This window comes from Colwellia sp. MB3u-8 (assembly GCF_014076985.1).
GTDB lineage: Bacteria > Pseudomonadota > Gammaproteobacteria > Enterobacterales > Alteromonadaceae > Cognaticolwellia.
The window spans coordinates 115,343-173,013 of the sequence record NZ_JACGVA010000070.1; the positions used below are offsets into that span (position 1 = coordinate 115,343).

The window sequence follows — 57,671 nt, forward strand, 5'->3', positions numbered from 1 at the left end:
CGCTATTACGCCACCGTGGGCATGCAACACAGTGGCGACAGATTAAGCGCCGAGCATAACGAACCTTGGCCAAGTGGCCGTTCAAATCATTATCTATTTGACATGAACAGAGATTGGTTAGCGATAACACAACCTGAAACCGCGGGCCGTATTCGTGTGATGAATCATTATCGGCCATTAGTGGTGATTGATTTACATGAGATGGGCGGTGACAGCAGTTATTACTTTTCACCCGCCGCACAACCTTTTAACCCGCACATGACGCAAACTCAAATTGATAACATGACCGCTATTGGTAAAAACCATGGCAAACATTTTGACCGTCTAGGTTTTGATTATTTTACCCGTGAAGTCTTTGACGCTTTTTATCCTGGTTATGGTGATAGTTGGCCAACATTTTATGGTGCGTCTGCGTCAACCTATGAGGTTTCTTCTGCAAGAGGTGAGATCTTTAAAAAGAAAACCGGTGAAACGTTAACCTATAAAGATACCGTTCAACGACATTTTGTTGCTTCAATTTCTACAGCGGAAGGCGTTGCTGACCGTCACGATAAATTACTTAATGACTATTACAATTATCAAACCAGTGCGATTGCAGCAGGTAAAGAAAATAAAAAAGAACGGGTCTATATTTTACCTAACCGCAGAAATGTCGCAGGAGGTCATCGCCTTGCAACACTGATGGCGCAGCACGGCGTTGAAGTAAAACAAGCCGACAAGGCCTTTAAACAATGTGGTAAAAGCTATCAAGCCGGTGCTTATTTTATTGATACGGCTCAGCCTAAAGGTCGTTTTGTTACCACCACCTTTACCAAGCAAGTTGATATGGCACCTGCCTTTGTTAAAGAGCAAGAGCGTCGACGCGCAAGAAAATTAGCCGATGAAATCTATGATGTTACGGGTTGGTCATTACCGCTCATGTTCGATGTTGATGTTGACGCCTGTTCAAAAGCCGTCAAAGTAGCAAGCCATAGGGTTAAAAGTGATGACCCACTTATCGGCAAAGTGATTAATCCTGACGCTAGCGTTGCCTATTTGGTGTCTTGGGGTGATATGGCCGCCGGTCGATTTTTAACCGCAGCACTGCAGCAAAACATTATTGTTAAAAGTGCGGATAAAGCTTTTACCTTAGCTGAAAAAACATACAATGCCGGTACCTTGATCATCGAAAAGCGAACTAATGACGACGACTTAGCGACGAAAGTGATGAAAATAGCCAAAGCTTCAGGCGCGCAAGTTCAAGGGGTTAATTCAAGTTGGGTTACTCAAGGCCCAAGTTTTGGTAGTAGCAATACCGTTACCATGACAGCACCCAATATTGCTATGGCATGGGACGAACCTGTGAGTTCGCTAAGTGCAGGTAATACTCGCTTCGTTATTGAACGTCAGTTTAATTACCCCGTGACGGCAATACGTACCAACACGCTTAAAAGTGCCAATCTATCCAATTACCAAGTGCTTATTTTACCCTCGGGTGACTATAAAGAGTTGCTGGGCATCAGTGGCGCTGAAAATATCAAGCAATGGGTAAAACGTGGTGGCGTATTGATCACACTGGGTAGTGCAACGCAATTTGCTGCAGAGCATGATATAGCCTTGTTAGATGTCAAAAGAGAACGCGCGTTTAAAGACAATAAAGATGATAAATCAAACGCAGCTAAAGAGGTTAAAGAAGTTGAAGGCGAGTCTATGGTTGACGGGCAGTTATTTACCACTAAAAATGCGCTAGTGTCAGCCAGTGAAAATCCAAAAGAAAAACCTGACTTTGTTGCCGGCGTTTTGGCTAATATTGAAGTTGATCAAGAACATTGGCTAACGGCTGGGGTACATAACAAGCTTACCGCTATTGCCTATGGCAGCGATATATATGCGCCGATAAAACTAGCGTCAGGTAAAAACCTTGCTTGGTTTACTGAGGCAGAAAATGTGTTAGCAAGTGGTTATTTATGGGCAGAAAATAAAAAGCAATTGGCTTATAAACCTTACCTTATTCATCAACCTATGGAACAAGGCATGGTGATCGCTTTTACTCAAGAACCCACCACTAGAGCCTATTTAGATGGGCTAAATATTATGTTAATGAATACTATTTTCAGAGCCGCCGCCCACGCTAGACCATTGAGATAACAGCTAAGCTAATCGGTTCTATAGCGAGTGCAGCTATAGAACCCATGTATTTACCCCTTAGCGAGGTTAAGTAGGGCTTACTAAAATATCAACAGCCTGTATTCAAGTAAATTTTATTAAAGCGACGAAAGTCGCTTTTTTTCACCCTGAGTTTTTCGTTATATTACTTGCGATATACTTGAGTTAGTTACTCAGTTTCAAGTTATAAAGACTTGTTTAAAACTTGAAACTACTGGCCTTTATTCTAAAGCTGTATTAATAATTAATTACTGATTACCTTTAAACCATTACTATACCCATCACATTTCAATATGCAGAATTTAGCAGCTGAAAATTATCATTCATTCTAAGTCCTAAATTATCATTAATGCTACGCCCTAAAATATCAGCTATTTTAGGACGTGTTTGACTAAAAAATTCATCAATTTTATCTCTGAATTCCTTCGCGGCTGCAAAATATTTATTATTTTTGATATGCTCATTCATTACTTTCCATAGCCGCTCTATTGGGTTTAAATTTGGGCTGTAAGGCGGAAGATAAGGAAGCTACGAGGGGGGGGCTGGCTGATACTTATAGCCAATGCATTAATGAAGTGATTATAAAGTTAATGCTTTTGGCATTATTATATCAGAAGTTTATGCTCGGTTAGGCTGATAGAACCGTGCTTAAACTTGTCAGCTTGGTTGTTGGTTTCCGAACTAAGCCCTTTGACGTGGTTATTGAATTTTTTGTTTAGCAAGTAAGCTCTTTAAGTCACTTATTGTATCTATGTCACTAGATAGAGTAAATTGCTGGGGGTGACTAGCAGAGTATAGCGCGGTATTATCTGGCGAATATTGCGTGAATAGCCATAACCCTTTTTGTCCTTTTTTAAACTTTATTGTTGAACTTATTCGAGGAGCCTCTACCTTGCGTATAGCAATGAGTAAAAAGTCATCTTGAAAATAGCCATCTAAAACAGTTTCAACCTTAATAATACCAACGATAAGTTGTTTACCTGTTTCTTGAGCTGCTACACGAGTAGTTCCAATAAATTCGCCGATAACAGCAAGCTTAGATTGGGCCACAAGCTCTTCAGGGCTTAGTTTTATCCAAGAAGCTAACGCGATAGAAGGACTGAGCAAAAAACACATCAGCACAATAATAAATTTATTGAAGTTCATCATAACCCCTTACAGATGGCATTATATTTTTTAGAAAGTAAAAATGAAAAACGTACTGAAAATTAATCATCATTACGTTCTCATTATTCATATATAGCACAGTGTAATCGATATAAAGGCTATTTTTGTATTTTTTTACGCCTTGAAACCATCATTCCGACAAGGCCTAATAAAAACAGCCCTAAAATAGAAGGCTCAGGCACCTGTAAGCTACTACAAAGGTAAAGTGAACATACGGCATTAACATCCTCTGTGCTAAGGGCTGAGAAAATACCTGACGAACTAATTGTCGGATCCATGATATAGCCACTACCTGAAGTGGTGTGGCCTAAACCAATGGAGTGACCAATTTCATGCACTGCAATTCGGGTGATATCATAAGCACTTGAACCTTGGGTGTTACCAATCTCCCAAGAAAAATTTTCATCATTCATATGCAAATCGCCAGCGATAATATCTGAGTTAATATCATCAGGGAAATATGCATGAGCTAGGGTTCCTGGATCAAAATCATTATTGTCCCCATGAGCTACATTTGCAAAAGAGATGTCAATAGAGTCAAATTGCCTTTCTAGTGAAGTTTCAGTGAAGGTTAGGTTACCGTTAGTCGCATCAGACCAAGCATCAAACGCAATCAAAAAGGCAGAATGAATGCTGCTTTCCAGAAGCCCATTATCTGTGGTCATAGTACCAAAAAAATATTTAACATCAAATGAGCCTTGACCTGAACCATCCCATCCTTCACCAACAGTGGATATCGTGCCTGCAGTTACCGAGTTGGCAAAAACTAGTGTTATGAATAAGTTAAACATTATCAGTGTCTTACTAAGTTTTAATCGACTTCTTGATATTAGTGATAAATTCATTTTATGTTATCTTCCTTTAAATCAGATGTTATTATTGTTGCATGTAGCGCAACAGATTGAATAATTAAGGCCACTAGGGTTAATGGGTTAATTATTTTTTAAACATAATAAATTTCCTTTTTTCTTTCACCATAAATTTTGAAAGAAAATAGCTGTATGTATCTTAAAATAGCTGCACGTATCTTAGAGTATAAGTCGTATATGCAAAAAAAGTACCGCACATTACTATTGTTTTTAATTACAGCGACTTATGTGATTTATAATTTTATAAGAAATGCCTGTTGTAAAAAAAGCTGACACTTTTTAGCATGAATGGGGTTTTGTGTTCTTCATATTTAATAATTTTTTAACCGATTTATATATTTTAAACATTTTATACTTAGGGATTAATTAAAAAATAACAGACTTATCATGATGAAGATAAGAATGTAGCTATGATGAGGGCACGCAGATATCTTATAAATCGCGGCAACCTGAATGCAGGCCTGAGTCTATTTAATTATGTAAAAAATCCTGACATAACGAGAAAAAGTTGATCAAAGTAGGAGGATAGCTAAGTAATCACGAGAGTATAAGAAGAATAAACGCCCTTTTCTTGACAACTTTACTCTAAGTAATCGAAGCAAAGAAATAGGGTGTCAGGTCTTGCCTTTTGCCTCTATGATGGAGTAAGTTAGGCCAAACTAATTTCAAAAGGAGTTTGAAATATCTAGACCATATAAGAATGGAATACGCAGGCGCGCTTTACCACGTCACTTCTCGTGGTGATCGTCAAGAAGATAGCTATGAAGAAGATGCAGATCGTAGGCTTTTTCTCTCAGTTTTAGGTGATGTGTGTTTAAGCTACAACTGGTTCAGCAATATGACCTTTAGCTGACTGTAAAAAATACTGACACTATGGCAAAAGACAAGACCTGACACCCTTTGTGTGCTGTAATACAATCTGGACAAAAAAATAAAACAATTTAAATTCAGATGGTTAAGTGGGTTTTTAGTGTTTATTATAATAAATGCTGTATTATTAGATGCCTTAGTAACACACTTCTAGATGCCTTAGTAACACACTTCGAAAAATCATACTGACTTCCATATAAAAGGGAATTACATCGTTTACGCTAGTAGTTAATTCATTGGAAAATATATGACAAGATTTTTAGTTGGAATGTGAGGAGGCACTAAGTTGTCAGTTGTAGTAAAAACTTCATTATTAAACTTGTAAGATAAAGTTCTGCCTAATTCAATCTAATCCTGTTCATTTTATACTAATTAACATTATCACTCTAAAATATAACCAAACTAATTAGCCACTATTTCTTCTTTGGATTAATAGTTTATTACTTCATCTATTCTTATATCATTAAAACGATTTTTTATATTTTGATAAATTGTTAGACAATTTGTTACGTTCAGTTAATGTTAACAGTAAGTTAATTATTAGGGGTATGTTATGGAAATAATATTATATTTAATAGAATTCATCGCTATAATTTTATTCGTCTTATTATTTGTTTTTATTTTTAAGTCTAATAATAACGTGGCTGATAAAATAAATAAAAAACCTTTATTATTTGACTTGTTTTTTTATGATGATAAATAAAAAACTATTAATTAAATTTTTTATTTTGATATTTTTCTCTAGCTTTTTGCATTCGTTTGATTAATGGATTTTGTAGAACTTCACCAGTATTGGTGTTAACAAGTATTGGTGACTGAGAGCATACAAAACCTACAGAATTATTGTCGTTATCATAAAATACTCTTACTTCACCTGAGGGAAAATACGACCATGCCTTTAAACGTGAATGTGCCATTCTGAATCATCAAAAGTTTTTTCGTTCGTATCATCTAACTTGTTAATAGATTTGCTTCTCATTTCCATGAGGTTGTTATCTCTATCCATTTGAGATTTTTTTCATTGAAGAGTTAATTATTTTAATTTAGATTATCAGATTTTAGCAAGTAGCGGAAATATTAATATTGGCACAGCTCACTTCCGCTTTGCGCACAAAATGATCGTTAATAATTCAAAAGTGTATGACATTGATGGTGGCTAAACGGACTATTTATTGTGATAAATATTAGTCAGCTGACCTAAGAAACCACCGATAGCTAACTTACGTTTAACGCATAGCATTGTGAGCTTCCAACATTAGTTGATTTTCCTATTTGGTTTTTCCATATTTATTTTAATAGTTTCAACTTTACTCAACTTTACTCAGCTTCTACACCTAGCTTTATAGCTTGCTTTGTGTATTTGTTTTCAACGGTGAAAAAGTACTGCGGTGTAACTGCCAACACAGCAGATAAATCAAACTATAAAGCACCATTGCTCCAGCAAGTACGCCATGCCAGGTGCCATACTGCCAGCAGGCAATTAAGTAAAACCCTCCTAGGCTACCGCCAACATAGTAGTGTACAAGGTATAACGCAGTGGCAGTGGCTTTCGCTACAGTCGCTTTTTGACTTACCCATGCATAAGCAAGTGAGTGGGTGAAAAAAGCGCCAGAACTAATAAGTAATAAACCCATAAGCATTGCGGGTAATGAGTCATAAGCTGCAACCCACATACCTATTGCACTAATTGTTGTGCCTAATACTATGCCACTAATCGGGCTGTAAATTTGGCTCCAACGGCCACTTAACTTTGCGGTAATTGTACCGGTGAGATAACAAAGGAAAATCATCGAGGTTAAGCTGATTGACAGCGAATAGGGTGGTGCGACAAGACGAAATCCCATTACCGTGTAAAGGTTAACAAACAATGAGAAATTTAGTCCACCAATCATCATAGCCAACCATAATTTACGCTCTTTCAAGTGATTAATAACATGACGACTATGAACGCGAAACTGCCCCTTTGTTGGGATGAAATTTTGCTGCTCGGGTAACAGTTGATTAACGAGCAACGCACCGAATAAACTGAAAATAGCCATACCTACTACTGCGAGTTCCCATCCCCAATATTCAGTGATAAAGCCACCATATAAACGCCCAAAAATTCCGCCTAATGAATTAGCACTAATATAGCCACCGATCGCAAGTATTAAGGCTGTTGGGGTAAATTCTTCAGCCATATATGCCACTGCAACGGCTATAAAACCTGCAAGAGAGATGCCCATCACCGCGCGTGTTAGCGTTAACGTGAGCAATGAATCGGCTAGCAACATGGCTATACCCGTAAATGGTAATAAGAAAAGACTGAGTATCATGACCTTACGATGGCCAATCATTTCTGAACCGATAGCCCATGGCACAAGCGTAAGCGCTAACGTTAACGTACACGCCGCCAGTAACCAGTTAATTTCAATGGCACTGGCGCTAAAGGTTTCTGCCATTAAGGGCAACATAGGTTGGAACATGTACAAGTTGCAAAATACGAGGAAAGACCCTAAGGCTAACGCAAAGCTTGCGCGGCGGTAAGCGGGTGTTTTTATTTCAATCAAGGTGATGAGACTCAGACAGTGACATTTAATAACGCTCACGGTTAAAAAAATAATTAAACAGTAGCAATACTATAAAGATAATAAATGTGTATTGATAACGATAACTCTTGTAATCAAGGTTATCGTTATTAAAATTAACGACAGCCATAGGGATTTGAGCGAATAATATACTTGTGGTGATGTTATCGTTGGTATTAATTTTTAGGATGTATTACTTAGCTTACCTTAACTTAACAATGCCATGTGCCCAATAAAAAAAATAACGGCTATTATGTTAAGTTTTCTCTAACTGCTTATCGGCTAATACTTGCTGCAACTGATTATTGGCTTCTTCCGTGAAAAGTAAGGAGGTTGACACTTCTTTAATATATTCATCATCAATGGCGCTATGCGCGAGTCTTAGCTCAAGTTGGCTGATAATTTTTGCTTCATAAACATAACAGGCTAGAGGCATTTTATGGTGCAATGTGGGTAATAATGCTGCACGTTTAACTTTTGCTTGTAAGGCTAATGCGTCTAATATTGAATCAGGAAAATTCCAATGTTTAGCAATAAAATAAGTCAGCTTCTTTGATTCTTTAGCCATCAATTTTTTAAATAAAGTAGAGTTTGGCTGACAATCTGGATGAACAATAGCAAACGCATCAGTGAGTAACTGATAAATGACAAGGTCGCCTAAATTACAAATTAAACCAATAAAGTAAGCCTGAGCTGCACTATCTTTTATGGACGACTTAGCAACCAGTGCTTTTGCTGTTATACCGGTAGATAAGCTATGTTGCCATATTTTCTGACCATATTGTCTAAAGTAGATAGTTGAATTGGGTACTAGCTTATTAACAAAGCCGTTAATAACACCTTCTGATAAACCGTTGGCACCTAACAGCAAAAAAGCAGATTTAAGATCCGTGATCTCTTTATTGTTACGATTATAATAAACAGAATTAGCTAACTCGATAACTTTTGCGGCAATGGCGGGCTCTTGCTGAATTAATTGGATTAAAGCTTCAGTATCAAAGTCTTGGTTATTTATTTGCTCAATAATTTTTGTTAAAGATAAGGGTAATATAGGTAATACATCTAAAATTAATTTTGGGTTTTTCAATAAACCTTGTATTTTTGATGATATAAGTTGCGATAGTTCATGATCATTTGGTGACTCTACCTGGTTAGATTCGCCTAATAGATAGTCATAAAAATTTTGTTGATATTCATCTTCAAATGAGTAAAACATCAGTCCATCGTGGTTTTTATTGTTGTTTATATTAGGGTTTGTATTAGCCTGCTGATTTTTAATTTCTTTTTCTGAATCAACACCTTGTCTGCTTTCTTCGAAAAAATATACATTTGGGGTGCTACTTTCAGGTTTTTGAAATAGTTGACTTAATAGTTTGTTGAACATAGCTATAAAAAACACTTAAAGAGTTAAAAGGATGTCAGTATTGAAAAAGGCCACTAAGTTAACATCCAAGTTTTGACCGAGCTTTTTTCTTATTATTGTAATTTTATTTTGCTTAATAATAACTTAATTGTGTAGACAAAATTAGTTTTATTTTTTAATAAACATATGTTTGAGCCAGATAAATATAAAATTTAGCCTGAGTTGATGCGGTAATTAATAGCTGACTTAATGAGTGAATTAACCAGTGAATTAAGCGCTTAAAAATCAGCCACTATAGCGATTAAAATATCAACTTGAAACTGGCGTTAATTACATCATCACCAATGACAAAAATGTGCCTGACCCAGCTATTTTTTGCGCTAGTGCTCAAGGCTAATGTTGATAAAGCCACTGAGCTGAAACTATTGTTTAGTGCCAGCATATGCGAGTTATTATTAGTGCCGATATTAGTGCAGATATTAGTGCTGTTAATATTAACGTCATCAGTGTTATTTTTAGCACGCTAGTGAACAGGTGAAAATATTAGCTTTAGCTCGAGGTTAGCACCAAATTATCATTTTAATTACTCTGAGCAAGCTATGACAACATTATTGCTACTATCTTAGACATTATCGGGGTATTTTTCTTGTCGCTTGTCTTTACCCGTGTAAAATACCAGCATTATTTCTTTGTTGTTTATTGTGTAAAACTTATCTATGTTCGAATTAAAATATCAAACCCCTAAAGCTTGGGCCGATGCAGTGCTGAATGACTTCGACACCTTCTTAACTGATCATGCCGCAGCAGAAAAAAAAGCCTCAGGTATGGCCATGTCGATGATCTCTCATTATCCAGATCGAAAATCAGTAGTGAAAGCCATGGCGGACTTAGCTATTGAAGAACTTATTCACTTTAAACAGGTACTAAAATTAATTTATGCCCGTGGTGGACAATTAGGCGCGGATGAAAAAGACCCTTACATTAACCAAATTAGAAAGGTTTTTCGTAACGGTAGTGATGTGTTTTTTATGGACCGATTAATCGTGGGCGGCGTCATTGAAGCCCGTGGTCATGAACGATTTTTTTTGATTTCACAAGCGCTACCAGAAGGCAAAGACAAAGAGTTTTATCAAACTATCGCTAAATCAGAAGAAAAGCATAAAAATTTATTTATTGAATTAGCTTATGAATATTTTCCTAAAGCAGACGTTGATCAGCGTTTGGCCGAAGTTTTAGACATTGAAGCAGACATTTGTGCGGCGCTACCTTTTCGTGCGGCCTTGCATTAATGTGCAATGCGGTATTTAGGTCATCGCCTTGAAACTGATTTTTTCTTCAAGTACTACAAAGGCACGTAAGCTTTTAAGGTAATAAGCACCATGAATAACAACAGCGCTGCGCAACAACAGCATAAAACATGCGCTAAATATTTAGCCCATTATGCTGAGCCAGAAGTACGATTGCTAGCGTCGTTTCCAGAACAGGGCAACTATCAGCACGTGCTTGTTATTCCAGCCTTTGAAGAGTCTGCGCAATTTATTGACCGATTTATTGCCTCGACACTGGTTGAGCAACAGTGTTTGTTAATCGTGGTAATTAATCAGCCCGACAACGATTTTGGCCGTCAGCATCAACAAGCGCAAAGTGACTTAGCGCAAAGTATTACTGAACGGGGTGAACTGATTTGGCAGCAAGGTAATTTAAGCTTAATTGACCTTTGCCATTCAAGTCGCCATAAAAAGGTTAATGCGTCAATCTTAATGGTTAATCGTTACAGCCAACCCATTCCTGGGGATCAAGGCGTAGGTTTAGCAAGAAAAATTGGCGCAGACTTAGCGATAAAATTATTTACTCAAGGTCATATTAATGCTTCGTGGGTACATTCAACAGACGCTGACGCCTATCTGCCTGATAATTACTTTACCGCTCATGCTGTTAATAATTTAGCGCTTAAGCATGCCGTTGCTACTTGTTGTAATTTTTATCATCACAGTGAACACCAAGCCATTCATCAAGCCAATTTACGCTACGAAAACGCTTTACGCTATTACGTTGCTGGTTTGCACTATGCGCAATCACCTTATGCTTATTTTACTATTGGCAGTATTTTATCTTTTGATATGCTGGCCTACTGTCAGGCACGGGGGTTTCCTAAACGCAATGCCGGTGAAGACTTTTACCTGTTAAACAAGCTGGCTAAATTGGGTGAGGTGGCTTACTTAGCTGAAGTAACGATAAAATTAGAAGCTAGGCCTTCACAGCGTGTGCCTTTTGGTACTGGGCCAGCAGTGCAAAATATCATGCAACTTGTCGAACAAGGGCAAGATTATCAATACTATAATCCAGCAGTTTTTGTGCAATTAAAAGCCTGTTTACAGGCATTTGAACGGCTATGGCAATATCGACAACAACCTGAGCTATGGCTAGCTTTTTTACCTGAAAAGAGCCAGCAGGCTTTAACTAACATAGGTTTACTGAATTTTGTGGCTAAGCAACAAGTGAGCAAACAAGCACAATTTAACAAACAACTGACGGTATGGTTTGATAGTTTTAAAACTTTGAAGTTTATTCACGCGCTACGCGACTTAGGTTTAGAGAATATAGCCCTAGAACAAGCGATAGCTGATGCGCCATTTGGTATTGGTTAGTTACCCCAGCTTTTTTACTATCAATGGCCTATCAATCGGCTCTATCATTCAGCTCTATCAATCGGGTCAGAGTTGTTAATATGTTCAATCTAAAGAAATAAACAAGTGTAAGCTAGGGTTTATTCTATTGAGTTAAATGAAATCAGTGTTGCGCGAAAAAATAAAGCGCTTCAAAAAAGATAAAGCCAGCGTAAACTGATTTTTTATTACGTTAATCAAACTGATAGTTATTTGAGAGTTATTGGGTAGTGATTATTGACTTACTTTTAGTAAAGCTAGCTATGAAAGATAATTATTGACGCTATTAATGACATAAAATAGGCAGTCAGAACGGGCAATATGGCTTTGATTTGACGCCATGAAAATTTTCAAGTTGGTTGTACAGAGCAATTTATTATCAACCATTTTAAAGTACTGTTCGATCACGTTTACGTCTTGGTCGTTTAACATTTCAAGGTTTTCTAAACCCTTATCATCAAGCCAGCCTAATAGCAGCCCCTCACAGCATCCACCGTAGTTAAATTGTTCAATATTTTGTCGCAAGGTTACGCCACTATAGCCTTCGTCACGTTTGCTAAAGGATAGTTTTCGCTCTGCCTTGACGACTAAGCGCAAAGGTTTGTAAAGAATTTTCACGGCCTTATTTTGTGGTAAAGTAGCATGACCATCGAACAGGGTGAATTTTTTGATACCATTATAAGCAACATCATGTGCTTGGTCATCACAACGACCACCACACTCAATCGTAACTACCGGGCAGGAGAAGTTCAGCTCCATCATAGCGCCAATGCTAATATCAGATAAAATCAAGGTATCGCAAAAATAAGACGTAATCGACAACACATTGGGATTAATCAGCGTACTGACGGCAAAGGCAGGGCCATTACCTGAAGTATTATGTAAATCAATAATGGCTGTAGGGTTAACCTCGCGTATGGCATTTTCTATTAATTTCGCTCGTTGAATATAGCCATCAATATTTTTATTTTTTCCATCAATACCGCCTCGAATGGTTTTTTCGTTAAAACAGCGATTTAAATCAATGCCTTCGGGCAGGTACCTGTGATGAAATAAATGCTGATAAGTCGCTGCTTCAACCGATGAAATAATGATGCGAATATTCGTTTTAGGTCGAGGTAATCTATTTCCTGTGGTGAGCCATCTATGTATGGCAATTAGCCCTGACGGTTCATTACCCTGTAATAATGTTGAAATAACTCGCCATTCATTATTGTTTTCGCCATGGATATCTATAACGGTAGGGCCAATTAACGATAACAAAAATTGCTGATGATCGGCATGTAATGTAAGACTACATGGGTTAACTAAATAGCTTATTTCGCTAAAATCGACATCCATAACTTATCTCCGAAATGCGACCTATAATCGCGCATGTTTGTTGAGTCAGTTGTTGTTAATGATAAAGGTAAACTCGACCATTACTCGGCCATTATTCGACCTATATTCGAGAGTGAAAGCACAACTGAGCTAAAAATAGCGCTATATCAAGAGCAAGTTTATGCTTATTTGCTGTCTCGATTTACACATTTGGCTAGCATGCCACAAGGCCATATTGTCGTTTGTTGACTAAGGTCAAATAAGCGGCTTTTTTTTGCTCTATTCTTTGGTCAATGACATTTTTTTTGATTTCAATACTATTTTTCAGGGTTTTACTACTGCACTTACTACGGCATCTACTGCTACATTTAGTGTGCACATAATCTAATGATGATTTATTTAACTGGGTATTCGTTGAATAATTAATTATGCCAATGTTTCAATAAGAAGGAACGACAAGTATGCAAACCCTGGTTGCCAATGTTTTGGCTCAAATTGAATCTGTCGTTATTGGCAAACCTCATCAAGTGAAATTATCCTTGGCGTGTTTGTTTGCTAAAGGCCATATTTTAATTGAAGACTTACCCGGTATGGGCAAAACTACCTTAGCTAACACCTTAGCCTTAACTTTAGGCTTGTCATATCAACGTATTCAATTTACGTCAGATTTGATGCCAGCCGATGTTATTGGTATTGCTATTTTTGATGAAGCGACAAAGTTATTTCAATTACATCCGGGCGCGATATTTAATCAAGTGGTGTTAGCTGACGAAGTGAACCGCGCCAGTCCTAAAACCCAAAGTGCTTTGCTAGAGGCTATGGAGGAAGGGCGAGTGAGTGTTGATGGTGTAACCCATCTATTACCTGAGCCATTTTTTGTTATAGCGACACAAAACCCCATGTCACATGCGGGCACTTACCCGTTGCCAGAGTCGCAATTAGACCGTTTTATGATGCGAATTTCTTTAGGATTTCCTAGCATAGATGCCGAACGTGAAATTTTACAATCCATAACATCACACCGCGATGTTATCGCTATTAAGCCTTTTCTTGGTGTTGAGCAATTACGAGAAATACAACAGCATATTGCTACTATTTGTGTTGCGCCTGCTATTGTAGATTATGTGATTGCACTATGTAGAGTGAGCCGACAAAGTGAGTTGCAAGCTAAGGCGTTATCGCCGCGTGCAGGAAAATCATTGCTGGCAGCCGCAAAGTCATGGGCTTTTATGCAAAATCGTGATTATGTTATACCCGAAGATATTCAAGCGGTATTCTCCCCAGTATGTGAACATAGACTAGCGCCACAACAACATCATATGTTTGAGCAAGCGGATGAAATTTCTCAGCAAATATTGTTGCAGGTTGATCCGACGAATCCGTTGCTTTAAGACTGCATTTTAAATAAATAAGTTAAATCATGGCGTTACGTGATTGTATTAAGTTATGAAGTTAAGTGATTGCCATCGAGTGAAAAGGAGCGTTAATTGTTAAGCAAAGGAAAAAACACCGTGCTCTCTTCGATAAGCTCAGGGTCGATAATCGCTAGCTTGAAAGGCGTATTGCATAAGCACTTTAATGCTTGGCTAACTCGTCGAATTCCGCAAGCTAGTCGACAACAAATCAATCATCGTAATATTTTTATTATTCCCACACGTTTTGGTGTGGGTTTGTTAATGTTTATGCTATTGCTGTTTTTACTGGGCACCAATTATCAGAATAATGTCATTATATTGATCAGCTATCTACTAGTCAGTTTTTTCATTGTGGTTTTGCACCATAGTTTTTTTAATCTTTCTGGCTTACAGTTTCAAGCGAAAAATTCATTGCAAGGCTTTGTTGATTCAACGCTGTATTTTCCACTAGTGATCACCAGTAAAAAAGTGCGCTTTACTATTAGCTTTTCTTTTGATCAAGCAAGGGTAAAGACCGAACAAGTACTTGATCACAGCGTGGAGGAAAATAAACCAAGCAAGGGTAAACCAAGCAAGAGTGCGCTTAGCAAAACAACACTGGCACAACTCGATATAGGTGAAAACAACATTCGGATACCTTATCGGGTTTGTCAACGAGGCCAATACCCACTGGATCGCGTGTTAATTATCAGCGAATTTGGCTTTGGGCTATTTAAAACTTGGACCCGATTAGACTTTGCTCAGCAAGTTACCGCTTATCCAAAGCCTATCGCCAATGCTTGGACCGATAAGCAACAAAACCTGGCGATTGAAGTGGCGGAAAATAACCTTGAAAGTTACCAAGACAGTTTTCAACCGGGCCAAGATGAATTTCACCAATTGCAACATTATCAGCTAGGTGAACCCCTGAGTCGTGTGGCATGGAAGCATGTGGCACAAGGACAAGGTTGGTTAACAAAACAATATCAACAAGCCTTATCAGGCAAGTTGCAGTTAGACTTTGAGCACCTGCCAAACGGCACACTTGAACAGCGGTTAAGTTGGTTAAGTTATGCGATTAAAGACTGTAGTACTAAGCAAATTGCCTTTTCATTGAAACTACCCAACCAAGTGGTTGAGTATGACCATAGTGCACAACATACCTTAAAATGCTTAACCGCATTGGCACGTTATTGAGTGCATGATGACAAAAATAATTAAACCCAGCGCAGAACAAGGGCCTAAGCACAGTCTTAAACAAAAGCTTACACCTAGCAAAAGTAAAAATCCTAGCGAAAATAGTGATCTACAGCTTACTAGTCAAATGTATTTTTGTTTATTAATTTTTCAGCTACTTAACCTTTCAACCTTATTTATACAGTTGCACCTGCTATATGTGTTGTTTGCCACTTTTGCCTTGGCGCTGCAGCTTATTGTGCATTTGAATATTGCGCGCAAAGGCGCTCTGGCATCAAGGTTGAGCCAATCGATAAAAAGCTATGTAACACCTAAAATACTACCGTCTTGGTTGATTCTATTATTAGCTATTTCAGGTAGTGTGGCTATCGCTGTTGCGGGGCAAACATTAGGGCTTTTGCTGAGCATGATGCATTTATTATGCTTCGCTTATAGTTTAAAGATGTTTGAAATACCGAGGCGAAAAGATTTATATCAACTGGTGGTATTAGGTGTTTTTGTTGCCACCTCTTCATTAATTTTTATTCAATCTATTTATTTTTCACTGGCCGTCATTGTTTTGGTTTTTGGCAATTTCATGATTCTACTTAACTTATTTGCACCAACAATGGCGGTATTAGCACAAGCTAAATTAGTCGCTAAACTCAGCTTATATTCAGTGCCTTTAGCGGTGGCGTTATTTGTCGGATTTCCCAAGCTCAGCCCTTTTTGGCAAGTGCCCAGTGTTGAATCAGCAAAAGTGGGTCTTTCTGATAGCGTAAAAATTGGCGATATTGCGCAATTAGCTTTGTCGGATGAATTGGCGTTTCGAGTCAGTTTTCAAAACAGTAACCCTAAACATGCACAGCTGTATTGGCGGGCGATGGTATTAGATGATTTTGATGGCATAACTTGGCGACAAAGCCGTCGAGACGTAACTCAAAATAGTCAAAGTGGTCAAAGTAGTTATGGTTCAGCTACCTTGGAGCATGCGAACAGTTCAGCCGATATTGAACTAGGTGGCACAGGATTAACCTATCAGGTGATTGCTGAGCCTAGTTTTCAATCTTGGTTATTTGCGCTCGATTTCGCCACCAGTGAGCAAGGCAATATTGGCCGGCGTAATGACTTTGCCTTGTTTTATCGCGGTATTATTAGTCAAACATTAAGCTATCAAGTCACCAGTTATCCAGCAGCCAAAATGTCAGCGACATTGTCTGATGCTAGCCGTGCTTTAAATTTGCTATTAAGCACTGACAACAACCCTAAATTGCTCGCTAAAGGCCAACAATTGCGTCAGCAGTATCCTGATGACCGGCAGTTAATTAATCAGGTGTTAACTGAACTTAATGAAGAAAACTATTATTACACCTTGCAGCCGCCTCGGCTGAATAATAATAGTTTAGACCAGTTTTATTTCGACACTCGGGCGGGATTTTGCGAGCATTATGCCAGTAGCTTTACTTATTTAATGCGTGCTGCCGGCATTCCTGCTCGCATGGTGGTTGGTTACTTAGGCGGCGAGTTCAATCTCAGTGGTAATTATTTAAGTGTTTATCAGCGCAATGCCCATGCTTGGTCTGAGGTCTGGTTACCTAACAGCGGTTGGCAGCGCATAGACCCAACGGCAGCGGTTGATCCAGAACGTGTTGAAAGGGGATTTTCGACTAGCTTAATGCAGGAGTATGATGATTTATCTTCCGGACTTTTTTCGCTGCAAGCGTTACGTTCAATGTGGTGGTATAAGCAACTTAAAATGCAAATTGACGCCATTGACTACCAATGGACACGTTGGGTTATTGGTTATACTGGCCAAAAGCAATCGCGTGTTATGGCGCAGCTGTTAGCGAGTTTAAAGCAGGGTAAAAATGTTTTATATTTTTTGCTGATATTAGCTGGCGCCGTCTTGCTGTTTTATGGCTATAAAGTTGTTAAGGGCAAGGCGAAAGGGAAACCTGAGGATAAAATTAAAGCCCTGTATTTAAAAACCTTAAAATTAATGGCGCAGCATCAATTGGTCAAAGCAAGGTCGATGACCGCGCAACAGTTTGCTGATGTTATTGCTACAGCTCGACCTGAGTTGTCAGCGAACTTTTGTGCTATATCAAACGGCTTTGCACAACTAAGCTATCAAAGGTTTGCTGATGATATTAGCCAACAAGAGCGTGATAAGCAGTTAATAAAACTACAACTTAGCTATCGGCAACTTCGTTGGCAATTATGGCTAGCCAAGCTTGGCATTGGCTAGTATTCATTGGCTAATGTTAAAAGGCTAATATAAAAAGGCAATAGCTAATATTAATGCTGTTTTGATTTTAACCAAACCACTATGCCAACAATAACAAAGAAAAATAGGCTGAAAAATAATATCACCATGACCTGACGTTTTTGTTTACTGGTTAAATCTAAGCGTTCAACCTTTATAACCTTCGCACTTAAAAAATTCTGATAGTCTGTCTCGGCTAACCAGTTAACAATATTTAGCCCCATTTTGGCATTACTGTATTGATTAATATACACATTAGTTAAAAAGTCTGCGTCGGTGAAAACAATCATTCGGGTATCAGAACGGGGCGCTTGCACTTTATTCGGGCTAGCAGTTATCTCTTTATGCTCTTCAAGTACCACATAAGAAATGGGCACTGGACCAGGGGTGTCTATACCTTGATCATATTGAATCGCTAAATTTCTGTTGGTTTCTGCCCAACTTTTTTCTGTTGATGCTGTCGCGGCAATAACCGCTAACTTAATGCTTGGGCGACGTTGGGCTAACATCTCAATGGAACGCGGCCTAACGTAAAAGGTATAATCTAAACCTTGGGTAATAGCTTTATGCTTTTGGTAGTTTTTGGTGGCAGGACTGCCAACATCGTTACCGACATGGTTGGTTAAATCCACCACAATGTCAGATTTAACCTTAAGTCCCCACTGATTAATAATGCTATTTAATGACGGATTTTGCTCTAGCTGTTCTGCGGTTAGTAGCTTATCAGGCGTAGTAACTCTGGTATGTTCAATGAGAAATAAGGCATCACCTCCGGCGGTTAAATAATCAATGATTAACTTATCCTCTTGTGTTGTAAGTTCAGTGCGAGCACCGGCAATAACCAGCACATCGCAATCAGCAGGGATCGACTGAGTTATACCTAACATCAGTGGTTTACTGTTCATATTGTTATCAGCCAATAACTGTTTAAAGGTCGATAAACCGACATTGTCGGTGTTTGCCAGTGAATATTCACCGTGGCCAGTGAGAAAGTAAAGCTGTCTTGGCGGGCTACTAGCGCGAGCAATAGCATTAGTGAGTTTTTCTTCTGTCAGTGCGTCATCGCTAAAATCAACATCTTTACGGCCATTAATTGACTGCACAATAACTTTACGTTCGGCACCACTGACCACATTGCCAAACTTAGCGGCGAATGAAATTTTCTCTATCGGGTCAATTATTTGCGTGCTGATCAGGCCAGCAGAAAGCCTTTCATATTCCTTAAATAAATCTTGTAAATATTTGGGTGGCAAACCGACATAAAACGCGGTTAATTCAACTTTTTCTTTCAGTGTGCTAATAAACTCGATAGTGTTTTTAGTTAAGGTGTGTTGTTGACTTGCCGTGACATCCCATCGCGTGGTTATGCTATTGGCAGCATAATGACTGATAGCCAGAAAACCTATACTCGCGATAATCATAGCAAAAATAATACAGACTTTTTTCCCTCGCGCGCCAATAAAGCTGGGCTTAGCCTTGCCTTGATCAGTGGCAGCTGAATTAGTGGCATTGAACGCTGCTTTTATCGCCTTAGCATCCGCATGATTAAGCTGACTGTATAGCTTGAGCAAAACAAAAAATGCCATGCCGCCGCCTAATGTAAGGCCACTAGCAAGACTTAATGACAGCAAAGAAAATTGTGCATCGATATAAAATAACGCTAAACCTAATATAAATAGCAAGAGCGCTGCGCCAATCAACGCAGGCAATAACTTTTTAAGCAGTAAATTTTTATTGTTTTTAATCATCATTTATTGCCACAACCTATGGTTGATACTCAAGCCAGTTAATACCAAGCAGAGCACAATACCGGCTAAGTAATAGATAACATCGCTGGCCGTGATAATACCCATAGCGAAATTTTCAAGATGGCTACGCGTGCTGAGTTGGATCAGAAAGTTTTCTGCAAAGCCGGTGAAATACTTGGTAAAGCTGATTGAAAAATACAGTGAGAATAGGATCAGGTACGAGGTCATCGCGGCAATAATTTGATTTCGTGTCCACGACGAAGTCAGTAAACCTATGGCGATGAAAAGTGCGCCTTCTAACCAAATACCCACATAACCCGATAAAATACTGTAAGGGTCGGGATTGCCATAATACTCAACAATAAAATAATAAATGCCAGTGATGCTAATTAACAGTGAGTAAAAAATTAGCATACTAAAGTATTTACCTAACACTATCATACTCGGTGTTAAGGGGGCAGTGAGCAAGAACTCCATGGTGCCGTTAGCTTTTTCTTCAGCAAATAACTTCATGGTTAACAAGGGGATGATAAAAATAAACATAAACTCCATCACTTGAAAGATATCTCGTAATGACACTTCTCTATTTTGCTCTATCAGCATAAAAAAAAGCACATTAAATAACAACAAACAAGCAATGAGAATAATGTAGGCCACAGGGCTACTAAAGTAGCTATGTAGCTCTTTTTTGGTCAGTGCGATAATTTTATTCATCAGTAATTACTTACATTTTGGCTTGGCGTTTGTATGGATGTTCTTGATGATACAGACGCTGACTCTTGGTGATGGTTAAAAAATATTTGCTCTAAGGTTAATGCTTGAGCTTGGCTACTTTCATCTTTGGCACTGTTTTTATGAGCGGTATTTATATTGCCTTTAACTAGATTATCGCTGTCGATGTTAGCTTGCTGATTTGTGCCTTTTAGCAAGGTTTGTAATGACTGATCAATAATAAGTTGCCCAGATTTAATCATTAAAATACGTTGGGCTATTTTTTCAATTTCAGGCAAAGTATGTGTGCTCAGTAACACGGTTCTTTGTTCTTTTTGGTTGTTAATAAGTGCTAACACTTGTTGAACTTGCATGGGGTCAAGGCCACTGGTGGGTTCATCTAAAATAAGTAATTTAGGCTCGTGAATAATCGCTTGAGCAATACCCACTCTTTGTTTATAGCCTTTAGATAAGGTTGAAATAGTTTTGTGTTTAACCTGCTCTAATTGGCAGTCTTCTAATACTTTAGCGAGCTGAACGGCTTGTTTTTTCGCGGAAACGCCTTTTATTTCAGCCGCAAACTTTACATACTGCAACACGGTCATATTGGTATACAAAGGCGGATTTTCGGGTAGGTAACCAATTTTTTGCCGAATAGTTAACGAGTGTTTAGTAATGTCGTCGCCATCAATGAAAATTCTGCCAGAAGAAGGGGCAAGAAAAGCGGTTATCATGCGCATTAAGGTTGTTTTACCCGCGCCATTTTTACCTAAAAAGCCAACAATATCGCCTTGGTTAATTTCAAAGCTAACATTATCTACCGCCTGCAGTGCGCCAAAGTTTTTACTGATATGCTCAACTGTTAAAATACTCACTCAATAGCCTTTTATAATTACGCTTAATAAATCTGACTTCAATATTATTTGATCATAAATATTTGATCATAAATATTATTGTTAACACAGATTATCTATGACATTACTCATGTCTGCTAGTTTTTATGCTTATGTCAATTAAGCTGCAGCCTCTAGTTTGAAACTATGATCTAATTGAGAGTGTGTTACAAAATTATAGCGATGTAAAACAGCAAGAATACTCACAGTTGGACTTAGCCCCTAGTAAAATAGCATTAATAACGCGCGGTTAAAAAACACGATTAACCAATAAAAAATACTAAAGCAGTGTAGCACGAACAAACTATTTTAGTGTCTTATAAACAACACCTTGCTACTATTTACTAGATATAAGTATCAAGATTTTTTTGCATGATTTTGGCGGTACATTTACTTGGCAATATTATTTATAAAAAGTGATTTTTTCATATTATCCAATTTTAGTCATTGTTGTGATAGACAGTTAACTATTATTTCTTTTTGAGGTGAAAAATAAGGCAAGTAGTTAGTTTTATCTATAAGCGAGCATTGGTAATAGTGGCAAATTTTTGTTATTAATATATAAAATAAATCAGAGGAAAGTTTCCCCTGATTAAATGCTTAGGTGAATTTAATTATGAAGATAGTGTACTCCAACGAAAGTCTTTTACTGGTTAGTAATGTTAAAAATCTTATTGAAGCACAAGGAATAAGTACCTTTATTAAAAATGAATTTTCTCAGGGCGCTATAGGAGAAATCTCCGCTTTCGATTCGTGGCCTGAAGTTTGGGTTACAGATGATGCCGACTTGGAACGTGCGACAAAAATATTAGACTCATCACAGAGTGACATTGATGGCGAGGACTGGACCTGCACAAACTGCTCAGAGAAAAATGCCCAGTCTTTTGAGATATGTTGGAATTGCGCGTCTGAAAATTCATAACAACACGCTATGAGGTGGAGCACAGCTCTAGATTTCAACTTACAGCAAAGGTTAATAATAGCGAGCTACTGGGTTTAATCGCGGCAAATTATTTTTTTAATAAGGTTAATTGACTTGGTCTAATGTCCACGAACTAACAGACATTCTTTTAATGAACCCCGTTACGATAAGTGTTGCATTTACCGCTAGCACAGTGAGTCCAATTCGTTTGATAAAGGTCACAAAAGTTTAGTGCAAAGCATTAGCATTATATTATTAACCTATTGGTACTTTTTAGTAGATGAATTTATATAGCGCTATGTGGCAAGTAAATAAATTAAAGGTCGTTGTTTAATGTTTAAAAAAGTGTTGTTGTTATTTATCGTCATTAGTTTAACCAGTTGTAAGAGCCTACCTAACCTCAGTTCAATTCGTAGTGCTGAAAGCCTAATTAAACAAATAAATGCTAACGATACTGATCTTATTACCGTTGCTCATCAAGCGATTGAAACTAATCGACTTATTCAGAAAGATGTCAATAATATCAAAGTGTTACTTAAAGAGTTAAGTCAGCATGTAGGTGATGTGTGGGGCGAAGCTAAGCCTCAAATACCGAGCAATAAAAAGCTGGTTAAATATACTAACGACTATCAAGCGCGTGCCATTGTTGATTTTGAAAAAGGCAGTATTTTAATTGAAACGTTAGCGGCTCAGTCTCAGGCTAAAACCTTGCACAATTTACAGCGTGCGATTGTGACTACTTTATTAGCAACATCAGATCCTCGAAAAACTGATATATTTTCAAGCGAAGCGCCACAACTCTCCGGCAGACCATATTTGTACCAACAGGTGCTTGATCGCGACAATAAGCCTATTCAATATCAATGGCGTGCTAATCGATTTTCTAAGTATTTAACAGAATTTAATTTACAGAAATACAACAAAAATCGAAAACAAATTTATGCTGTTAGCATTAAAATGGTTGAAAAACATCAACACTTACGTGAACAAAAATACAGTAAGCATGTACTTGCGGCGGCTAATCGTTATCAAATATCACCAGAGTTGATCTACGGCATCATTGAAACCGAAAGTAGTTTTAACCCATTTGCTGTAAGTACAGCTAATGCCTATGGTTTGATGCAAGTTGTGCCTAGTAGCGCTGGCGCTGATGTTTTTCAACGTATTAAAAAGAAAAAAGGTATGCCAAGCAAGCAGCAACTCTTTGATCCTGCGTTTAATATTGATATTGGCTCAGCCTATTTACACATTCTCAATAACAATTATTTGAAAGATGTCAGCAATGCCACCAGTCGTCATTACGCCATTATCTCAGCTTACAATGGCGGCAGCGGCAATGTATTAAAAACCTTTCATGGTAATCGTAAAACCGCGATGAAAGTACTCAATACTAAATCGCCTAAAGTGGTTTATTATCTGCTGACTAAAAAGCACCCTAAGGTAGAATCTCGTCGTTATTTAGAGAAGGTAACTAAGGCTGAAAAAACATATTTGTAAATAGCTCTGTTGTACAGCACGTTTATTAGGTGATGAAAGTTACGGTTTAGTGGGGTAGAGAGAAAATGAGCATGTTAGCCAACATGGCTTTTACGGGTAATAATATAGTGTTAGGCGTTTTTTTGTAGGTCGGACTTTAGTCCGTCAACCGTAAAGCGGTTAATTACTGTCATGGGCCAAATATGAATAGCCAAATATTTATCACTGGTTATTATCACTAATTTAGTAAAATGTATGTGAAAAAAATATATTTTGGCAGGGAGAGTTACAGGGAACTTTGTTTCTGTGTGGATATCAGTATTAACACAAGCTATGGTTCGTTATAATGCTAGCTCAATAAGTTAGAGTCCCACATCCTTTTATTTCAGTAATTCTAGGTGGGAATCAAGACTAAAAAATACATACGGGCAGGGCATAGAATTGACAATTAACTGGCATGATTTAATCGCAAAAGCATGGAAGGATCGCAAAGTTTTACATGAGTCTGATGAATTTGATTGTTGGCGTGTTTTTCATGGTTACGCTGAAGGCGCAAAAGGTGTTGTGATTGAAAAATTCGGTACTATGGCTGTGGTTGAATATAAAGAGGATATTCGTGACGATCTTGATGCGATTAAAGATGCACTGCTACAGCACTTTCCCTTCACGCTAATTCTCGCCAAAGGTGACCAATTACTTGGGTTACGGTTGAAGGAAAGAATGTTTGCACTGCATGGTGATTTTTCCGACGCTCCAGAATTTGTTAAAGAATATGGTGTTTATTACAGTTTACTACCGGATGCGATGCATAACTGCGGTTTGTATCTTGATGCGCGTCCAGTGCGAAAATGGTTAGCTGATCATAGTGAGGGGCGCCGTGTTCTCAACTTATTTTCATTTACTGGTAGTCTAGGTATTGCTGCTTTAAAAGGTGGTGCAAAAGCCGCTATTCATTTGGATAAGTCGAAAGACTTGTTACCCCGTATCGAAAAAAGCTACGAAAAAAATGGCCTTGACCTTGGCACTCGCAGCTTTATACAGGGTGATATCTATAAGCATTTACCTAAAGCAATAAAGCGTGGCCAGACCTTCGACGGGATTATTTTAGATCCGCCGCCAAAAGTGTATAAGTCACCTCATTCAGAGCATCAACCTAAAGGGCAAGACTTTGCAAGATTGGTCAGTCTATGCTCAAAGCTTTTAAACCCAGGAGGCTGGTTGATTTGCATGTTTCATCGCTTTGATGCAACGTGGGATCAGTCAGATGCCGAAATTATTACCGCATCGACTCATACCTTGAAAATGATTGATCGGTTTACCAGTGAGTGTGACTTTCCTGATGAGAATGTCGATCGAAAGCTCAGAGTGACAGTGTTTGAAAAGATCTAAGCTATGTATCGCTAGCGTATAGACCAAAAAACTGTGGCCAAATAAACGATTTTATTTTTTCGCTGTACTGCTAAAATAGATTAGCACAGTCGTCGATAAAATCATGTGTATAACAAGGGAAATCTGTCTAATGGATTTTCCGCTTATTTTATTATGGCTCATCACTGGCTTGGTACTAAGGCGTTGTTCTTGAGTTTGGCAAAAAAATTTAGAATGATGTCTCTATAAAGCTAGCCCATAATATTGAAGCCCGCGGTATATCTACTTACCGGAAAAATTAATGAGGGTATCTATAAGTTAACTAATACCTATAGTTAATTGAAAAACCTCAAACCCTCTACTAAAATTAATATACCAGTTTAAAGCACCTAGTTGGCAGCGTAGTAGCTGATAACTGTTATGCGTACGTTATATTTTTTCTGCAAAATTTAATGAAATTTATCAAGGTATGCTTAGTGCAAAGTCAGATAGGCTGTTTAACCGTGTATCTGACATTTCATTTTCAACTTTCTTATTAGGTTTTTCAGGCTTTGACTCAAGCTTATTTAACGTTTCATCCCCTGGTGGTTTTAGCCGTTCCAAAGATAATGCTTATAGTTGAAGTGACAGAACAGCAGGTTGTGATTAATCGCCGGTAACAAACTAAGCAAGTTTTTTAATTTTTGGCTAGCTCATGTCTACATTTTAGCCAACTATGACCAGCTATTATTTAGGTATTATATTGTTATAAGAGCAGATTGAAGTATTGCTTCGTATCATAAATTATTATTTTTTGCGTGAGTTAACGACATGATGAGAAAAATTAAACGACATGTGCGCTTTAAAAAGTTCATTGATGATATAGCGCTTCATACGCCCTTTAAAAAAATGGTGTTTTTATTAGTTGTGTTGTGGTTAATGTTTTCTGCGGGTATATACCTGGCAGAGCGGGGTATTGAAGCAACGTCAATTAATTCTTATGGGGAGGCGTTATATTGGGGGGTAGCTGCATTTTCTACCGCTGGAATTGCTGATGCACCAATATCTGGTAAGGCTCAGTTAGTTGGAGGCCTATGGATAGTTATTGGTTCAATGTTATTTTTTGGCACCATAGTAGCAACTGTTACTACTTATTTTATGAGACCAATGCAGCGGCCCTATAAACAGATTATTGATACCATAGAATACAACCTCGAACAGTTAAATGACTTGACGTTTGATGAGCTCGATTTATTAAAAGATACAGTCGACACACTCATTGTTCATGTTGAACAGCTAAAGAAAAAACAGTCAAAAAAGTAATCAACATCTAAGGTGACACTTCAGCCGGGTTGCTACAACCAATACTACTTAGAAATTGCTCAAGCTATAAAGTTAGCCGGTTGTAATCCAGTTAATCCAGCTGATGCAGTAGAGGTTTTAAACATACTTGAATTAGCGGAAATAAGCAGTGAGAGTGGTAAAAAATGATGATATATACAGCTAAAATTATGAATGACTAAAATAGAACAAATAAAATTTGTTTTTTGCGGCTGTGTCGCTTACTTTAGCCAGCTATGTTTTCTTGCGAAGTAGCTGTAAGGTTTAAAATGAATATTCTTTGTCCAAATTGTCAAAAGGCACTTATTTCAAAAAGTGATGTAAACAAGTTATTACCACTTAAACGGTTTGGACTCTCTGAGGTAAAGTGTAAAAGCTGCGGTAGCCTTTGTGTTTCAACAGGAAAGTCCAAAAGTATCTGGTTTGCTATTTTTTTAGCGACATTAATATTTTTAATGCTTACGGGTAAGCAACTGGTAGAATTTAGCGGCTACGACTCAGACGTCCGTATTGTTGTACTGCTTGTGGTTTATTTCTTCGTCAATTGGCTTTTTTCTTATATCTGGCCAAAAGTTATCTCTATAGAGTTAAAAGCGGGCACTGAGTGACACCAAGCTTACTAATTTCCTGATCATTTCACCTAGTTAAGACAAGTCGCTGCGGCGTTATTGATTTAAGCAAAAGTCACTAAAATTTTGTGATCCTACGCCGCACTTAAGACGATTAACCCAATAGAGGTAATGTATTTATCAGCCCTATTTTATCAGGTGATTTATAATAAAGGCGTTATTCTACTGTTCGGTTAGCTTGTCGTTAATTGGTTACTAAACGTTTGCCCCATCTAGGTTGGACTTCAGTCCATCAGGTTTTAAAAAATAGCGCTCAGTTTGAAGTTTTGAACTGTCAGATTTAAAGAAAAATAGCTTTCAGTTTATTGGTCTGTTTGGCTTTATCCCACTAGGTTTTGTCTTCGCTGTAAGCTTGACGGACTAAAGTCCGACCTACAAAAAAATTATCACATTATGCCTATAGACTAGTCAAAACTGTTCAAAATGTTCCCAACATTGTTGTTAAGAGAATAACCATCATCATGGTATCGCGTCTTGATCTTATTTCCTCGTTTCACGCTGAAACTACACCTTAAAATAGCTTGGGTATCACACGGATCTTAAATAATATCTTTGGTTTAACTTCAAATGAAGCGAAAGGTGTTTAGTTTATCTAATACGCTTTTTATTCAATGATTTTCAATACCTATGAGACAACAACCGCTAGTGTTATCGTCCGTGATGTGGTTAAATTTAACTATAAAAACCCTGGCTAAAAAGGCGCGCACTTGTTCTATCTTTATCCCGCTAACAAAATGGAAAATTTGTTAGTGCTGCTTGATAAAATTCAGCAACTCTCCCCACTTCCTGTTTTCGCTCAAGACACTGTTATTGTGCAAAATGCCGGTATGCAACATTGGCTGAATATGTCACTGGCCGAGCAGCGAGGCATTAGCATGAATATGCGTTATGCCTTACCATCACAATTTTTGTGGAATTTAATTAGAAATTTAGCCAGCGATGAAGACGTGCCTGAGCAATCGCCTTATTCACGAGAAGTACTTGCTTGGCGCATCGATACTTTATTAGCCTCAAATGAAGTCATTGATGATGTCTCGTTTCAAGTAGCCAGTGATTACTGGCAGGCTAAAGCCAATAACTCTGAAAATGTTAACAATACGGCTAATAAAAACGCCGCTGGTCAAAGTTACAGTGATGCTGAGCAGTTAAAACGTTATCAGTTGTCTTGTCAGTTAGCTGATTTATATGAGCAATATTTAATATTTCGTCCTGAATGGATCCACGCTTGGCACCAAGGTGAATTTAGCGCTTTTGATCAACAAGCGAGTGAGCATTCAACAGTATCAGATGATAATCAACAACCTATTGAAAGTAATGCTATTTGGCAAGGCAAGCTTTGGTATTTATTGGTGCGCGAACAACCTTATAATCCCCGTGAACTGGTCGCACTGGCGATAAAAAACTTAAATAACCTTGACCGATTAACAGCACAAGCGTTACCGCATCGCTTATCATTTTTTGGCATTAATGCCATGGCGCCACTTTGGCTTGAGTTTATTAATGCCTTAAGTGAGAAAATTGATGTGCATTTTTTCCATTTAAACCCTTGTTATGCTTATTGGGGCGATGTGGTGACAGAAAAAAATGCTATTGAAGCTTGGCTCAAAGGCACAGACTTTTCGGCGGAACAAGTCAATGAGGTGAGTGATGAAAGTATCGATAAGCAAAGTCTTAATGCTGATTTAGCCGATATAAACCAGCCAGTAGGTAATCCTCTCTTAGCCAACTTGGGCCAGCAAGGCCGAGAATTTATGGCGCTTTTATACCAGTACAGCACAATCAATATTGAGGTTTTTGAATCAGCCGTTGCAGACTTAAATAGCGCTGAGCAAGCCAACCCTAGTCCTGAAGCCATTTCAAAAATCATGTCACAAGCCAAGGTTTTAGCGAGTGTTCAGCAAGACATTTTATCTTTGTCAGACGCTCGCCATCAAGAGCCGCAAAGCCCTGAACAAGCGCCAAAAGTTGATGGCTCAATTTTGATCACCAGTGCTCACAGTGCGTTGCGTGAAGTGCAGGGTTTACACGACTGGTTATTACATCAATTTAATCAAGACAAAAGCTTAACGCCAAAAGACGTATTAGTAATGTGCCCGCAAGTTGAGCAATATGCACCTTATGTTAATGCCGTTTTTACTCGAGGCTGGCAAGATGTTGCTGACGAAGTGCCACCGCTACCTTGTTCGATTGCTGATCGCATTAGTAAAGACGCCGAGCCGTTAGTAGCCGCGTTTGCCCAGTTGTTAACCTTGCCCGACAGCCGCTTTCAAGTGTCAAGTTTAATTGCTTTATTACGCTTGCCAGCGATGCAATCTCGCTTTGGTATTAACCTTGACGATATCGAAAAAATCACCCATTGGCTTGAACTTTCTTGTGTGCATTGGGGTTTAGATAAGGCCCATAAACAACAAGTGTTAACGCAAAGCCAAGCGGGTGATGTGAGGGAACAGCATCATAAGCAAGTAAATGAACCAGTGGCTTCAGATCTCAACAGCGCCAGTAACAGTTTTACTTGGCAACAAGGTTTAAGCCGTTTAATGCGCGGTTTTGCTTTTGCAGATCATAGTGTGATTTACCAAAATCAGCTGCTATTGCCCACCATCGAAGGCAGCGACAGTGAGCTACTGGGCAAACTCATGTTGATTATTGAGCAGTTACAGCTAACCGCTATTAGCATGTCAAAAGCACGCACAGCCGTGCAATGGCAGCAATTTTTGTTTGACCTATTGCAACAACTTTTTGATGACGAAAGCGATAATGGTTTGAACATTATTCGCACCGCCATTGAGTCGTTAGTGGAATATTGTCAGCATGGCGCTTACGACAGCGCAATTAGTTTGGCGGTTATTCGTGACTTTTTAAATAGCCACTTCAGTCAGCCCGATCCGGGTCGACAGTTTATGATTGGGCAAGTTACCTTTTGTTCTATGCTGCCTATGCGCAGTATTCCCTTTAAAATCATTGCGGTATTAGGCTTGAACGATGGCGAATTTCCACGTCAACGCCAACCACTCAGTTTTGATTTAATGACCACCACACCCGCGCAACTGGGTGACAGATCGCGCCGTGGTGACGACCGATATTTATTTTTAGAGGCGATAATTTCTGCCCGCCAAGCTTTGTATTTAAGCTATCAAGGTAAAAATATTAAGAACAATAAAGACCGTCAACCGTCGTTGGTATTAAAAGAGCTGATGGAATATCTTGCTCGCGGTTATGGTTGGCAGTTACTCGGTTTAAACGCCGAAGCGGCAACTAATGTAGAGGGCCAAGTTAGACAATTACCTATGCAGGCGTTTAGCGAGAAAAATTACCTAGGTGCATTTGCCAGCTTTGATGCCAACTGGTTACACTTGCGCCAAGCAAAAGTTGAACTTGGCCATGCGACTACTCATGCATCAGAACATAGTGTTGTAAATATTTCGACAAATGTTTCAACAAATAGCACAGAGCATAACCTAGAAGACAGTGCAGAAAATAACATCATAACAGCCCTTGATACCTACACAGCTGGCAATCCTGAAATTTTATCAGCTAATGATGTTATTCGCTTTTATCAGCATCCTGGGCGTTATTATGCTCAACGAGCACTTTATTTGTATTTAGACAACAGCAATACATTGATTAATGACGTAGAGCCTTTTGTACCTAACCGACTCGATAGCTACTTGCTAAGACAAGACTTGCTGAGCTATTACCTAGCACCGGCGCAAAGTAAACAAAGCTGTGATGAGATATTACTTAGCGCTAAGCTGTCAGGAAACTTGCCCGACTTACCCAGTACTGACGAGCTAATACAAGGTTGGCAAAAAGACAGCGAAGACTTCAGCCAATTCATTATCACTGAATTAGCGCAAAATGCAGGCTTAACCATTGAGCCCATAGATTGTAGCGTCACGCTAAACTTAGCTGATGCTTTAACCAATAAAGTACTTTTTGATGACAGCCTATATTCAAGCAATGAACTAGCCAGCTTAAAAACTGTGTTACCTAAAAGCTTAACCCTTGAGAGTAAATTAACTATTGTTGATAACAAGGCGGTGTTTTATCGCAGTAGTAGTGCGAAAGCGAAAGACTTATTTACCTTGTATTTACACCAACTTATTGTTCAAGTTGCACAAGTTGAGGCTTTACAAAGCAACTCAGCATCAGCAAAAGCCCCATTATATGCCAATGTGGCCGCGACACATGGTTACTATTTTGACACCAAAAGCCAAAAGCCAAGCCAATTCTACTTTAGTGATATTAATGATGCCAAAGGGCAACTATTACGCTTAATCGTAACCTTTTATCTAGGCCAGCAGCAACCACTATTACTTAATGGTGATATTGCAGAGAAAATACGCAAGAGCAAAGTTTTTGAGCAAACGCAGTTTGAGCAGTTTTGGTCTGACACTAATAGCTTTCAAGCCTTTGGTGATGATGCCTATGTACAATATTTTTGGCCACAATGTCCTGATTATCAAAAAATTTCACCCAGATTACTTGCTTTGTATCAGCCCATGTTCGATGCCCTGCAGTCAGTAAAGGTAGCAGCGAAAGGGCAGGGAGCTAAAAAATGAAAAATTTAAACGCCAATACTATTGAGCTCCAAGGCAAACATTTAATTGAAGCCAGTGCCGGTACAGGTAAAACGCATAATATCACCCGAATATTTTTACGCTTATTGTTAGAGCGAGAATTACCGATTGAACAGATTTTGGTGATGACTTTCACCAAAGACGCGACAGAAGAAATTCGTGGTCGTATTGATGATTTTATTCGAGAAAGTTTGCACAGCTGGGATAGGTTAATTGTTCAAGATGCTTACTTTAAAACCTTGAACCAAAATCTGGTTAATAAAAATATTGGTAGTCGTGAAGTCAAAGCGCGCTTAAGCCAAGCCTTATTGTATATCGACGAAGCCGCTATTTTTACCATTCATGGTTTTTGTAAGCGTGTGCTGAACCAATATGCTTTTGCCAGCGGTATTAGCTTTAATGCCCAAATGGAAACTAACACCCAAGATATTACTTTAGAAGCCTGCCAAGACTGGTATCGGGTGTTGGCATTAGGGGCCGAAAATAACGGCCAAGCCTTTAAGTTGGTCAGCGAATTTTGGCCAGAGCCGGGTACTTTTATTAATCAGTTTTCTAAAGCGTTAGCGACAAAAAACGTCTTGAACGTGCAAGACCCAGAAAATATTAGCGTTGAATTTAAAGGCTTAGTTGAACAAGCTATTGCTAGTTTAGATGCCAATATAACCATGTTAACCACCGCGCTAATTGAGGTTAAAAAGGGCGTTGAACAAGAAAAGCGCCAACAAGAATTAACACTATTACTCAATTGGTTAGCAGAGCTATCGGCTGATGTAGCAGGTAAGCATGGCAAAATGCCTGATGCTTTTATTGATGGTCGACGTTACGGCCGCTCAAAAGTAAAAAGTGAATTAATGGAAATTTTTACCGCGGTCAATAGGGTTAAAAAACAACATCCTGATTTAGCAAAACAGATTAATCGCGCACAAGCCTTGTTGGTGGTGAGAAAGGGCATTTATCATATCCGCGCAGAAATCACCCGAAAAAAACTGCAAGCGAATGTGATGGGCTTTGACGATTTAATTAGCACGTTAAATGATTGTTTGACGCATAAATCAGGGCAAGCGCCTGATCAGGTGTTAGCCAATAGTATATTTGCTCAATTCCCTGTTGCGCTGGTTGATGAGTTTCAAGATACCGACCCGCAACAGTTCTCGATATTAAAAGCAATTTATTATCATCAGCCAGCTGCTGCACTTTACATGATAGGTGATCCGAAACAAGCCATTTATGGTTTTCGTGGTGGCGATATTTTTGCCTACCTTTCAGCGCGAAACGACTGCGACCATCAGTGGTTAATGGATACCAATTGGCGCTCAAGTGCTGCCATGATCACCGGCTATAATCGTTTGTTTTACGGTAATAAATTATCTGATGATGCAGTTGATGTTTTTGGTTATCAAATTCCTTATTTACCGGTGAAAGCCTCAGCCAAGGCGCATGAAAAAGTGTTTTCAGATAGCGAATTTAATGCCCTACAGTTTATTCATTTTAATGTTGAAACTGATACTAAAAGCAAAGACGGTAAGGAAAAAGCCGTTAAACAAGGCTATCGCACCCAAATGTCGGCTTGGTGTGCCAATGAAATTGTCAGGCTATTAGCTCGCCCTGAACTTAACATGGCGAGTGGCGATATTGCTTTATTGGTACGCGACGGTGCTGAAGCGGCTGACATCAAATTTGCCTTAAACCAATGTGGTTTAGCTAGCGTGTTTATGAGTAATCGCGCCAACTTATTGCAAAGTGATGAAACCAAACACTTACTGCAATTATTAAAAGGTATTTTGTTTTTAGAGAATGACCGTTTATATACCGCCGCATTAGCCAGCCCATTAATGGGCTTTAATCGTGAAAAATTATTGCAACTACAGCACGACGAACAACAATGGCAAGCCTTAAAAATTAGCTTTGAAAAACTGCGTAATGAATGGCAGTTTAAAGGCTTTATCAGTATGGCATTGCAGTTAATGCATCAACATTTTCATATTGAGATTAGTGCTGCAGATAACTGCGCTGACGATAAGCATAATGCGGATAGAATATTAACCAATTTATTGCACTTGTTTGAATTGTTACAAGGGGCAAGTCAACGACATCGTCAACCGCAAGAGCTGTTATTTTGGTTTGAACAACAAAGTCAGATAGACAACCCAGAAGTTGAAGCTGAGCTACGTTTAGAAAGTGACGAAAACCTGATCCGTATTATTACGCAACATGGCTCTAAGGGCATGGAATATCCGGTGGTGTTTGTGCCGTTTGCCACGCGTCATAAAGACCCGCTTAAGTTCGGTAATCGTCAGGTCAGTTTTATTGAATTTCATGATGAAAACGGCGTGCTACAACAGAGCCTAGACGGTAACGACGATGCGAAAACCCGCATGGCGTCAGAAGCTTATGCAGAAGCTATTCGGCTGTTATATGTAGCGGTTACTCGCGCGGAAAAACGCTGTTATATTCTCAGCACGGCTTTCGACCATTATGAAAATTCTCCCTTAGGTAAAACGCTAAAATGGTCAGCAGATACTGATATGGCAACCAGCTTGCAGCAATTAGCGCAAGACAATCCTGATGAAATAGCCCTTGCAGTGTTAGACAACTATTTAGGCGAAGAAAGCTTATCACAAGAAACCTTATCAAAAGAAACGCTATCAAATGAAACCTTAGCTAAGCAAACTTCAGTCACGGGCAATACCCATACCCAAAGCACTAATGATGAAATCAATGCCAAGCTTATCGTTGAAAATCAAGCTCAAGTAGCGCGTTTTAATGGTAAAATTGAGCGTGATTGGTGGTTAAGTTCATTCTCCGCTTTGAGTAAAAATCTACGTCATAATGGTGTTTCTTCGCCTGATCGAGATAATCAAGAAACCGAACTTGCTGATCAAGGCGATAATACCTACAACGCACTATCAAGTCATATTAACGAGTTACGTTTTACCTTAACCAAAGGTGCACAAACCGGTAACTTACTGCATGATATTTTAGAACAAACCGACTTTTCAGCCCCTGATTGGCAAAAAAGCTGCCATTGGCCACTGGTAAAATATGGCGCTATAGATGGCGTAATAGAAAATGCTGCAGATAGCACGTTAAATAGTTCAATTGAGAGTGGCGAAAATACGGCGCAAAGCCATGGCCAAACACGGTTAATAAAATGGTTAGAAGAGGTATTACACACGCCACTTAACGCTAATAACTCTTGGTCTTTAGCTCAGCTTGAGTGGCAAGATACCTTAAGAGAAACCGAATTTTATTACCCAATGCGCTCGGCAAGCAGTCGCTTATTAACAAAACTGCTGACCGAGCATAGAAATAGTAATACTAGTAGCAAAATAGCTAAAAATCATCGAGTGCATCTGCCTTCTTATCATCAACTTAAAGGTATGATGCATGGCTTTATCGATTTGATTTTTCAGGCCGATGGCAAATATTATGTTTGTGATTATAAGTCTAGCCATTTAGGCGATCACTATAGTGATTATAACGAGGTGGCTATGCGTCATAATATCGAGAAAAATCATTACGACTTACAATATCTTATTTATGCTTTGGCATTACACCGTCATCTAAAATATGCCTTGGCTGATTATGATCCCGAACAGCATTTTGGCGGTATTTATTATTTGTATTTACGTGGTATGAGCAACCAAAATCAGCATCAAGATTGTGGTGTTTATTATCGCCAAATTACCCTCGCAGAATTAGATCAACTTGATGATATTTTTGCTGGAGAAACCACTAATGCCTGAAGCCATGATTAACCATAAAGCACAAAGTGAAAATATTTATGCATCGTTTCAACATGCGTCAAGTCAACTTGATGGTTTGGTTGCCGTGGACTATTTTTTCGCTAAAGAAATCAGCCAGTGTTTGGGTTTTTACCTGACTCATAACTTAGCGGATAAACAGACTAATGATATGTCGAGTGAAGAACCGAGTGACGTATCGAATTATGTGCCAAGTGATGAACAACTGTTATCAAATCAACAACAATGGTTTCATTTGTTAATCGCTTTAAGTGCGAGTCTGCGAGACGGTCATAGTTGTTTACCCTTAGCGCAAGTCGCAGGTAAACGACTCTTTAGTGATGGCACAAGTCAAAATGCGGGTGTGAACGAAACCCCCATAAACAACTTAGTGGTTACAACAGATACTAAGGGCTTTATATTTGCAGATCTTAAAACCCTAACGGCGCTGATGGAACAACTGCCCTTAGCAAACTTGGAGCAAAAAATAGAGGCTGAGCAGCAACCGATAGTGTTAAGTCATCAGCGGCTTTATTTACGGCGCTATTATCAATTTGAGCAAGAGCTAAAACAGTTAGTGCGGGAGCGACGTAACAGTCGACAGAGGCAAGTTGAATCAGCAGAAAATATCCAGCAAGCAAAATGTGAACTTGATACCATCAAAAGCATTGTCAGCACTTTGTTTCCTGATTTAGCCGCACAGAATGACTTACCCAGTAGCGCCATTGACTGGCAAGGCGTTGCCGTAGCCAATGCGATGAATAAAGACTTTGCCATTATTGCCGGTGGTCCGGGTACAGGCAAAACTTATACCGTGACTAAACTGCTTGCTGCCTTGGTCATGTTAGCCATAGCAGATAGCGAAAACTCAAGTCAAGCTAGCCAAAACTTAACGGATGAAAGCTCAAGCGACTCAAACTTAAATAGGGCAAATTTTACGGCCCCACGAATCGCCTTAGTCGCGCCAACAGGCAAAGCGGCACAACGCTTATCAGAATCAATCACCAATGCGGTTCAAGGTTTTCGTGGTAGTATTGCTGATCAAGTATTAGACCTTATTCCAGAGCAAGCAAAGACCCTACATAGATTATTAGGCGTTATTCCTGATCAGGTCAATTTTCGCCATCATCAAGAAAATAAACTCGCGATAGATATTTTACTAATTGATGAAGTCTCTATGGTCGATTTACCTATGATGACGCGAATTTTTCGCGCCTTACCCGCCACCACTAAAGTCATTTTATTGGGTGATGCTGATCAATTACCTTCAGTGGCGGTTGGCAGTGTTTTAGCTGATTTTGCACCGCGTCCACACTTAGGTTACAGCGCTTTAAATCATCAATATTTAGCCCAAGTAACCGGTTATCAAACGCTGACAAAAGATAGCAGCGTATTAGCGGCAGATGAGCAATACAGCGCCGGAGATTGCGTCACCTTTTTAATGAAAAGTCGTCGCTTTGATGGCGAAGGTGGCATAGGTAAAATCGCCAATTATGTTATTAAAGGCCAATATCAAGAAAGTTGGCAGTTATTGCAACCCAGCGAGCCACTGAGTAACGAGAAACAACTCACCTTATTATCGGGCACTATTGAAACTTGGCTGACACCCTTGGTTGAGCAGTATTACCTAGGCCTTTGTCAATGCGAGAAGGTTGAAGAGGCTTTTGCCTTGTTGGCCAAATTTAGAATTTTATCGTCAACTCGTAAGGGCCCACAAGGGGTCGAAAGCCTAAATGCTTTAGTAATTGATATATTGCGTAATAAAGGGGTAATTCCTTTTAATCGCTTTGAATCAAGTAACACCTTATATGCTAGCCAACCGATAATGATCAGTGAAAATGACTATCGCTTGGGTGTATACAATGGCGATATTGGCTTGCTATGGCGTAATAGCCAAGGGCATTTAATGGCAGTATTTGAGAATACACAGGGCGGTTATGACTGGATAATGCCGTCGCGTTTACCTAAATTTGAAACGGTTTATGCGATGACTATCCATAAAACTCAAGGTAGTGAGTTCGAACATGTCGTTATGGTGCTGCCCGAGCAAAAAGACAATAGATTATTGTCGCGTGAATTATTATATACTGGCATTACTCGAGCTAAGCTGCAGTTAAGTATTGCTAGCAGTCAGAGCGTTTGGCAAAGTGGCGTAAATCAGCAAGTTAAACGCCATTCTGGCTTGGCAATAAATTAGCCTTTATCACCCTAGTTGTTCATCTTTATTGAAATTATAGAAGTAAGTTAAGAAATGAAATTAAAAGACATTGAAAAACCCGTTTACCGTAAACACCTCAATATTATTATTGTCAGCTTTATTGCCAGTTTGCTTATTTTAGCTTTGGCTTATGGACAAGCTTTGATCATGCTATTTGCTGATGTTGGCAATATAAGCCCAGAGCCCGCAGTTAAAGCGGCAGCTGAGTTGACAAAGGATGGCGCCGCATCAGAAAGTAATTTTAGGTATAATTTTATTGGGGTATTATTGGCATTATTAACCTGTGTTTTTGCTTTGCATCGCCTACGAGCCAGTGCATTTTTTAGTGAAGTGTATTATGTTTGGCAAATTAAGCAGCAACAAAACGCGATATATCGTAAACTGAAAAAAATAAAAGCCGCCGCTGCCAATGACAATGTTAATGCACTGATTATTTTAAATTTTTATTATGCCAGTTTAAAGCAAATTTATTTATTAGATGACAACACCTTAACCATGTCTAAACTTGATAAAGATATTAGTGAGTTGAATACGCGAATAGAAAATAAAAATTTAACACTCTCTACTGATCAGTTTAATAAATCACTGTTGGCAGATTACTAAAATACCCATGTGAGTGATATGTCATGAGAGGTTAGCTTATAGCTTAGGTTAGGTCGCAATATCCTAGTCTAAGCAGTAGTCTTTTACCTTAATAAGGCCGTAGCATAATTTATAGTAAGGGTTTTAATATCAGTGCGGTAAATTGTACGAACTAATTAAATGATCACGCACTATGAACAAGGCTCATTTTTGATCTTAAGGTTACACCTGAGCTTGTTATTGAATAAAAATACAGGAAAATATACCGCGCATGAAGAAGTTAAAAAATGAAGCTGAATTATTGAAAAAAGCCATTGTTATTGGTGAAGGTTACGCGAAAAATCGTGGCTATAAAGGCTTTTCAACCACTAACGCCGCAAAGGACAAAATTGAAAGCTTATATCGATTATTGGTCAATGATAAACTTATTCAACCTTTGCCAAAAGATGCTGAAGACTTGGCCAGCATGAAACATAAGTTATCGTTATGGATTGCCAAACAGTTACCCGCAGATCATCCGTTACTGAAATAACGAGGCATGTATCTCTGGTGTTAACTTAGCGGGCATAATGCTTAGCTTAGATTAGTGGCTTTGATATGAGTGCCGTGTTCATCGTAACGATTTTACAGTACATTTTTATAGTACATCCTTGATAGTCATAGAGAAGCAAACAAGTTATATGAATCGTAAAAAGAAAATTAACCAAACCTTAAAATCAAAAATTAAGAAAATGAATGCTAAGCTGCAAAACTCAAGCAAGCCTAAGTATGTTTCTAAGGCCGACCGGGTGGCTGTTGCAGAAAAAGAAGCTGAAACTCATTTAGCTGATTGCGCGGAAAAATCGCCTGAAAGTGTTGGTGATAGTGCTGCTAATAGCGTTACTGATAGTGGCTCATAATAAGCTATAAATTATTAACAAGTGCACAAAATTAGCAAAGTTAAAACCGACTAAATACCGACTTACAAAACATTACTCAAGGCGATACAATCACCCGTAGGTACTATGTAGGTTGGACTTTAGTCCATCAAGTTAAATGAAATTTAACCCTGTTGGCATAGGTACAGAGCGATAAAACAATACACAGCTGTAGATTTTTGTTGGTCCATCAGATTAATCACTCGCTTAACGATTGACGGACTAAAGTCCGACCTACAAAAATCACCCAACGCTAAATGATCACTAAACGTGACATTATCACCCGTAGGCCTTATGTAGGTTGGACTTTAGTCCATCAAGTTAAATGGAATTTAACCCTGTTGGCATAGAGACTGAGCGATAAAAAATACACAGCTGCAGATTTTTTTGGTCCATCAGATTAATCACTCGTTTAACAGTTAACGGACTGAAATCCGAACGACAAAAAATCAGCGAACTTTACCACTTTTTACGCGCTACAAAGGGCTTGTGCTGTTCAGTTTTATGAGTTTGATTATAAATTTTTCGATGAACATTTTTACCCATTAAAATTCTAATTTGATAATAAGATTCACTAAATAACGCCCAACCTTTGCTACCTTGCCAACTCTTGTTATAAAGCTTTTTATTGGCTGCGATCGCGTCAGGTGATTGTTGCATTAAAGCCAGGGCGAAGGCTTGTGCATCGGCTAGAGGGCTTGCTGTGATTTCAGTGACTAAATTTAAGGCCAGCGCCTGTTGGCCGGTCAACGCTTCTGCTGTCATAGCGAGCTTTTTTGCTTGATCAATCGCGAGGAGGTCGCGCAATGCTATTGTGCCGCCCATATCAGGTATTAAGCCCCATTTACCTTCTAGAATAGATAATGAGCTGTCTGGTGTAGCAAACCTAAAATCTGCTCCTAAGGCTATTTGTAAACCGCCGCCCCAACATCTGCCATGAATAGCGCAAATAACGGGTACGGGAATATCCTGCCAACCGGTAGACACTACTTGCGCTAAGTTGGCATGCCAAGGTAAGACCTTAAATAGCAGTTTGATCATGCTCATTGGCGATTTCATAATAGATTTAACATCTAAGCCAGAGCAAAAGTCGTCACCATTACCTGATAAAATAACCGCACGAATATCACGATTTTTACCCAGTGTTTTGATGGTCTGTCGAATGGCGATAAACATGGGCATATCTAAGGCATTAAGCTTATCCGCACGATTAAGTTTAACGTGGGCAATATTATGGGTGATCTCTACACTTACGCGTTGCTCAGTCATGGCTGTCCTAGCTCAATAGCCTATTAGGCTATAAATATTATGCTAACGTTATTTGATGGTATGACCAGTACCATAGCGAAAGCGTTTATTAATGTCTACATTGAGTTAGCTTTGTCTGGGCTGAAAACTTGTAAAAGTAGAGAATTTATCGCACATTGTTAGCTGAGATCGTTAGCCGATAGGGTTAGCATATTATTAGCACCTAATTATTGTGGCAATATTATACAAAGCGTTGCAGCGATATAACATTAAAAATTACGGCGAAATCACATGAAAAACAAATTATTGTTCTCAACTGTTTTAACCTTAGCAAGCGTGCCGCTGTTTATGCATGCTGCTGCGCAAGCTCACCAAGAGCCGGTTTTTGCTATCGCTATACACGGCGGCGCAGGCACAATAAATAAAAGTAAAATGACTACAGAAAAGCGTAACGCCTATGAAACTAAGTTAAAACAAGCGCGTGATGCCGGTTATGCTCTGTTAGCAGATGGAAAATCTAGTCAAGCGGCTGTTATTGCCGCTATTCAAATATTAGAAAATTCGCCATTGTTCAATGCCGGCAAGGGCGCAGTTTACACTTTTGATGGCGAGCATGAACTTGATGCCTCGATAATGAACGGTAAAACCTTAAATGCCGGCGCTGTATCAGGAGTGAAAACCATCAAAAGCCCAATAGCGTTAGCTGAAGCCGTGATGGAAAAGTCGGTTCATGTCATGCTCAGTGGCGAAGGGGCGGAAGTTTTTGCGAAACAACAAGGCTTAGCAAGTGTTGAAAATAGCTATTTTGATACAGATGCAAGATACCAGTCGTTATTAAAAGCTAAAAAGCAGTTAGAAGAGCAAGAAAAAGCGCTGAAAAACTTTCAAGCTGCTCATCAAACACTGGGTAATGAATATAAATTTGGCACAGTGGGCGCGGTGGCACTGGATAAATCAGGGACATTAACAGCAGGGACTAGCACAGGCGGCATGACCGCGAAACGTTTTGGGCGTATTGGTGATGCACCCATTATTGGTGCGGGTACATACGCGAATAATGACAGCTGTGCTGTTTCAGCAACAGGTCACGGTGAATATTTTATTCGCTATCATGTCGCCGCAGATATCTGTGCTCGTATGCAGTATCAGGGCATTAGTCTTGAGAAAGCCGCAGACGTAGTGATAAATGATGTTTTAGTTAAAGCGGGAGGCTCAGGTGGTATTATCGCGATTGATACGGCGGGTAATATTACTATGCCATTCAATAGCACAGGTATGTATCGTGCGAGTAAATCGTCAAATGGTGCAGAATTTATTGGGATATTTAAAGATGATTAACAAATTGATGACTTTGCATACGAGACTTATTTCAAAAAACAGATTGGTTTCAAAAAATAGATTGGTTTCAAAAAAAATAGTCGTGGCAAAAAATAGCGTGACGTCGAAAGGAGAAATTACCTCAAGGCGCTTTATTAATGGGCCTCACATAAGCCACTTGAAAAGCTTGCTAGGCTTATCTATCGCTATGGTACTTGTCGGCTGTTCAGATGACGTGGGTAAAGTTAGCCTGGGATTATTTACCACAAAAGACGTGGTTATCAACGCTAAGCAAGACCCGATTGTCACTGGGGTAACCTGTCATATTAGTCATGTTGAAGCCGATTTAGATTTTTCTGATCCATCAGATATGAGTATTGCCTGTCGACAAACGGGTGAGATATCCGCGCAAGCTTTAGCAAAAATTGATCGCTCAAAAAATGGGGAAGTAGTCTTTAAAGAGTCAAAAAGTATTTTATTTAAAAGCTTAAAAGTCAGACGTATTTATGATGCTGAAAATAAAAGCCTTATTTACCTGTCTTATTCAACGAAAGAGTCGTCTGGTAGTCATCACCATTCATTATCAACTGTGCCTTTATACAATACTAAAGCTTGGCAATGGGCCTTGGCTCAAGATGTGAAAAATTAGGCGTTTAAGGCCTTTAACTGATGAAAGTGAAGCATTAACCTGTGGGTTATAACCCATGTTAACTTTTGATTTTATTTGTAGTGTTGTTAACTTGATAACCCATAAAATCAAAGAGTAAAGATTTAAAAAGTAGTATAAATTATGTTAGTAAAACTGTTTAGTCCGAAAGAAATTATTGATGAAAATACCCAAAACTGGATATTTGATACCTTTGCATGGGCCATTGAAAATTTTGAAATTAATGTGCTTAAAAATGATAGTCGTTTAATACTACCGACCAATGAGTTTTATCCTGGCAAAGTTAGCAGTATTGATGAAATGGCTCAAGCTATGTTCATCAACACCAAAAATTACGCGGGCATGCAAAAGTGGCCGATACAACTTTCATCAGCTACACCGGAATCAAATACCGCCATTGAAGATTTGAGTTTAGGGCCAATTATTAGAGGCGATCATGCTGAGGTTGCCATAAGCAATGGCAATGAAGCCTTAATACTTGGATTTACCCCCAACCAAGTAAATCAACCACAAGACTTAATTGCCGCTATTAGCCAAACACTGGCCAGTATTTTGGTGATTTCAAACAAGGTTATGCCGCCAGGGGGTAAAGAATATTTACCACAAGCGACAGATCTTGTCGCTTGTTTTATGGGCTTTGGTGTTATTTTTGCCAATACAGCTTATCAATTTAAAGGCGGTTGTGGCGCTTGTAATAATGCCAGTTTAAACCGCCAAGCGTCATTAACCGAACCTGAAACTTTATATGCATTAGCCCTTTTTTGCGTCTTAAAAAAAGAGTCAATGAAAAATGTTAAATACCATCTAAAGTCACATTTGAAAAAAGATTTTGTTAACGCTTATAAAAGCATTGAACAATCGCTTTCAAGCACGACACAACCGGCCTTATTAGCTTTGGTTAGTGAATAGTTTACAAAAACTAAAAACTGTAAATGTTGAGCTATATAGCTCAACAGGGCTGTTAGGTTATGAAGTCAACTGCTTAGGGTTAGAGAGAAAGTTAGTACTTTAATTAAAATTGCTTTTACGGGTGATTATCAACGTATCGCTATTTTTTGTCCTTTCTGTAGGTCGGACTTTAGTCCGTCAACCGTTTAGTCAGTGGTAAATCTGATGGGTTAATTCAGATCTGTCGTGGGTATTTTTATTTGGCTATGTGTTAAGCACGGTTAAATTGCATTTAACTTGATGGGCTAAAGTTCAACCTACAAAGGCCCGGATAAAACTTATGGGTAATTGCGTCGCGTTTGGCGATTTTTTGTAGGTCGGACTTTAGTCCGTCAACCGTTTAGTCAGTGGTTAATCTGATTGGTTAACTCAGATCTGTCGCGGGTATTTTTTATTTGGCTATGTGTAAGCACAGTTAAATTTCATTTAACTTGATGGACCGAAGTTCAACCTACATAGAGCCTAAGGGTGATTAGATAGCGTTGTGCAATTGTTTTTTAGGTCTATCTTCACTCTGTCAACCGTTAAGCGGGCAATTTTCAATTAGAGCGGGTATATACTTATTCATTTGCTATTGCTTACCTGTTAATATAGCTTTTTTGTTATCTGTTTTGAGTCTGTCTTGTCTACTGCAATCACCGCAACTTCCACTGCTACTAAAAAAGCTAATAAAAACGTCACCGTAAAATCCCTTTTTAACCTTTTAGAACAGGTTAAATTATCTGATAAAGCGCGCATTAAAAAGCGCTTATTAGGTGTTAAAAGTATTACTGACCAGAGTAAGCAAGAAAAAAGCTTACAGCAAATAGCGGCATTGATTGAACAATCGATAGAAAATAAACAATTTCGTCTCGCTAACGTACCTAAATTTAGTTACCCGGAAGCTTTACCGGTTTCACAAAATGTTGATGTTATTGCTAAAGCTATTGATGAAAATCAAGTGGTTATTATTGCGGGCGAAACTGGCTCAGGTAAAACCACCCAAATTCCTAAGATATGTTTGCAGCTTGGCCGTGGTATTGACGGTATTATTGGTCATACTCAACCCCGACGTATCGCTGCTAGAACGGTAGCCAACCGTATTGCAGAAGAACTCAACACCAAGTTAGGTGACGCCGTTGGCTATAAAGTGCGCTTTAATGACCAAGTGGGCAAGCAAAGCTATATCAAGTTAATGACCGACGGTATTTTGTTGGCAGAGATGCAAAAAGACCGTTTGTTACGTCAATACGACACCTTGATCATTGATGAAGCGCATGAACGTAGTTTAAACATTGATTTTATTCTGGGTTATTTACGCCAAATTCTCCCTAAACGTCCTGATCTAAAAATCATCATTACTTCGGCAACCATTGATCCTGAAAAGTTTGCCCAACATTTTGCCAGTGCTGCTGGTGTTCCTGCCCCCATTATTGAAGTATCGGGTCGAACTTTTCCGGTTGAAATGCGTTATCGGCCACTGAACGAGGCAAGTGATGAAAGCAATGATGATGGTGATGTTATTTCAGGCATTCTTAATGCGGTTGATGAGTTAGGCACCGATGACAGTGGCGATATATTAGTGTTTCTCAACGGTGAACGAGAAATTCGAGATACCGCACGCTCATTAGAAAAAGCAAACTTACGCCACACTAATGTGCTGCCGCTATACTCTCGTTTAACCGTTGCCGAACAAAATTTAATATTTAAACCCCATACTGGCCGTAATATCGTGTTAGCCACCAACGTTGCTGAAACCAGTTTAACCGTGCCGGGCATTAAATATGTTATTGACCCGGGCACCGCAAGAATTTCTCGCTATAGTTACCGCACCAAAGTGCAACGCTTGCCGATAGAGGCTATTTCTCAAGCCAGTGCTAACCAACGTGCTGGTCGTTGTGGCCGTGTATCGTCAGGGGTCTGTATTCGTCTTTATTCAGAAGAAGACTTTCTAAACCGCCCTGAATTTACCGACCCTGAAATACTGCGCACTAATTTAGCGACCGTTATATTGCAAATGTTGTCCTTAGATCTAGGCGAGATTGCTGACTTTCCATTTGTTCAACCACCGGATAAGCGCAATATTACTGATGGGGTGAAATTATTAGAAGAGCTGGCCGCGATAGACGCGAAAGCAAATAAAGTGACCTTAACGCCAATAGGGCGCTCGTTAGCAAAATTTCCTATTGATCCACGTTTAGCTAAAATGATTTTAACTGCGGCAGACTTTGGCTGTATTGAACAAATATTTATTATTGTCAGTGCCTTAAGTATTCAAGACCCACGTGAACGTCCACACGAAAAGCAACAAGCAGCAGATGAAAAACATAGCCGCTTTAAGAACAAACAATCTGATTTTGTTGGTTTATTAAAACTGTGGAGTTATGTTGAAGAACAACAAAAGCAACTAACCAACAATCAATTTCGTCGCATGTGCCAAAAAGAATTCTTGTCCTATGTGCGTATTCGAGAGTGGCAAGACATTTACAGCCAGCTAACGCATTCGTTACGCGAGTTAAAAATTCCGATGAGCCGCATCGAAGTAGACTTATCAGAAGAAGCTGAAAAAAGCGCCACTAATCCAAATGTAGATATTGTGCATCAAGCGATATTGTCAGGTTTACTCAGTCATTTAGGTCAACAAGATGAAAACCGAGAATATAAAGGCGCACGTGGCAGTACCTTCTTTATTTTCCCAGGCTCTGCCTTAGCTAAAAAATCGCCTAAATGGTTAATGGCGGCAGAGCTAGTTGAAACCAGCCGTTTATTTGCCCGTATGGCCGCAAAAATTGACCCTTTGTGGATTGAACCCCTTGCTCAACATTTAGTTAAACGTAGCTACAGTGAACCGCATTGGGAGAAAAAGCAGGGCGCTGTGATGGGCTTTGAGCAAGTATCACTCTACGGCCTGATTATTGTTGCTAAGCGTAGTGTACACTTTAATCAAATTGAACCTGATACCTGTCGTGAAATTTTTATCCGCGAGGCGTTAGTTAATGGTGAAAGCACGATTAAAGAGGGATTTTTAAAAGATAATTGTCAATTAGTGAATGAAATTGAAGCATTAGAGCAAAAAGCCCGACGCAGAGATTTTTTGATTGAAGAGCAGAAATTAGTCGACTTTTATACTGAAAAACTACCAGAAAGCATTACTTGTCAACGCAGCTTTTTAGCATGGTGGAAAAAGCAAAAACAAGCCGACGCCAAACTATTAAACTTTACCAAAGCCTTTTTGTTAAAAGAAAGTGCGGTTAAGTTATCGGCCACTGAATATCCTGAAACCTGGCAGCAGGGCAGTTTAACCTTACCGCTGAGTTATCATTTTAACCCGGGCGATGTCGACGATGGTATTAGTGTTTTGATACCGCTAGGGATATTAAATCAAGTGGAAAATATTGGTTTTGACTGGTTGATCCCCGCTTTACGGCTTGAGCTTATCACGGCATTAATTCGAGCTTTACCTAAAGCATTAAGGCGTAATTTTGTGCCTGCGCCTAATTACGCCGAAGCTTGTTTAGCGGCAATCACTAACGCTGATGTCGCATTAACTACCGCCATTGAAAAACAGTTGTTAAGAATGACCGGTGCTCGTCTACCTGAAGACGCTTGGCAAGGTTTAGCGCTAGTACCGCATTTATCGATGAATTTTAAAATTGTTAATGAACATGGCAAATTGATCCAACAAGGCCGCAAGCTCGACGAATTAAAAGACAGTTTACAAGGTAAGGTGCAAGCGTCGATTAAAAAGGTCGCTGACAAAGGTATTGAACGCAGTAATATCGACCAGTGGGACTTTAAAAGCTTGCCAAAAAGCTATGAAAAGACAGTCGCTAATATCACCATAAAAGCCTTTCCAGCTTTAGTGGATAAAAATAAGTCTGTTGCTATCGAGTTATTTGAACATGAAAGTTTAGCTGAACAAGCCATGCTTGACGGGGTCAGTCGACTTGTTTTACTGAGTATACCGTCGCCAATAAAATATTTGCAGGAAAAGTTACCCAATAAAGCTAAATTAGGGCTGTATTTTAATCCCTTTGGTTCGATAACTGATTTGTTAGATGACTGCATTGTTGCTGGCTGTCAATTTTTAGTTAGCGAATACGGCGACTTACCTCGTGCTCAAGCAGAGTTTGAGGCTTGTAAAGAACATGTTCGTGCAGAAATTGCGGATTGTGTCTTAAGTGCGGCGATTAAAGTCGAGCGAGTATTAAGTCTGGCGCACGATGTACGCAAAAAAATGAAAGGTAAAATGTCGTTAAATGTTGTGCAATCTCATGGTGATATTAAAAGCCAATTAGAGGCTCTAGTTTTTAAGGGCTTTATCACTAAAGCGGGATACCAACGTTTGGATGATATTGCCCGTTATTTAAGCGCCATGTTACGACGATTAGAAAAGTTACAAATAGACCCTAATCAAGACAGGTTGAAAATGTTAGAGCTTGAAAAAGTACAAAAATCATTAGCTACAGTCATTGCTCAACAGCCTAAGGGTCAACCAATAAGTAAAGCCTTAATGCAAGGTTATTGGCTGATAGAAGAGTTGCGGGTATCACTTTTTGCACAAAATTTAAAAACACCTTTTCCAATTTCAGCTAAAAGAATATTGAACTACATCAAAGAACATGCATAATATTAGTCAATAGTTTGACAGTTATCGTTACCATAAGTATAAGTATAAGTGAAAGCGTACTAACGATAAAAACACAATGGAGTAGTGATGGCTAATTACGATGATAAACGGAATTTTTATCGCATGATGTTAAACAGTGAAGTAACCTTGACCATTATTGACGATGAAGCTAATAGTAAGGCTTTAGTCACATGTCGTGATTTAAGTGCAACCGGTATAGCGATTGAGATGCAGCACCCATTAGAAATAAATACAGCGGTGCGTATCAGTGTTCAGTCGGTCAACAATGCTGTGCAACCCTTAAATGCTACAGGCAAAGTAGTGAGAGTGACGGAAGATAGCCCAAACTGTTATCTGATTGGCGTTAATATTACTGAGATCGATTAAATTAGCCGAAATTAGTAGTTAGAAAAAAGTTTAGCTACTAATCTTTAGCCACTAATAACTAGTGGCTAAAGATGGTTTTATATAGCCAAGTTACTCAACTTGGCAGACTAAACCTTTAAGATAGTAACCTTCAGGGTAGTTTGACGATACCGGATGATCCGCGGCTTGGTGTAATCGGTCAACAAAGTAAGCATTTCTTTTCGCGTCTAATGCCCCATCAGCAACCACTTTTTGAAATAAACTTGATTCCATTAAACCAGAGCAAGAAAAAGTTAATAAAATACCATTAGGGTTAAGCAACTGCATGGCTAACATATTGATATCTTTGTAGCCACGACATGCACCCGTCAGTTGAGCCTTTGATTCAACAAACTTAGGTGGGTCGAGAATTATCATGTCGAAAGTACGTTTTTCTTCGCGGTATTGACGCAATAATTTAAAAACATCCGCTTTAACGAATGAGATGTTTTTATCTTCTAACTGATTAAGCTCAACGTTTTTCTTAGCTAAGTCTAATGCTGATTCAGACACATCAACATTAATGACTTCTTTAGCGCCACCCGCTGCACAATGTAGCGCAAAAGTGCCGGTATAAGAAAAACAGTTTAATACACTCTTATCACGGGCATACTTACCTGCGGCAAGACGAGATTCACGTTGATCTAAATAAAACCCCGTTTTATGACCCTTAGCCACATCAACATGAATTTTAATACCGTACTCTTCAATAATACATTCTGTTGACGCTTGTGGTTCGGTTAACCAACCTGTTACTGGCTCTAAACCTTCTTTTTTACGAACATCAACATCTGAACGCTCATAAATATGGCAACCCGGATAAAGTTCTTTAAGGCATTCAACTAAGGTATAGCGGTGCAAGTCGGCTCCTGCGCTCAGTAATTGGCAAACAATTAAGTTGTCGTATTTATCTATGGTGATACCAGGCAGGCCATCAGACTCGCCAGCAATAAGTCGATAGCCGGTTAAACCGTCTCTTTCGATAAACCAATCGCGTCTTTTTTGCGCACTTAACAATTTATTACGAAAAAAACTGCTATCAATTTCTTCATCAATATCAAAACTCCAAACCCGAATTCTAATTTGAGATTCTGGAGAATATGCGCCTTTAGCGAGCCAGTTGCCTTTGTTGTCATAGACATCAACCGTGTCACCAAGTAATGGGTTACCTTTGATTTTGTTAATTGCTTGAGAAAAAATCCAAGGATGTTTTCGGCGTAATGATTTCTCACGAGCAACTTTTAAATAAATTCTTGCTGACATAGGCCTATACTTATAATTACAATAATAATGGCGCGAGTGTAGTCAATGCATGGCGAGGGTGCAATGGTCAATTTTAACTATTTTTCATTTCAAAACTTTGATGGGAATGAAAGTTAACAATAACAATAACAATAGCAATAAGCTTAATTTAAGGTGAAAAATAATGGATGTAAGTTACATGGCACATGTCAGTGGCAAGGTTCAAGGCGTTTACTTTCGGGTTTCTAGCCAACAGGTTGCGATTGAACATAGTTTAAGTGGTTACGCGCGTAATTTAACTAATGGCGATGTAGAAGTGCTAGTGTGCGGTGAAAAGAAAAATATTGATAAAATGCTAAAGTGGCTAGCAAAAGGTCCTCCAGAAGCACAAGTGGTGAAGGTTGACGCTAAGCAAGTACCATTTCAGGAACATAATTTTTTTTCGATTGGCTAATTTTATATTTTTATCAATGTACACAAACCTGCACATTAAAGCATAGCGGATATTTTATTTTGATCTAAACTTTATCACATTGGTATTTAAGGTTAATTAAGGCAAACTAGCTATTATAAAAAACCGTGGATAAAAGGAAATAAATTGCGTTATATAGCCATTAATGAACAGCAGCAGTTAAGTCTAGATGAAATTGATAAGCCAGTAATAAGTGACGATGAATGCTTAATCAAAGTCAGGGCTATTGGTGTTAATCGCGCAGATATTTTGCAAAAAAAAGGCCAGTATCCACCTCCTCCTGGTGAATCAAGCATACTCGGCATTGAAGCTTGTGGTGAACTTGTTGCTATTGGCGGGTTACAAACCCGTTGGAATGTTGGCGATAAGGTTTTTGCTATTGTGCCTGGTGGCGCCTACTCAGAATACGTTAAAGTCAAAACCGATCACTTAATAAAGCTGCCTGAAAATTTAAGCTATGCCCAAGGCGCGGCAACAGCCGAAGTTTATTTAACCGCTTATCAATGTTTATTTTCCATCGCTGACTTACAGCCAAATGCTAAGGTACTTCTTCATGCCGGTGCTAGTGGTGTAGGCACGGCGGCTATTCAACTAGCTAAACAACTTAATTGCTCAGTAACCGTTACTGTCGGTCATGAAGACAAAGTAGCGGCTTGTAAAGCACTGGGCGCGGATGAAGCGATAAATTATCACCAAACTGACTTTGTGACTTGGGCAGAACAACAAAAACAAAGCTATGACGTTATTATCGATGTGGTTGCCGGCGAGTATGTTAACAAAAACATTAGGGTATGTGCGCTAGATGGCCATATTGTTATCTTGTCTATGCTAGGTGGCCGTTTTGCGAAAAATATTGATGTCGCTAAAATGCTTGCTAAGCGAGTAAACCTACATGCCACCACATTACGTAGCCGAAGTAATGAATATAAAACCCAGTTAATTAAAGCATTTACGCAAGACTTTTATCATTGCCTTGAAGTGGGCTCAATCAGCCCGGTTATTTACCAAGAATATAGCTGGCATGAGGCAGAAGTTGCCCATCAGGTTATGTTGAATAATGAAAACATTGGCAAACTAATACTCACTGTAGATTAGTGCCATGAGCATTAGTGCTCGACGGTAAGTTCAGTGCTTAAATTGCGTACTTTAACATTAACACCCGTGGCAACTAGGTTTTTAAAAAAGTCATAAATTTGGCAAGATGAAAGTTGTTTACAGACAATTTCATACTTTAAAATGGCCGGTTTGTGACTTTGCAGTGCCGCCTGATTCAGCCAATAAAGTGCTTTGCTAAGGTTTTTTTCTACGTATTGTCCATTAATATACATTTGTGCAAGGTTCACTTGTCCTTGTGCAAAGTTGTAGTTTGCAGAGGTAGTAAATAACTCAAATGCTTGTTTTAAATTGGTTTCACTGAACCGCTGGTTAAGGAAAGCCTCACCCGTTAAATTCTCTCTTCGACCTTGAATAAAAATATTACTACGATATTTTCTTGGCTCAGGCCCTACGCGCTGTCCTAAAAGTTTGTCGTTAATAGGTCGCATCGCTTGATAAATAGCACCGGAAGCCAATTTTTGTTGAATTTCTTGATGGTTATAATCAAAGCGCTTAGCCTCGAAGTAGTCTTTATAAGTTAGCTGGCCATAATAAATACTGTTGATGGTCGCGTGTTGGTTGGGATAATAAAAACTGCCATAAACTAAGGTAATAATGTCACCCGTGATATCAACTACTTTGGCAATACGATATTTTTCATTGGGTCTTAGGTTATGGCTTACTATACGAAAATCAAACAAATAAATATCATTGATTTTTGGTATTGCTACTATTTGGCGAGTTTGTTGTTGATCACGATTAGTTTTATAAATAACATAATAGCTGTAATAGGCCAGACATAATAATACGGGGATTAATAATGATTTTTTTGAAGATATAAAGTGCTTAAATTTCGGTATAAAAGCCGATAGCTCGAGTCGCTGAACTTGCACGTTGTTACTATTTTCAACCCTACTTGCTTTAAACATTATATGTCCCTATAAAGATGAATTAGCCTGACAAAACACTATTAGTAAACCATCATGAACCCTGAAAAATATGTGTTGTTATTATGGTTCACATCAACTCTAACATTTTCAATGGCAATATTATTAAAATATTGGGAATGCGGGTTAAATAAATGAATAGAGTCAAGACAGTAAATGCTAGGTGGTGTAAACCCTGCACTTTGGATTAGCCGGGTCTATCCAACATCCATTATTTTCAAATCCGGGTCTATCCAACATCCATTATTTTCAAATAGAGCCTTAATTTGTTTTCTTCCCTTAGCGTTAGGTGATTTTTCTGTCGGTTTTTTGTAGGTTGGACTTTAGTCCGACAACTGTTAAGCGTGCTATTAACAAGATCGGGCCACCAAACATTTGCAGCAGGTGTTTTTTCGCTCGGCATTTACAACAAACACAGGTAAATTTAATTTAACCCGATGGACTAAAGTCCAACCTACATTGAACCCACATAAAGCCTACGGGTGATGATGTAGCATTAGGTAATTGTTTTTTAGGTGTTTTGTAGGACGGACTTTAGTCTGTCAACTGTTAAGCTGGCTATAAACGTGATGGGACCAACAAACATTTACAGCAGGTGTTTTTTCGCTCGGCATTTATAACAAACACAGTTAAATCTCATTTAACCTGATGGACTAAAGTCCAACCTACATTGAATCGACATAAAGCCTATGGGTGATAATGTAGCATTAGGTAATTGTTTTTTAGGTGTTTTGTAGGACGGACTTTAGTCTGTCAAATGTTAAGCGGGCCATTAACGAGATGGGACCAACAAATATTTGCAGCAGGTATTATTTTTTGGTCGCTCGTATTGATGCTCAAGGCAGTTAAATTTAACTTAACGTGATGGGATAAAAGTCCAACTTACATTTTTAGTTAACTATCTTAACCAACATATTGAAATCGTTTGAGCTGCTTTCCATCTCTTTCAATAATTTCATCAAACATAGCAAGGGGCCTAACCCAAATCGCTCTTTCACCGTATTCAGGTTGATAAACCACCATAGTTTCTTCAGTTTCACTGTGCGTTGCTAAGTGTAGTACTTGGTAAAAATTACCTTTAAAGTGTTGATAACGTCCGGCTTTTAGCATGAATAATCTCATTGTTTCTAGTTTGTTAGTTTTGTCGACCATTGTTGTGAAATTTTACTGTCACTGGCTTTGGCTTCTAACCATTTACTGCCTTCACTGGTTAACTCTTTTTTCCAAAACGGGGCTTTGGTTTTTAAAAAATCGATAAGAAATTCGCAAGCAGCAAAGGCCGCTTTTCGATGTGGACTCGTAACACCAATAAAGACAATTTGTTCACCAAGGGTTAGATCGCCAACACGATGTATAATAGTCACCTTATTAAGCGGCCAGTGTTCGCGCGCTTCAGCCTCTATTTCACCCAATACCTTCTCTGTCATGCCAGGGTAGTGCTCTAGCGATAATCCTTGCACTCCAAGCCCTTCATTAAAGTCTCGGACTTTACCAACAAAAGTGACTACAGCGCCATCTTGGTTGTCATCTGCGAGTTTTTGATACTCATCTGCAACAACAAAATCATTCTGTTGTACGTTGATCATATTAGCCTCCGGTAACAGGAGGGAAAAAAGCGACTTCATCACCGGCATTGACACTATGTGACCAATCGGTGATCTGCTGATTAACCGCAACAAGTAAGCTATCAGCCGACATAACCTTGGCCCATAAATCATCTGTGTTAGCGAGTTGTTGTCGAATTAGCTCTGTTGTCATATTTTCACTGGCCGATATTTGCAAGCTATCGGTGGATAATTGTTCGCGTAGGCGAGCAAAAAACAAAATTTTTATCATGATTAGCTCCTTTCTTTAGTCGCAGGGTTATGAAGATAGCTGCCTGATTTTCCACCTTGTTTTTCACATAAATGGATATTGGTAATAATCATGTCTTTTTGTACCGCTTTACACATATCATAAATCGTCAGGGCTGCGGTTGAAGCGGCAGTTAATGCTTCCATTTCTACCCCTGTTTTACCTGAAAGCTTACAAAGCGCAGTGATTTTTACCCGGTTTTGCTTTGGCTCTGCAATTATGTCGACTGCTATTTTTGTCAGCATAAGCGGGTGACAAAGCGGAATAAGCTCACTGGTTTTTTTTGCCGCCATAATGCCAGCAATTCTGGCGGTCGCAAATACGTCACCTTTATGATGTTTTCCTTTGACAATCATCGCGAGGGTTTGCGCTGACATTTCAATATAGGCTTGAGCAATGGCGGTACGTTCAGTAACAATTTTTTCAGTTACATCAACCATATGGGCATCACCATTAGCATTGATATGAGTAAATTCGTCGCTCATCAAAAAATATTCTCTTAATTATTAGCTATTCAGCTTTATGTAAATTCACCGTTTATAGTACCTTATCTGAAGGTTTATTTAGTGATTTATATTAAAAAAAATGATTTGATATTAGTATCAAGTGATTAATAAAGTATTTATTAAAAATTGCAGTGAGCGTATTTAATTTAAGGTATCAGTAGGATGATTTTGATTTAGCTGTATTTAGGTGCTATTTGAAGTTTTCATCGTTGTTAGATTAAAATAACGTTGATTTTAGAGAGATTAGAAGGGTATATAAAATTGGTTGCGGGAGCAGGATTTGAACCTACGACCTTCGGGTTATGAGCCCGACGAGCTACCAGACTGCTCCATCCCGCGTCCGAATGGTTTAAGTAAACACTTAAACAAGCCAAGTTGTTTTAATTCAAACTTAAGAATTGGTTGCGGGAGCAGGATTTGAACCTACGACCTTCGGGTTATGAGCCCGACGAGCTACCAGACTGCTCCATCCCGCGTCCGAATGGCTTAATAAATTAGCCAAGACAACTTGTTTTAATTCTAGCTTAAGAATGCTTTAAATTGGCGGTTAACTGCTTGCCTTAAAGCGAGGCGTATAATAAGGATACATCATCTTATTTGCAACATGTTTTATGCTTTTTTTAGCGATTAATTTCATTTATTTATGACTTGTTGTTTTTTTGCGCGCGAATGACTCGTATTTCAGACGATTAGTTGAAATCAGGCTGAATTTAAAATAAACAGCGCTTAACTTGCCAGATATTGTTAGATAGTTTGCGCTAATTTGTAAAAGGCCTATAAGTAGCACGTGTCTTTGTTTATAATCGCGGCATAAATTAGATTGGGAAACCTATATGCAGCAATTTTTAGCATTAACCTCACCAGGTATAGAAATATTACTGGCGCAAGAACTTAAAGATTTGAAAGCCGAACAAGTTGTTCAAAAGCCTGAGGGCGTTTATTTCACTTCAACGATTGAACATGCGTATCACATTTGTCTGCGCTGTCGCTTATCCACTCGCATACTGCTGAAATTGGCTGAAGGTGACGCCAGCAATAAAGATGAGCTTTATGCGGTAGCAAAGTCAATCACTTGGTCGGAAATGTTCTCTGTAGATAATACCTTTGCTATTGATTTTGTTGGTACAAGCGATGAAATTAGAAACAGTCAATTTGGTGCCTTAACGGTTAAAGATGCGGTTGTTGACCATTTTCGCGATTTAAACCAAGAACGTCCTTCAGTTGATAAGTCAGCGCCACAGATAAGTTTTCAAGCACGTTTGTTAAAGCAAAAAGTTGTTATTTATTTAGACTTCTCTGGCCGTAGTTTATTTAAAAGGGGCTATCGAGAGCATTCGGGTGCTGCGCCATTAAAAGAACATTTAGCGGCCGCTATCATTACTCGTTCTGGTTGGTTAGAAGATACCTCTAAGCCTTTAGTTGACCCTATGTGTGGTTCTGGAACTATAGTGATAGAGGCGGTATTAATGGCAGCGGGTTATGCACCTGGCATTGATAGAGCGCAATGGGGCTTTGATTTTTGGTTAGGGCATCAGCCTGCCGCCTGGAAATCAGCAAGGTCTGCTGCCATTGAACAATCACATGTTGGTTTAACGCAGCTTAAAACTAAAGTGTTTGGTCTTGACCTTGATAACCGAGTATTACAAACCGCCCAGCAAAATGCTAAAAATGCCGGCGTACAAAGATTTATTGAATTCTCGTGTAAAAATGCTAATGACATAAAAAATGCCTTTGGTCCTAAAGGTACTATCTTATTTAACCCACCCTACGGTGAACGAATAGGTGAATTACCTGAACTGGTAGAAAGCTTTGCTTTGTTAGGGCAGAAGTTTAAATCTCATTTTGTTAACTGGCGAGTGGCTGTTTTAACCGCCAATGCTGAATTGTTAGCCATGATGAAAATGGTGACTTTAAAACGTTATAAGTTTAAAAATGGCCCGTTAGATTGCCAATTTGCACTTTATAATTTAGATGATAAGCAAGTATCAAGCAGCAATGTTGATACTGAATTTGATGGTAAAGACTCAGACTTTGGTAATCGCTTATTAAAAAATAAGAAAAACTTGAAAGGCTGGCTTAAGCAAGAAGACATAGAATGTTATCGTTTATATGATGCCGATATTCCTGAGTATAATGTAGCGGTTGATGTTTATGGCGATCACTTGGTTATTCATGAGTATACGGCGCCCGCCATTATTGAGCCTGAAAAAGTGGCGAAAAGATTACAAGAAGTGGTTTATTTTGCCCCTAAGGTGCTTGGCGTGCCCACCGATAAAGTTATTATTAAAACGCGGGCAAAGCAAAAGGGCAAAGATCAGTACCAACGGGTTGAACAAACCAAAAAATCTATGGTGGTGCATGAATATGGCGCGAAATTAAAAGTAAACCTTTGGGATTATTTAGATACCGGGCTGTTTCTTGATCACCGTAAAACTCGCCAAATCGTTGCGAAAAAATCAGCGGGTAAATCATTATTGAATTTGTTTGCCTATACAGGTTCGGTTTCTTTGCAAGCGGCATTGCATGGCGCGGATACGGTAACCACGGTTGATATGTCGAAAACTTATTTAAGTTGGGCACAAGATAATTTTGTACTGAATAATCTCAGTGGTCATAAATATGACTTTATTCAAGCGGATTGTTTGCAATGGTTGAAGAAAAATGAGCAAAAATTTGATCTAGTGTTTATTGACCCACCCACTTTCTCTAATTCAAAGCGCATGGGGGAAAGTTTTGACGTGCAACGTGATCACATTAGTTTAATTACTGATGGAGTAAAATCACTTGCTGCGGGTGGTGAGTTAATTTTTACCAATAATAAGCGTAATTTTAAAATGGATTTTGACGCTATTTCTGCCTTAAATTTACAGGTGCAAGAAATAAGCGAGAAAACACGAGATAAAGACTTTCAACGCAACAAGCATATTCATAACAGTTGGTTGATTACACGTAAGGTGTAAGGTGAGTTAATATGTCGGTAAAATTTAATCTTTATGGCAGCGAAGGCTGTCATTTATGTGAAGAGGCTTTGGCATTATGCCTAGCCGTTATGCCAGCAGCAGATATTTGCGTGATCGATATACTCGATGACGATAAGCTAGTTACGCTGTATCGTGTTCACATTCCTGTTTTAGAACGTATTTCGAGCCAAGAAAAATTATTTTGGCCATTTGAACAAGCACAAGTTTTGGAGTTACTGTAGTTTATGGAATTAATTCGTATTTCCCAAGGTGAATTAGCCTTCGGCGAAGACAAAGTTTTAGATAAAGCGGACCTGAGTGTACAAACTGGCGAACGAATTTGTTTAGTCGGTAGAAATGGTGCTGGAAAATCAACCTTAATGAAGGTATTAATGGGTTTTCAAACCTTAGATGATGGCCAAGTGCTTAAATCTAGCACTATGCAAGTCGCGATGTTAGAGCAAGATCCTCCAGAAACTTCAGATATCAGT

General features: G+C 38.9%; 45 protein-coding genes, 2 tRNA genes and 1 pseudogene (2 of these 48 running past the window's edge). 29 read left to right on the forward strand and 19 right to left on the reverse strand.

All coding sequences use genetic code 11. From position 1 onward, the window contains the following. Nucleotides 1-2,127, forward strand: the 3' portion of a protein-coding gene (locus tag H4J54_RS15525; RefSeq protein WP_182191913.1) for a M14 metallopeptidase family protein. The gene continues 582 nt to the left of window position 1, outside the view; the window shows 2,127 of its 2,709 coding nt (coding positions 583-2,709); the start codon falls outside the window, past its left edge; the stop codon is at nucleotides 2,125-2,127. A 306-nt stretch (nucleotides 2,128-2,433) separates the two neighbouring features. On the opposite strand, the pseudogene H4J54_RS15530 reads toward H4J54_RS15525, so the two are convergent. The 3 genes and pseudogenes from H4J54_RS15530 to H4J54_RS15540 form a co-directional block, all read right to left on the reverse strand. After that, a pseudogene (locus H4J54_RS15530) lies at nucleotides 2,434-2,673 on the reverse strand (transposase); the annotation flags it as partial. 171 nt (nucleotides 2,674-2,844) lie between these two features. Next, nucleotides 2,845-3,291 (reverse strand): hypothetical protein, encoded by a 447-nt coding sequence (locus H4J54_RS15535; protein WP_182191914.1) that lies wholly within the window; start codon nucleotides 3,289-3,291, stop codon nucleotides 2,845-2,847. A gap of 119 nt (nucleotides 3,292-3,410) precedes the next feature. Continuing rightward, nucleotides 3,411-4,157, reverse strand: coding sequence for a matrixin family metalloprotease (locus tag H4J54_RS15540; RefSeq protein WP_182191915.1), 747 nt, complete (start codon nucleotides 4,155-4,157; stop codon nucleotides 3,411-3,413). 700 nt (nucleotides 4,158-4,857) lie between these two features. On the opposite strand from H4J54_RS15540, the gene H4J54_RS15545 reads away from it, so the two are divergent. Next, a complete protein-coding gene (locus H4J54_RS15545; protein WP_182191916.1) occupies nucleotides 4,858-5,034 on the forward strand; it encodes a hypothetical protein in 177 nt (58 codons plus the stop codon). Nucleotides 5,035-5,761: 727 nt separating this feature from the next. Here H4J54_RS15545 and H4J54_RS15550 read toward each other — a convergent pair. The 3 genes from H4J54_RS15550 to H4J54_RS15560 all read right to left on the reverse strand — a co-directional run bounded on the left by H4J54_RS15550 (nucleotide 5,762) and on the right by H4J54_RS15560 (nucleotide 9,002). After that, nucleotides 5,762-5,968, reverse strand: a complete 207-nt coding sequence (locus tag H4J54_RS15550; RefSeq protein WP_182191917.1) for a hypothetical protein — start codon at nucleotides 5,966-5,968, stop codon at nucleotides 5,762-5,764. A 423-nt stretch (nucleotides 5,969-6,391) separates the two neighbouring features. Then, nucleotides 6,392-7,639 carry an MFS transporter gene (locus H4J54_RS15555; protein ID WP_310650176.1) on the reverse strand — a complete coding sequence of 416 codons (1,248 nt, stop codon included), beginning with the start codon at nucleotides 7,637-7,639 and terminating at the stop codon, nucleotides 6,392-6,394. Between the two features lie 235 nt (nucleotides 7,640-7,874). Next, the gene (locus H4J54_RS15560) at nucleotides 7,875-9,002 is read right to left on the reverse strand and encodes an HDOD domain-containing protein (protein ID WP_182191919.1); all 1,128 of its coding nucleotides are present in this window, start codon (nucleotides 9,000-9,002) and stop codon (nucleotides 7,875-7,877) included. Between the two features lie 695 nt (nucleotides 9,003-9,697). Here H4J54_RS15560 and H4J54_RS15565 point away from each other — a divergent pair. Further along, a complete protein-coding gene (locus tag H4J54_RS15565) occupies nucleotides 9,698-10,270 on the forward strand; it encodes a tRNA-(ms[2]io[6]A)-hydroxylase (protein WP_182135489.1) in 573 nt (190 codons plus the stop codon). A 90-nt stretch (nucleotides 10,271-10,360) separates the two neighbouring features. Next, the gene (locus H4J54_RS15570) at nucleotides 10,361-11,629 is read left to right on the forward strand and encodes a hypothetical protein (protein ID WP_182191920.1); all 1,269 of its coding nucleotides are present in this window, start codon (nucleotides 10,361-10,363) and stop codon (nucleotides 11,627-11,629) included. Between the two features lie 279 nt (nucleotides 11,630-11,908). On the opposite strand, the gene H4J54_RS15575 is transcribed toward H4J54_RS15570, so the two are convergent. Next, nucleotides 11,909-12,988, reverse strand: a complete 1,080-nt coding sequence (locus H4J54_RS15575) for a succinylglutamate desuccinylase/aspartoacylase family protein (RefSeq protein ID WP_182191921.1) — start codon at nucleotides 12,986-12,988, stop codon at nucleotides 11,909-11,911. Between the two features lie 33 nt (nucleotides 12,989-13,021). Between H4J54_RS15575 and H4J54_RS15580 the strand changes: the two genes are divergently transcribed. From H4J54_RS15580 to H4J54_RS15595, 4 genes are all read left to right on the forward strand, one after another. Then, the gene (locus tag H4J54_RS15580; protein WP_182191922.1) at nucleotides 13,022-13,216 is read left to right on the forward strand and encodes a hypothetical protein; all 195 of its coding nucleotides are present in this window, start codon (nucleotides 13,022-13,024) and stop codon (nucleotides 13,214-13,216) included. A gap of 212 nt (nucleotides 13,217-13,428) precedes the next feature. Further along, nucleotides 13,429-14,358: a MoxR family ATPase gene (locus H4J54_RS15585; protein WP_182191923.1), complete on the forward strand. Its 930-nt coding sequence runs from the start codon at nucleotides 13,429-13,431 to the stop codon at nucleotides 14,356-14,358. 96 nt (nucleotides 14,359-14,454) lie between these two features. Further along, the gene (locus H4J54_RS15590) at nucleotides 14,455-15,558 is read left to right on the forward strand and encodes a DUF58 domain-containing protein (RefSeq protein ID WP_182191924.1); all 1,104 of its coding nucleotides are present in this window, start codon (nucleotides 14,455-14,457) and stop codon (nucleotides 15,556-15,558) included. A gap of 4 nt (nucleotides 15,559-15,562) precedes the next feature. Further along, on the forward strand, nucleotides 15,563-17,785 hold the full coding sequence (locus H4J54_RS15595) for a DUF3488 and transglutaminase-like domain-containing protein (protein WP_182191925.1): 2,223 nt from the start codon (nucleotides 15,563-15,565) through the stop codon (nucleotides 17,783-17,785). A 50-nt stretch (nucleotides 17,786-17,835) separates the two neighbouring features. Here the strand turns inward: H4J54_RS15595 and H4J54_RS15600 are convergent, their stop codons facing one another. The 3 genes from H4J54_RS15600 to H4J54_RS15610 are packed head-to-tail and all read right to left on the reverse strand — an operon-like array spanning nucleotide 17,836 to nucleotide 21,137. Continuing rightward, entirely contained in the window at nucleotides 17,836-19,554 is a 1,719-nt protein-coding gene (locus tag H4J54_RS15600) for a GldG family protein (RefSeq protein WP_259367146.1), read from the reverse strand. Beyond that, nucleotides 19,555-20,265: an ABC transporter permease gene (locus H4J54_RS15605; RefSeq protein ID WP_182191926.1), complete on the reverse strand. Its 711-nt coding sequence runs from the start codon at nucleotides 20,263-20,265 to the stop codon at nucleotides 19,555-19,557. Beyond that, entirely contained in the window at nucleotides 20,265-21,137 is an 873-nt protein-coding gene (locus tag H4J54_RS15610; protein WP_310650175.1) for an ABC transporter ATP-binding protein, read from the reverse strand. The genes H4J54_RS15605 and H4J54_RS15610 overlap by 1 nt, the downstream gene beginning before the upstream one ends. A gap of 634 nt (nucleotides 21,138-21,771) precedes the next feature. On the opposite strand from H4J54_RS15610, the gene H4J54_RS15615 reads away from it, so the two are divergent. The 11 genes from H4J54_RS15615 (at nucleotide 21,772) to H4J54_RS15665 (ending at nucleotide 38,892) form a co-directional block, all read left to right on the forward strand. Beyond that, complete coding sequence (locus H4J54_RS15615) at nucleotides 21,772-22,077, forward strand: DUF2007 domain-containing protein (RefSeq protein ID WP_182191927.1); 306 nt, start codon at nucleotides 21,772-21,774, stop codon at nucleotides 22,075-22,077. 333 nt (nucleotides 22,078-22,410) lie between these two features. Then, nucleotides 22,411-23,574, forward strand: a complete 1,164-nt coding sequence (locus tag H4J54_RS15620; protein ID WP_182191928.1) for a murein transglycosylase domain-containing protein — start codon at nucleotides 22,411-22,413, stop codon at nucleotides 23,572-23,574. Nucleotides 23,575-23,994: 420 nt separating this feature from the next. Next, nucleotides 23,995-24,942, forward strand: a complete 948-nt coding sequence (locus tag H4J54_RS15625; RefSeq protein WP_182191929.1) for a class I SAM-dependent methyltransferase — start codon at nucleotides 23,995-23,997, stop codon at nucleotides 24,940-24,942. Nucleotides 24,943-25,731: 789 nt separating this feature from the next. Further along, a complete protein-coding gene (locus H4J54_RS15630; protein WP_259367145.1) occupies nucleotides 25,732-26,223 on the forward strand; it encodes a two pore domain potassium channel family protein in 492 nt (163 codons plus the stop codon). 287 nt (nucleotides 26,224-26,510) lie between these two features. After that, entirely contained in the window at nucleotides 26,511-26,849 is a 339-nt protein-coding gene (locus tag H4J54_RS15635) for a hypothetical protein (RefSeq protein WP_182191930.1), read from the forward strand. Nucleotides 26,850-27,577: 728 nt separating this feature from the next. After that, nucleotides 27,578-31,432 (forward strand): exodeoxyribonuclease V subunit gamma, encoded by a 3,855-nt coding sequence (locus H4J54_RS15640; RefSeq protein ID WP_182191931.1) that lies wholly within the window; start codon nucleotides 27,578-27,580, stop codon nucleotides 31,430-31,432. After that, complete coding sequence (recB, locus tag H4J54_RS15645) at nucleotides 31,429-35,196, forward strand: exodeoxyribonuclease V subunit beta (protein WP_182191932.1); 3,768 nt, start codon at nucleotides 31,429-31,431, stop codon at nucleotides 35,194-35,196. The genes H4J54_RS15640 and recB overlap by 4 nt, the downstream gene beginning before the upstream one ends. Then, complete coding sequence (gene recD, locus H4J54_RS15650; RefSeq protein ID WP_259367144.1) at nucleotides 35,189-37,390, forward strand: exodeoxyribonuclease V subunit alpha; 2,202 nt, start codon at nucleotides 35,189-35,191, stop codon at nucleotides 37,388-37,390. Before recB ends, recD begins: the two co-directional genes overlap by 8 nt. Nucleotides 37,391-37,444: 54 nt before the next feature. Further along, nucleotides 37,445-38,014 (forward strand): DUF3087 family protein, encoded by a 570-nt coding sequence (locus H4J54_RS15655; RefSeq protein ID WP_182191933.1) that lies wholly within the window; start codon nucleotides 37,445-37,447, stop codon nucleotides 38,012-38,014. Between the two features lie 250 nt (nucleotides 38,015-38,264). Then, complete coding sequence (locus tag H4J54_RS15660; RefSeq protein ID WP_182135519.1) at nucleotides 38,265-38,525, forward strand: DUF5062 family protein; 261 nt, start codon at nucleotides 38,265-38,267, stop codon at nucleotides 38,523-38,525. A 148-nt stretch (nucleotides 38,526-38,673) separates the two neighbouring features. Continuing rightward, nucleotides 38,674-38,892: a DUF2986 domain-containing protein gene (locus H4J54_RS15665; RefSeq protein WP_182191934.1), complete on the forward strand. Its 219-nt coding sequence runs from the start codon at nucleotides 38,674-38,676 to the stop codon at nucleotides 38,890-38,892. A 477-nt stretch (nucleotides 38,893-39,369) separates the two neighbouring features. On the opposite strand, the gene H4J54_RS15670 is transcribed toward H4J54_RS15665, so the two are convergent. Further along, nucleotides 39,370-40,179 (reverse strand): crotonase/enoyl-CoA hydratase family protein, encoded by an 810-nt coding sequence (locus H4J54_RS15670; protein ID WP_182191935.1) that lies wholly within the window; start codon nucleotides 40,177-40,179, stop codon nucleotides 39,370-39,372. Between the two features lie 270 nt (nucleotides 40,180-40,449). Here H4J54_RS15670 and H4J54_RS15675 point away from each other — a divergent pair, with 270 nt between their 5' ends. From H4J54_RS15675 to H4J54_RS15695, 5 genes are all read left to right on the forward strand, one after another. Beyond that, the gene (locus tag H4J54_RS15675; protein WP_182191936.1) at nucleotides 40,450-41,496 is read left to right on the forward strand and encodes an isoaspartyl peptidase/L-asparaginase family protein; all 1,047 of its coding nucleotides are present in this window, start codon (nucleotides 40,450-40,452) and stop codon (nucleotides 41,494-41,496) included. A gap of 187 nt (nucleotides 41,497-41,683) precedes the next feature. After that, the gene (locus H4J54_RS15680) at nucleotides 41,684-42,124 is read left to right on the forward strand and encodes a CreA family protein (RefSeq protein ID WP_182135554.1); all 441 of its coding nucleotides are present in this window, start codon (nucleotides 41,684-41,686) and stop codon (nucleotides 42,122-42,124) included. Between the two features lie 141 nt (nucleotides 42,125-42,265). Continuing rightward, nucleotides 42,266-43,051 carry a hypothetical protein gene (locus tag H4J54_RS15685; protein WP_182191937.1) on the forward strand — a complete coding sequence of 262 codons (786 nt, stop codon included), beginning with the start codon at nucleotides 42,266-42,268 and terminating at the stop codon, nucleotides 43,049-43,051. 661 nt (nucleotides 43,052-43,712) lie between these two features. After that, the gene (hrpA, locus tag H4J54_RS15690) at nucleotides 43,713-47,699 is read left to right on the forward strand and encodes an ATP-dependent RNA helicase HrpA (protein ID WP_220464313.1); all 3,987 of its coding nucleotides are present in this window, start codon (nucleotides 43,713-43,715) and stop codon (nucleotides 47,697-47,699) included. Between the two features lie 87 nt (nucleotides 47,700-47,786). After that, entirely contained in the window at nucleotides 47,787-48,086 is a 300-nt protein-coding gene (locus tag H4J54_RS15695) for a PilZ domain-containing protein (protein ID WP_182191938.1), read from the forward strand. Nucleotides 48,087-48,176: 90 nt separating this feature from the next. Here H4J54_RS15695 and H4J54_RS15700 read toward each other — a convergent pair whose 3' ends face one another. Further along, on the reverse strand, nucleotides 48,177-49,367 hold the full coding sequence (locus H4J54_RS15700; protein WP_182135525.1) for a class I SAM-dependent methyltransferase: 1,191 nt from the start codon (nucleotides 49,365-49,367) through the stop codon (nucleotides 48,177-48,179). A gap of 163 nt (nucleotides 49,368-49,530) precedes the next feature. Here H4J54_RS15700 and H4J54_RS15705 point away from each other — a divergent pair, with 163 nt between their 5' ends. Both H4J54_RS15705 and H4J54_RS15710 read left to right on the forward strand, forming a co-directional pair. Beyond that, nucleotides 49,531-49,800, forward strand: coding sequence for an acylphosphatase (locus tag H4J54_RS15705; RefSeq protein WP_182191939.1), 270 nt, complete (start codon nucleotides 49,531-49,533; stop codon nucleotides 49,798-49,800). Nucleotides 49,801-49,944: 144 nt separating this feature from the next. Beyond that, complete coding sequence (locus tag H4J54_RS15710) at nucleotides 49,945-50,913, forward strand: NAD(P)H-quinone oxidoreductase (RefSeq protein ID WP_182191940.1); 969 nt, start codon at nucleotides 49,945-49,947, stop codon at nucleotides 50,911-50,913. An 11-nt stretch (nucleotides 50,914-50,924) separates the two neighbouring features. On the opposite strand, the gene H4J54_RS15715 is transcribed toward H4J54_RS15710, so the two are convergent. The 7 genes from H4J54_RS15715 to H4J54_RS15745 form a co-directional block, all read right to left on the reverse strand. After that, nucleotides 50,925-51,842 carry a tetratricopeptide repeat protein gene (locus H4J54_RS15715; protein WP_182191941.1) on the reverse strand — a complete coding sequence of 306 codons (918 nt, stop codon included), beginning with the start codon at nucleotides 51,840-51,842 and terminating at the stop codon, nucleotides 50,925-50,927. A 921-nt stretch (nucleotides 51,843-52,763) separates the two neighbouring features. Then, nucleotides 52,764-52,970, reverse strand: a complete 207-nt coding sequence (locus tag H4J54_RS15720; RefSeq protein ID WP_182191942.1) for a DUF1653 domain-containing protein — start codon at nucleotides 52,968-52,970, stop codon at nucleotides 52,764-52,766. A gap of 17 nt (nucleotides 52,971-52,987) precedes the next feature. Further along, the gene (moaE, locus tag H4J54_RS15725) at nucleotides 52,988-53,446 is read right to left on the reverse strand and encodes a molybdopterin synthase catalytic subunit MoaE (protein ID WP_182191943.1); all 459 of its coding nucleotides are present in this window, start codon (nucleotides 53,444-53,446) and stop codon (nucleotides 52,988-52,990) included. Nucleotide 53,447: 1 nt separating this feature from the next. Further along, nucleotides 53,448-53,696, reverse strand: coding sequence for a molybdopterin synthase sulfur carrier subunit (gene moaD, locus H4J54_RS15730; protein WP_182191944.1), 249 nt, complete (start codon nucleotides 53,694-53,696; stop codon nucleotides 53,448-53,450). Nucleotides 53,697-53,698: 2 nt separating this feature from the next. Then, entirely contained in the window at nucleotides 53,699-54,199 is a 501-nt protein-coding gene (moaC, locus tag H4J54_RS15735; protein WP_182191945.1) for a cyclic pyranopterin monophosphate synthase MoaC, read from the reverse strand. 283 nt (nucleotides 54,200-54,482) lie between these two features. Next, nucleotides 54,483-54,559: transfer RNA gene (locus H4J54_RS15740), tRNA-Met, on the reverse strand. A gap of 60 nt (nucleotides 54,560-54,619) precedes the next feature. Continuing rightward, nucleotides 54,620-54,696: transfer RNA gene (locus H4J54_RS15745), tRNA-Met, on the reverse strand. A 357-nt stretch (nucleotides 54,697-55,053) separates the two neighbouring features. Here H4J54_RS15745 and rlmKL point away from each other — a divergent pair. The 3 genes in view from rlmKL to H4J54_RS15760 are tightly spaced (at most 11 nt apart) and all read left to right on the forward strand, a layout consistent with a single transcriptional unit that may run on beyond the window. Beyond that, entirely contained in the window at nucleotides 55,054-57,180 is a 2,127-nt protein-coding gene (rlmKL, locus tag H4J54_RS15750; RefSeq protein WP_182191946.1) for a bifunctional 23S rRNA (guanine(2069)-N(7))-methyltransferase RlmK/23S rRNA (guanine(2445)-N(2))-methyltransferase RlmL, read from the forward strand. An 11-nt stretch (nucleotides 57,181-57,191) separates the two neighbouring features. Then, nucleotides 57,192-57,422 carry a glutaredoxin family protein gene (locus tag H4J54_RS15755; RefSeq protein WP_182191947.1) on the forward strand — a complete coding sequence of 77 codons (231 nt, stop codon included), beginning with the start codon at nucleotides 57,192-57,194 and terminating at the stop codon, nucleotides 57,420-57,422. Nucleotides 57,423-57,425: 3 nt separating this feature from the next. Further along, nucleotides 57,426-57,671, forward strand: the 5' portion of a protein-coding gene (locus tag H4J54_RS15760) for an ATP-binding cassette domain-containing protein (protein WP_182191948.1). 1,656 nt of this gene lie beyond the right edge of the window; the window shows 246 of its 1,902 coding nt (coding positions 1-246); the start codon lies at nucleotides 57,426-57,428; its stop codon lies beyond the right edge, outside the window.

Coding starts and splice junctions, on each gene's coding strand:
- H4J54_RS15535 (WP_182191914.1), bottom strand. CDS start 3,291: ATGAACTTCAATAAATTTATTATTGTGCTGATGTGTTTTTTGCTCAGT.
- H4J54_RS15540 (WP_182191915.1), bottom strand. CDS start 4,157: ATGAATTTATCACTAATATCAAGAAGTCGATTAAAACTTAGTAAGACA.
- H4J54_RS15550 (WP_182191917.1), bottom strand. CDS start 5,968: ATGGCACATTCACGTTTAAAGGCATGGTCGTATTTTCCCTCAGGTGAA.
- H4J54_RS15560 (WP_182191919.1), bottom strand. CDS start 9,002: ATGTTCAACAAACTATTAAGTCAACTATTTCAAAAACCTGAAAGTAGC.
- H4J54_RS15565 (WP_182135489.1), top strand. CDS start 9,698: ATGTTCGAATTAAAATATCAAACCCCTAAAGCTTGGGCCGATGCAGTG.
- H4J54_RS15570 (WP_182191920.1), top strand. CDS start 10,361: ATGAATAACAACAGCGCTGCGCAACAACAGCATAAAACATGCGCTAAA.
- H4J54_RS15575 (WP_182191921.1), bottom strand. CDS start 12,988: ATGGATGTCGATTTTAGCGAAATAAGCTATTTAGTTAACCCATGTAGT.
- H4J54_RS15580 (WP_182191922.1), top strand. CDS start 13,022: ATGTTTGTTGAGTCAGTTGTTGTTAATGATAAAGGTAAACTCGACCAT.
- H4J54_RS15585 (WP_182191923.1), top strand. CDS start 13,429: ATGCAAACCCTGGTTGCCAATGTTTTGGCTCAAATTGAATCTGTCGTT.
- H4J54_RS15595 (WP_182191925.1), top strand. CDS start 15,563: ATGATGACAAAAATAATTAAACCCAGCGCAGAACAAGGGCCTAAGCAC.
- H4J54_RS15600 (WP_259367146.1), bottom strand. CDS start 19,554: ATGATGATTAAAAACAATAAAAATTTACTGCTTAAAAAGTTATTGCCT.
- H4J54_RS15605 (WP_182191926.1), bottom strand. CDS start 20,265: ATGAATAAAATTATCGCACTGACCAAAAAAGAGCTACATAGCTACTTT.
- H4J54_RS15615 (WP_182191927.1), top strand. CDS start 21,772: ATGAAGATAGTGTACTCCAACGAAAGTCTTTTACTGGTTAGTAATGTT.
- H4J54_RS15620 (WP_182191928.1), top strand. CDS start 22,411: ATGTTTAAAAAAGTGTTGTTGTTATTTATCGTCATTAGTTTAACCAGT.
- H4J54_RS15630 (WP_259367145.1), top strand. CDS start 25,732: ATGATGAGAAAAATTAAACGACATGTGCGCTTTAAAAAGTTCATTGAT.
- H4J54_RS15635 (WP_182191930.1), top strand. CDS start 26,511: ATGAATATTCTTTGTCCAAATTGTCAAAAGGCACTTATTTCAAAAAGT.
- recB (WP_182191932.1), top strand. CDS start 31,429: ATGAAAAATTTAAACGCCAATACTATTGAGCTCCAAGGCAAACATTTA.
- recD (WP_259367144.1), top strand. CDS start 35,189: ATGCCTGAAGCCATGATTAACCATAAAGCACAAAGTGAAAATATTTAT.
- H4J54_RS15655 (WP_182191933.1), top strand. CDS start 37,445: ATGAAATTAAAAGACATTGAAAAACCCGTTTACCGTAAACACCTCAAT.
- H4J54_RS15660 (WP_182135519.1), top strand. CDS start 38,265: ATGAAGAAGTTAAAAAATGAAGCTGAATTATTGAAAAAAGCCATTGTT.
- H4J54_RS15665 (WP_182191934.1), top strand. CDS start 38,674: ATGAATCGTAAAAAGAAAATTAACCAAACCTTAAAATCAAAAATTAAG.
- H4J54_RS15670 (WP_182191935.1), bottom strand. CDS start 40,179: ATGACTGAGCAACGCGTAAGTGTAGAGATCACCCATAATATTGCCCAC.
- H4J54_RS15675 (WP_182191936.1), top strand. CDS start 40,450: ATGAAAAACAAATTATTGTTCTCAACTGTTTTAACCTTAGCAAGCGTG.
- H4J54_RS15680 (WP_182135554.1), top strand. CDS start 41,684: ATGGTACTTGTCGGCTGTTCAGATGACGTGGGTAAAGTTAGCCTGGGA.
- H4J54_RS15685 (WP_182191937.1), top strand. CDS start 42,266: ATGTTAGTAAAACTGTTTAGTCCGAAAGAAATTATTGATGAAAATACC.
- H4J54_RS15695 (WP_182191938.1), top strand. CDS start 47,787: ATGGCTAATTACGATGATAAACGGAATTTTTATCGCATGATGTTAAAC.
- H4J54_RS15700 (WP_182135525.1), bottom strand. CDS start 49,367: ATGTCAGCAAGAATTTATTTAAAAGTTGCTCGTGAGAAATCATTACGC.
- H4J54_RS15705 (WP_182191939.1), top strand. CDS start 49,531: ATGGATGTAAGTTACATGGCACATGTCAGTGGCAAGGTTCAAGGCGTT.
- H4J54_RS15715 (WP_182191941.1), bottom strand. CDS start 51,842: ATGTTTAAAGCAAGTAGGGTTGAAAATAGTAACAACGTGCAAGTTCAG.
- H4J54_RS15720 (WP_182191942.1), bottom strand. CDS start 52,970: ATGCTAAAAGCCGGACGTTATCAACACTTTAAAGGTAATTTTTACCAA.
- moaE (WP_182191943.1), bottom strand. CDS start 53,446: ATGATCAACGTACAACAGAATGATTTTGTTGTTGCAGATGAGTATCAA.
- moaD (WP_182191944.1), bottom strand. CDS start 53,696: ATGATAAAAATTTTGTTTTTTGCTCGCCTACGCGAACAATTATCCACC.
- moaC (WP_182191945.1), bottom strand. CDS start 54,199: ATGAGCGACGAATTTACTCATATCAATGCTAATGGTGATGCCCATATG.
- rlmKL (WP_182191946.1), top strand. CDS start 55,054: ATGCAGCAATTTTTAGCATTAACCTCACCAGGTATAGAAATATTACTG.
- H4J54_RS15755 (WP_182191947.1), top strand. CDS start 57,192: ATGTCGGTAAAATTTAATCTTTATGGCAGCGAAGGCTGTCATTTATGT.